At 62.2% G+C, this 54,922-nt stretch carries 58 protein-coding genes and 1 tRNA gene (2 of these 59 running past the window's edge); 39 read left to right on the top strand and 20 right to left on the bottom strand.

From position 1 onward, the window contains the following. Together KVO92_RS07215 and KVO92_RS07210 are read left to right on the top strand one after the other, a co-directional pair. Window positions 1-399, top strand: partial view of an OprO/OprP family phosphate-selective porin gene (locus tag KVO92_RS07215; protein ID WP_217474919.1) — the 3' end only. 900 nt of this gene lie to the left of the window's left edge; only the last 399 of its 1,299 coding nucleotides appear in the window; its start codon lies off the left edge, out of view; its stop codon occupies window positions 397-399. An 84-nt stretch (window positions 400-483) separates the two neighbouring features. Beyond that, window positions 484-1,611, top strand: coding sequence for a GNAT family N-acetyltransferase (locus KVO92_RS07210; RefSeq protein ID WP_217474918.1), 1,128 nt, complete (start codon window positions 484-486; stop codon window positions 1,609-1,611). A 7-nt stretch (window positions 1,612-1,618) separates the two neighbouring features. Here KVO92_RS07210 and metR read toward each other — a convergent pair whose 3' ends face one another. Together metR and KVO92_RS07200 are read right to left on the bottom strand one after the other, a co-directional pair. Further along, window positions 1,619-2,545 (bottom strand): transcriptional regulator MetR, encoded by a 927-nt coding sequence (gene metR / locus KVO92_RS07205; RefSeq protein WP_217474917.1) that lies wholly within the window; start codon window positions 2,543-2,545, stop codon window positions 1,619-1,621. Between the two features lie 202 nt (window positions 2,546-2,747). Next, window positions 2,748-3,338: an exopolysaccharide biosynthesis protein gene (locus tag KVO92_RS07200; protein WP_217474916.1), complete on the bottom strand. Its 591-nt coding sequence runs from the start codon at window positions 3,336-3,338 to the stop codon at window positions 2,748-2,750. Between the two features lie 155 nt (window positions 3,339-3,493). Between KVO92_RS07200 and metE the strand changes: the two genes are divergently transcribed. Together metE and ybaK are read left to right on the top strand one after the other, a co-directional pair. Beyond that, window positions 3,494-5,794 (top strand): 5-methyltetrahydropteroyltriglutamate--homocysteine S-methyltransferase, encoded by a 2,301-nt coding sequence (gene metE, locus KVO92_RS07195; RefSeq protein ID WP_217474915.1) that lies wholly within the window; start codon window positions 3,494-3,496, stop codon window positions 5,792-5,794. A gap of 121 nt (window positions 5,795-5,915) precedes the next feature. Beyond that, on the top strand, window positions 5,916-6,386 hold the full coding sequence (gene ybaK / locus KVO92_RS07190) for a Cys-tRNA(Pro) deacylase (protein WP_217474914.1): 471 nt from the start codon (window positions 5,916-5,918) through the stop codon (window positions 6,384-6,386). Window positions 6,387-6,404: 18 nt separating this feature from the next. Here the strand turns inward: ybaK and mltF are convergent, their stop codons facing one another. Continuing rightward, window positions 6,405-7,865 carry a membrane-bound lytic murein transglycosylase MltF gene (gene mltF, locus KVO92_RS07185; protein ID WP_217474913.1) on the bottom strand — a complete coding sequence of 487 codons (1,461 nt, stop codon included), beginning with the start codon at window positions 7,863-7,865 and terminating at the stop codon, window positions 6,405-6,407. A 269-nt stretch (window positions 7,866-8,134) separates the two neighbouring features. Between mltF and KVO92_RS07180 the strand changes: the two genes are divergently transcribed. Both KVO92_RS07180 and KVO92_RS07175 read left to right on the top strand, forming a co-directional pair. After that, complete coding sequence (locus KVO92_RS07180; protein WP_217474912.1) at window positions 8,135-8,431, top strand: GIY-YIG nuclease family protein; 297 nt, start codon at window positions 8,135-8,137, stop codon at window positions 8,429-8,431. A gap of 67 nt (window positions 8,432-8,498) precedes the next feature. Then, window positions 8,499-9,437, top strand: coding sequence for a glutathione S-transferase family protein (locus tag KVO92_RS07175; protein WP_217474911.1), 939 nt, complete (start codon window positions 8,499-8,501; stop codon window positions 9,435-9,437). Window positions 9,438-9,488: 51 nt separating this feature from the next. Here KVO92_RS07175 and KVO92_RS07170 read toward each other — a convergent pair whose 3' ends face one another. Beyond that, window positions 9,489-10,286 (bottom strand): undecaprenyl-diphosphate phosphatase, encoded by a 798-nt coding sequence (locus tag KVO92_RS07170; RefSeq protein ID WP_217474910.1) that lies wholly within the window; start codon window positions 10,284-10,286, stop codon window positions 9,489-9,491. Between the two features lie 232 nt (window positions 10,287-10,518). Further along, window positions 10,519-11,526, bottom strand: a complete 1,008-nt coding sequence (gene yejK, locus KVO92_RS07165; protein WP_217474909.1) for a nucleoid-associated protein YejK — start codon at window positions 11,524-11,526, stop codon at window positions 10,519-10,521. A gap of 142 nt (window positions 11,527-11,668) precedes the next feature. Here yejK and KVO92_RS07160 point away from each other — a divergent pair, with 142 nt between their 5' ends. The 4 genes from KVO92_RS07160 (at window position 11,669) to KVO92_RS07150 (ending at window position 13,774) form a co-directional block, all read left to right on the top strand. Continuing rightward, window positions 11,669-12,880: an MFS transporter gene (locus KVO92_RS07160; RefSeq protein ID WP_254621305.1), complete on the top strand. Its 1,212-nt coding sequence runs from the start codon at window positions 11,669-11,671 to the stop codon at window positions 12,878-12,880. Further along, complete coding sequence (locus tag KVO92_RS22765; protein ID WP_272876503.1) at window positions 12,877-13,002, top strand: hypothetical protein; 126 nt, start codon at window positions 12,877-12,879, stop codon at window positions 13,000-13,002. The genes KVO92_RS07160 and KVO92_RS22765 overlap by 4 nt, the downstream gene beginning before the upstream one ends. A 145-nt stretch (window positions 13,003-13,147) precedes the next feature. Further along, complete coding sequence (locus KVO92_RS07155) at window positions 13,148-13,339, top strand: hypothetical protein (RefSeq protein WP_021209515.1); 192 nt, start codon at window positions 13,148-13,150, stop codon at window positions 13,337-13,339. A gap of 3 nt (window positions 13,340-13,342) precedes the next feature. Next, window positions 13,343-13,774, top strand: a complete 432-nt coding sequence (locus KVO92_RS07150; RefSeq protein WP_217474908.1) for a GNAT family N-acetyltransferase — start codon at window positions 13,343-13,345, stop codon at window positions 13,772-13,774. A gap of 1 nt (window position 13,775) precedes the next feature. Here KVO92_RS07150 and rlmF read toward each other — a convergent pair whose 3' ends face one another. The 8 genes from rlmF to KVO92_RS07110 form a co-directional block, all read right to left on the bottom strand. After that, window positions 13,776-14,780, bottom strand: a complete 1,005-nt coding sequence (gene rlmF / locus KVO92_RS07145) for a 23S rRNA (adenine(1618)-N(6))-methyltransferase RlmF (protein ID WP_217474907.1) — start codon at window positions 14,778-14,780, stop codon at window positions 13,776-13,778. Between the two features lie 45 nt (window positions 14,781-14,825). Beyond that, window positions 14,826-15,995 (bottom strand): YbfB/YjiJ family MFS transporter, encoded by a 1,170-nt coding sequence (locus KVO92_RS07140; protein WP_217474906.1) that lies wholly within the window; start codon window positions 15,993-15,995, stop codon window positions 14,826-14,828. A 132-nt stretch (window positions 15,996-16,127) separates the two neighbouring features. After that, window positions 16,128-16,424 carry a winged helix-turn-helix domain-containing protein gene (locus tag KVO92_RS07135; RefSeq protein WP_217474905.1) on the bottom strand — a complete coding sequence of 99 codons (297 nt, stop codon included), beginning with the start codon at window positions 16,422-16,424 and terminating at the stop codon, window positions 16,128-16,130. 60 nt (window positions 16,425-16,484) lie between these two features. Continuing rightward, window positions 16,485-17,864, bottom strand: a complete 1,380-nt coding sequence (nhaD, locus tag KVO92_RS07130; protein ID WP_217474904.1) for a sodium:proton antiporter NhaD — start codon at window positions 17,862-17,864, stop codon at window positions 16,485-16,487. A 322-nt stretch (window positions 17,865-18,186) separates the two neighbouring features. Continuing rightward, window positions 18,187-21,021 carry a valine--tRNA ligase gene (locus KVO92_RS07125; protein WP_217474903.1) on the bottom strand — a complete coding sequence of 945 codons (2,835 nt, stop codon included), beginning with the start codon at window positions 21,019-21,021 and terminating at the stop codon, window positions 18,187-18,189. A 167-nt stretch (window positions 21,022-21,188) separates the two neighbouring features. Further along, complete coding sequence (locus KVO92_RS07120) at window positions 21,189-21,551, bottom strand: DNA polymerase III subunit chi (RefSeq protein ID WP_217474902.1); 363 nt, start codon at window positions 21,549-21,551, stop codon at window positions 21,189-21,191. Between the two features lie 113 nt (window positions 21,552-21,664). Next, a complete protein-coding gene (locus KVO92_RS07115) occupies window positions 21,665-22,084 on the bottom strand; it encodes a DNA polymerase III subunit chi (RefSeq protein WP_217474901.1) in 420 nt (139 codons plus the stop codon). A gap of 22 nt (window positions 22,085-22,106) precedes the next feature. Then, the gene (locus tag KVO92_RS07110; RefSeq protein WP_217474900.1) at window positions 22,107-23,600 is read right to left on the bottom strand and encodes a leucyl aminopeptidase; all 1,494 of its coding nucleotides are present in this window, start codon (window positions 23,598-23,600) and stop codon (window positions 22,107-22,109) included. Window positions 23,601-23,785: 185 nt separating this feature from the next. Here KVO92_RS07110 and lptF point away from each other — a divergent pair, with 185 nt between their 5' ends. Next, window positions 23,786-24,907, top strand: a complete 1,122-nt coding sequence (gene lptF, locus KVO92_RS07105) for an LPS export ABC transporter permease LptF (RefSeq protein ID WP_217474899.1) — start codon at window positions 23,786-23,788, stop codon at window positions 24,905-24,907. Continuing rightward, the gene (gene lptG / locus KVO92_RS07100; RefSeq protein ID WP_217474898.1) at window positions 24,900-25,961 is read left to right on the top strand and encodes an LPS export ABC transporter permease LptG; all 1,062 of its coding nucleotides are present in this window, start codon (window positions 24,900-24,902) and stop codon (window positions 25,959-25,961) included. Before lptF ends, lptG begins: the two co-directional genes overlap by 8 nt. 39 nt (window positions 25,962-26,000) lie before the next feature. Here the strand turns inward: lptG and KVO92_RS07095 are convergent, their stop codons facing one another. The 3 genes from KVO92_RS07095 to KVO92_RS07085 all read right to left on the bottom strand — a co-directional run bounded on the left by KVO92_RS07095 (window position 26,001) and on the right by KVO92_RS07085 (window position 27,332). After that, window positions 26,001-26,498, bottom strand: a complete 498-nt coding sequence (locus KVO92_RS07095) for an RDD family protein (protein WP_217474897.1) — start codon at window positions 26,496-26,498, stop codon at window positions 26,001-26,003. Window positions 26,499-26,594: 96 nt separating this feature from the next. Beyond that, window positions 26,595-26,807 (bottom strand): cold-shock protein, encoded by a 213-nt coding sequence (locus KVO92_RS07090; RefSeq protein ID WP_014853413.1) that lies wholly within the window; start codon window positions 26,805-26,807, stop codon window positions 26,595-26,597. 438 nt (window positions 26,808-27,245) lie between these two features. Beyond that, window positions 27,246-27,332 (bottom strand) — tRNA-Leu (locus KVO92_RS07085). Between the two features lie 115 nt (window positions 27,333-27,447). Between KVO92_RS07085 and queA the strand changes: the two genes are divergently transcribed. The 6 genes from queA (at window position 27,448) to KVO92_RS07055 (ending at window position 33,461) form a co-directional block, all read left to right on the top strand. After that, window positions 27,448-28,497, top strand: a complete 1,050-nt coding sequence (queA, locus tag KVO92_RS07080) for a tRNA preQ1(34) S-adenosylmethionine ribosyltransferase-isomerase QueA (protein WP_217474896.1) — start codon at window positions 27,448-27,450, stop codon at window positions 28,495-28,497. Between the two features lie 14 nt (window positions 28,498-28,511). Beyond that, complete coding sequence (gene tgt / locus KVO92_RS07075; protein WP_217475446.1) at window positions 28,512-29,627, top strand: tRNA guanosine(34) transglycosylase Tgt; 1,116 nt, start codon at window positions 28,512-28,514, stop codon at window positions 29,625-29,627. Window positions 29,628-29,667: 40 nt separating this feature from the next. Further along, window positions 29,668-29,997 (top strand): preprotein translocase subunit YajC, encoded by a 330-nt coding sequence (yajC, locus tag KVO92_RS07070; protein ID WP_021209500.1) that lies wholly within the window; start codon window positions 29,668-29,670, stop codon window positions 29,995-29,997. A 67-nt stretch (window positions 29,998-30,064) separates the two neighbouring features. Then, a complete protein-coding gene (secD, locus tag KVO92_RS07065) occupies window positions 30,065-31,933 on the top strand; it encodes a protein translocase subunit SecD (protein WP_217474895.1) in 1,869 nt (622 codons plus the stop codon). Window positions 31,934-31,945: 12 nt separating this feature from the next. Further along, window positions 31,946-32,854 carry a protein translocase subunit SecF gene (gene secF, locus KVO92_RS07060; protein ID WP_217474894.1) on the top strand — a complete coding sequence of 303 codons (909 nt, stop codon included), beginning with the start codon at window positions 31,946-31,948 and terminating at the stop codon, window positions 32,852-32,854. A 73-nt stretch (window positions 32,855-32,927) separates the two neighbouring features. Continuing rightward, on the top strand, window positions 32,928-33,461 hold the full coding sequence (locus tag KVO92_RS07055; protein ID WP_102847373.1) for a glycine zipper 2TM domain-containing protein: 534 nt from the start codon (window positions 32,928-32,930) through the stop codon (window positions 33,459-33,461). Window positions 33,462-33,517: 56 nt separating this feature from the next. Here the strand turns inward: KVO92_RS07055 and suhB are convergent, their stop codons facing one another. Next, a complete protein-coding gene (gene suhB / locus KVO92_RS07050) occupies window positions 33,518-34,333 on the bottom strand; it encodes an inositol-phosphate phosphatase (RefSeq protein WP_217474893.1) in 816 nt (271 codons plus the stop codon). Window positions 34,334-34,423: 90 nt separating this feature from the next. On the opposite strand from suhB, the gene trmJ reads away from it, so the two are divergent. From trmJ to der, 19 genes are all read left to right on the top strand, one after another. Then, window positions 34,424-35,260 carry a tRNA (cytosine(32)/uridine(32)-2'-O)-methyltransferase TrmJ gene (gene trmJ / locus KVO92_RS07045; RefSeq protein ID WP_254621304.1) on the top strand — a complete coding sequence of 279 codons (837 nt, stop codon included), beginning with the start codon at window positions 34,424-34,426 and terminating at the stop codon, window positions 35,258-35,260. Then, a complete protein-coding gene (gene cysE, locus KVO92_RS07040) occupies window positions 35,260-36,036 on the top strand; it encodes a serine O-acetyltransferase (RefSeq protein WP_217474891.1) in 777 nt (258 codons plus the stop codon). The genes trmJ and cysE (KVO92_RS07040) overlap by 1 nt, the downstream gene beginning before the upstream one ends. A 179-nt stretch (window positions 36,037-36,215) precedes the next feature. Beyond that, the gene (iscR, locus tag KVO92_RS07035; RefSeq protein ID WP_021209493.1) at window positions 36,216-36,707 is read left to right on the top strand and encodes a Fe-S cluster assembly transcriptional regulator IscR; all 492 of its coding nucleotides are present in this window, start codon (window positions 36,216-36,218) and stop codon (window positions 36,705-36,707) included. Window positions 36,708-36,737: 30 nt separating this feature from the next. Continuing rightward, window positions 36,738-37,952, top strand: a complete 1,215-nt coding sequence (locus KVO92_RS07030) for an IscS subfamily cysteine desulfurase (RefSeq protein ID WP_217474890.1) — start codon at window positions 36,738-36,740, stop codon at window positions 37,950-37,952. 42 nt (window positions 37,953-37,994) lie between these two features. Beyond that, entirely contained in the window at window positions 37,995-38,387 is a 393-nt protein-coding gene (gene iscU / locus KVO92_RS07025; RefSeq protein WP_021209491.1) for a Fe-S cluster assembly scaffold IscU, read from the top strand. A gap of 10 nt (window positions 38,388-38,397) precedes the next feature. Then, window positions 38,398-38,721: an iron-sulfur cluster assembly protein IscA gene (iscA, locus tag KVO92_RS07020; protein ID WP_217474889.1), complete on the top strand. Its 324-nt coding sequence runs from the start codon at window positions 38,398-38,400 to the stop codon at window positions 38,719-38,721. 7 nt (window positions 38,722-38,728) lie between these two features. Beyond that, complete coding sequence (hscB, locus tag KVO92_RS07015) at window positions 38,729-39,250, top strand: co-chaperone HscB (protein WP_217474888.1); 522 nt, start codon at window positions 38,729-38,731, stop codon at window positions 39,248-39,250. 42 nt (window positions 39,251-39,292) lie between these two features. Continuing rightward, window positions 39,293-41,155 carry a Fe-S protein assembly chaperone HscA gene (gene hscA, locus KVO92_RS07010; protein WP_217474887.1) on the top strand — a complete coding sequence of 621 codons (1,863 nt, stop codon included), beginning with the start codon at window positions 39,293-39,295 and terminating at the stop codon, window positions 41,153-41,155. Between the two features lie 6 nt (window positions 41,156-41,161). Next, window positions 41,162-41,500 carry an ISC system 2Fe-2S type ferredoxin gene (gene fdx / locus KVO92_RS07005; protein WP_217474886.1) on the top strand — a complete coding sequence of 113 codons (339 nt, stop codon included), beginning with the start codon at window positions 41,162-41,164 and terminating at the stop codon, window positions 41,498-41,500. A gap of 14 nt (window positions 41,501-41,514) precedes the next feature. Next, entirely contained in the window at window positions 41,515-41,712 is a 198-nt protein-coding gene (gene iscX, locus KVO92_RS07000; RefSeq protein WP_217474885.1) for a Fe-S cluster assembly protein IscX, read from the top strand. 158 nt (window positions 41,713-41,870) lie between these two features. Then, a complete protein-coding gene (gene ndk / locus KVO92_RS06995; protein WP_021209485.1) occupies window positions 41,871-42,302 on the top strand; it encodes a nucleoside-diphosphate kinase in 432 nt (143 codons plus the stop codon). Window positions 42,303-42,322: 20 nt separating this feature from the next. Then, window positions 42,323-43,471 carry a 23S rRNA (adenine(2503)-C(2))-methyltransferase RlmN gene (rlmN, locus tag KVO92_RS06990; protein WP_217474884.1) on the top strand — a complete coding sequence of 383 codons (1,149 nt, stop codon included), beginning with the start codon at window positions 42,323-42,325 and terminating at the stop codon, window positions 43,469-43,471. Window positions 43,472-43,485: 14 nt separating this feature from the next. Next, window positions 43,486-44,244, top strand: coding sequence for a type IV pilus biogenesis/stability protein PilW (gene pilW, locus KVO92_RS06985; protein WP_217474883.1), 759 nt, complete (start codon window positions 43,486-43,488; stop codon window positions 44,242-44,244). Continuing rightward, window positions 44,241-45,233: a RodZ domain-containing protein gene (locus KVO92_RS06980; RefSeq protein ID WP_217474882.1), complete on the top strand. Its 993-nt coding sequence runs from the start codon at window positions 44,241-44,243 to the stop codon at window positions 45,231-45,233. The genes pilW and KVO92_RS06980 overlap by 4 nt, the downstream gene beginning before the upstream one ends. Window positions 45,234-45,235: 2 nt before the next feature. Beyond that, a complete protein-coding gene (gene ispG, locus KVO92_RS06975; protein ID WP_217474881.1) occupies window positions 45,236-46,348 on the top strand; it encodes a flavodoxin-dependent (E)-4-hydroxy-3-methylbut-2-enyl-diphosphate synthase in 1,113 nt (370 codons plus the stop codon). Between the two features lie 14 nt (window positions 46,349-46,362). Continuing rightward, on the top strand, window positions 46,363-47,646 hold the full coding sequence (hisS, locus tag KVO92_RS06970) for a histidine--tRNA ligase (protein WP_217474880.1): 1,284 nt from the start codon (window positions 46,363-46,365) through the stop codon (window positions 47,644-47,646). 39 nt (window positions 47,647-47,685) lie between these two features. Further along, entirely contained in the window at window positions 47,686-48,327 is a 642-nt protein-coding gene (locus KVO92_RS06965) for a YfgM family protein (RefSeq protein WP_217474879.1), read from the top strand. Window positions 48,328-48,331: 4 nt separating this feature from the next. Then, entirely contained in the window at window positions 48,332-49,480 is a 1,149-nt protein-coding gene (bamB, locus tag KVO92_RS06960; RefSeq protein WP_217474878.1) for an outer membrane protein assembly factor BamB, read from the top strand. A gap of 104 nt (window positions 49,481-49,584) precedes the next feature. Continuing rightward, window positions 49,585-51,078, top strand: a complete 1,494-nt coding sequence (der, locus tag KVO92_RS06955; RefSeq protein WP_217474877.1) for a ribosome biogenesis GTPase Der — start codon at window positions 49,585-49,587, stop codon at window positions 51,076-51,078. A 4-nt stretch (window positions 51,079-51,082) separates the two neighbouring features. Here der and cysE (KVO92_RS06950) read toward each other — a convergent pair whose 3' ends face one another. Beyond that, window positions 51,083-51,874, bottom strand: a complete 792-nt coding sequence (gene cysE / locus KVO92_RS06950; protein ID WP_217474876.1) for a serine O-acetyltransferase — start codon at window positions 51,872-51,874, stop codon at window positions 51,083-51,085. A gap of 167 nt (window positions 51,875-52,041) precedes the next feature. On the opposite strand from cysE (KVO92_RS06950), the gene KVO92_RS06945 reads away from it, so the two are divergent. Next, a complete protein-coding gene (locus KVO92_RS06945) occupies window positions 52,042-53,190 on the top strand; it encodes a pyridoxal phosphate-dependent aminotransferase (RefSeq protein WP_217474875.1) in 1,149 nt (382 codons plus the stop codon). Then, window positions 53,178-53,972: an amidohydrolase gene (locus KVO92_RS06940; RefSeq protein WP_217474874.1), complete on the top strand. Its 795-nt coding sequence runs from the start codon at window positions 53,178-53,180 to the stop codon at window positions 53,970-53,972. Before KVO92_RS06945 ends, KVO92_RS06940 begins: the two co-directional genes overlap by 13 nt. 31 nt (window positions 53,973-54,003) lie before the next feature. Here the strand turns inward: KVO92_RS06940 and KVO92_RS06935 are convergent, their stop codons facing one another. Continuing rightward, on the bottom strand, window positions 54,004-54,630 hold the full coding sequence (locus KVO92_RS06935) for a DUF2238 domain-containing protein (RefSeq protein WP_217474873.1): 627 nt from the start codon (window positions 54,628-54,630) through the stop codon (window positions 54,004-54,006). A gap of 145 nt (window positions 54,631-54,775) precedes the next feature. Next, on the bottom strand, window positions 54,776-54,922 hold the 3' end of the coding sequence (locus KVO92_RS06930; protein ID WP_217474872.1) for an endonuclease. 585 nt of this gene lie beyond the right edge of the window; the window shows 147 of its 732 coding nt (coding positions 586-732); its start codon lies off the right edge, out of view; the stop codon is at window positions 54,776-54,778.

Here is a 54,922-nt window from a genome sequence, read left to right as displayed (position 1 = left end):
CAGGGTGAATACATCACCCGCGAGATGGATTCCGATTCCGCTGCCTACGAAGACGTCGAGGCCAAGGGTTACTACGCCCAGGTCGCCTACACTCTCACCGGCGAAGCACGTGGCTACAAGCTCGGCCGCTTCGACCAGCTCAAGCCGGAAAACAAGCAGATCGGTGCCTGGGAAGTCTTCTACCGCTACGACCATATCGAAGCTGAAGATGACTCGGTCGGCCTCGTTGCCACCAACGACGTTGAAGGCAAGGTGCACAACCTGGGTGTGAACTGGTACGCCAACGAGAACGTCAAGCTCAGCGGCTACTACGTCAAAGCCAAGGTCGACAACGCCGAGAACGCCAACGGCGACGACGACGGCGATGGCCTGGTGTTCCGCGCGCAGTACGTGTTCTAACGTTTCTTCTCCCTCGTGATGCTTTTTTGAGCCCCGCTTTGGCGGGGCTTTTTTTCGCCGGGGTTACAGTCCAGACTGGCGCCCATGCCTATTCAGACCCTCTTTCGCCTCGCTGAGATCGAGCCCGCCCGCTGGGACGCCTTGCTCGGCGATGATCCGCAGCCTTTCGTTCGACACGCCTTCCTGTCCGCTCTGGAAGACAGCGGCAGCGTCGGTGGTCGCACGGGCTGGCGTGCACAGCATCAGCTGCTGGAAAACGCAGCCGGCGAGGCCGTCGCCGCGTTGCCGCTGTACCGCAAGACCCACTCCAGCGGGGAATACGTGTTCGACTGGTCCTGGGCCGATGCCTGTCACCGCGCCGGCATCGAGTACTACCCCAAGCTGCTCTGCGCGGTGCCATTTTCGCCGGTGACCGGCGCGCGCCTGCTGGGAGACCGAGAGGCGGCGGGCCAGTTGCTCGATGCGCTTTGCGAAGGGCTGGCGGAGCAGGGGTATTCAGGGCTGCACGTCAATTTCACCCAAGCGGATGCCGATGCGGTGGTGCGCGGTCGCGAGGGGTGGCTGGAGCGCATCGGCTGCCAGTTTCACTGGCACAACCGCGGCTACCGCGATTTCCAGGATTTCCTCGACGGCCTGACCTCGCGCAAGCGCAAGCAACTGCGCAAGGAGCGCGAGCAGGTGCTGGGGCAGGGCATCACGTTTGACTGGCGCGAAGGCCATCAGCTCAGCGAAACGGAATGGGACTTCGTCTACGCCTGCTATGCCAACACCTACCATGTGCGCGGCCAGGCGCCCTACCTGACGCGCGAGTTCTTCAGCCTGCTGGCCGAGCGCATGCCAGGATCCATTCGCGTTGTGTTGGCCGAGCAGAACGGCCGTCTGGTGGCCATGGCATTCAGCCTGATCGGCGGAGACGGGCTCTACGGGCGCTATTGGGGCTGTCAGGATGCCTTCGACCGGTTGCATTTCGAAACCTGCTTCTACCAGGGTATCGAACAGGCCATTGCGGCGGGTCTGTCGCGTTTCGACGCCGGCGCGCAAGGCGAGCACAAGCTGATCCGCGGCTTCGAGCCGGTCATTACCCGCTCCTGGCATTACCTGGTTCACCCGGGGTTACGCGCGGCAGTGAGCGACTTTCTGACCCAGGAGCGCCTGGGCGTTCTGCGCTATGCCGAGGGCGCGCGTGAAGCGCTGCCCTATCGGCAAGGCTGAGCGGCGATCATTTGGTTTTCGGTGCCGCGCTGACCCCTTCCAGCGTGGAGAAGGACGTGTCTTTGGCGGTGAGCAGGAAATCGCGCATGAAGGGCGAGTCGAGCATGTCGGCGCGAATACCGGCATAGAGCGTGGCGAACAGGCCTTTCTCACCCAGGCGCTTGGCGGTGACGTAGCCGCGCGTGCTGTATTCGTGCAGCGCCCAGTTGGGCACGCTGCATACGCCGCGCCCTGAGGCCACCAGCTGCATCATCATCACGGTCAGTTCCGAGGTGCGAACCTGCGCCGGCTCGACGTCGGCCGGCTCGAGAAAACGCGTGAAAATATCCAGTCGATCACGCTCCACCGGATAGGTGATCAGGGTTTCGGTCGCCAGGTCTTCGGCGCGCACGTAGGGGCGGGTCGCCAGGGGATGTTGATTGGCAACGGCCAGCAAGGCTTCGTAGGTGAACAGTGGGACGTAGGTGATGCCCGGCAGGTCGATCGGGTCGGAGGTCACCACCAGATCGAGGTCGCCCCGTGCCAGCGCCGGCAGCGGCGCGAAGGAGAACCCCGAGGCCAGGTCGAGTTCGACTTCGGGCCAGGCGTCGCGAAACTGATCGATGGTCGGCATCAACCACTGGAAACAGCTGTGGCATTCGATGGCCATATGCAGCCGTCCGGCCGTGCCGCCGGCGAGCCTGGCCAGATCGCGCTCGGCACTTCGCAGCTGTGGCAGCAGGCTGTCGGCCAGTTGGAGCAGGCGCAAGCCGGCGCTGGTAAAGCGCACCGGACGCGTCTTGCGCACGAAGAGCTGGAGGCCCAGGCGTTCTTCCAGTTCCTTGAACTGGTGCGACAGGGCGGATTGGGTCAGATGCAGGCGTTCGGCGGCTTCGACGAGGCTGTCCGTTTCGCGCAATGCATGAAGCGTTTTCAGGTGACGGATTTCCAACATGCTACGGCTTCCTGCTGTTTTCGCGGTCGAGCCTCGTATCCGAACGGATGCGGCCCGGGGATGAGCCAGTGACTTGAACACCGTTCATCTGCCGCCAAGTGTGTTCCAGCGGAGGCGCGCTTGTCGAGCGAGCGGAGCACGGCTCGATGCGGCGGCAGGTCACCGTCCTACCCCGGCCCGTTCGCCTAGGGTGACGCGCCGCCTATAGCCAGAGACGGGCCACGAGGTAACCCAACGTGCCGATGAACAACAGTGCGACGATGATCAAGGCACCGTCGCGCGCCATCATGCCCAGGCCGACAAAGCTCAGGGCAGCGCCTGCGATGGAATTGCCGAAGGGAATCAGCTCCAGCGGCGGCATGCTGGCGGCGATCAGCAGGCAGAGCAGGGCGTTGACGTACACCGCCCACCCTTCGGTCAGCACGGTGAGCCGATGCCGTAGCAGTCGGTCGACGAATCGCGCCGGCCGCCGGAGAAAGGCGAGGGCGCGGTCGTACTTGTGACGGCTGGCGCAGCGCCGCAGCAGCCAACCGGGCAACCAGAAGTGCTTGCGTCCGAGCAGCAACTGCACGGCGATCAGGCCCACCATCAGCGCGAAAAAACTTGGCAAGCCAGGGATGCCGGACAGTGGCGAGAACACCAGCAGGCCCGGAACCAGCAACAACGCGCCGAAGCTGCGCTGCCCGGTTGCTTCAAGCATGTGCTCGATGGTGATGGGCGCTCCGGGCTGGCCGGCCTGCGCCAGGTGGTCCAGCAGCGTACGCAGATTCTGCGGTGGATCTTGGGTCGTCATGGGCTTTCTCCGGCGGTCTGCCTTTAGAAAACCGCCGGGGCAAAATATCCATCATGAAAATCTTTAATGCTTAAGACGAATCGAGTGAGTTTGTTTCACGATTGAGAGGCGCGGACAATCGCCCCATCGAAACGCGAAATGTATTGGAGATCATGATGGCTGTTGCTCATTCCCTGGGGTTCCCACGCATTGGTGCCGACCGCGAACTGAAGAAAGCGCTGGAGGCATTCTGGAAGGGCGATATGGGGGAAGACGAATTGCAGCGAGTCGGTCGCGAATTGCGCGCCGCCCATTGGCAGCTGCAAGCCGATGCCGGCATCGAGTTGCTGCCGGTTGGCGACTTTGCCTGGTACGACCAGGTGCTGACGCATTCGCTGATGTTCGGTGTGGTGCCCGAGCGGTTTCGTCCGGCCGATGGCGTGCCGACACTCGACACCTTGTTCGCCATGGCGCGCGGCGTCACTCAGCAGTGCTGCGGCGGTACGCAGGCGCAGGAAATGACCAAATGGTTCGATACCAACTACCACTACCTGGTGCCGGAATTCACCGCAGGCCAGCGGTTCAGCCTCTCCTGGACGCAGCTGTTCGATGAAGTCGAGGAAGCGAGGGCGCTGGGGCACGCGGTCAAGCCGGTGCTGATCGGACCGCTGACCTATCTCTGGCTGGGCAAGGCCAAGGGGGAGGCGTTCGACAAACTGGAGCTGCTCGACCAGTTGCTGCCCGTTTACGGCGAGCTCCTCGAGCGTCTTGCCACGCAGGGCGTGGAGTGGGTACAGATTGACGAGCCGATCCTGATCCTCGACCTGCCCCAGGACTGGAAAAATGCGTTCGAACGCGCCTATAACCTGTTGCAGCGCGCGCCGCTGAAAAAACTGGTCGCGACCTATTTCGGCGGCCTCGACGACAATCTCGGCCTGGCTGCCACGCTGCCGGTGGATGGTCTGCATATCGACCTGGTGCGAGCGCCGGAGCAATACCCGGTGATCCTCGATCGCTTGCCGGCCTATAAGGTCCTTTCGCTCGGGCTGGTCAACGGACGCAATGTGTGGCGCTGTGATCTGGACAAGGCGCTGGAGGTCCTGCGGCATGCTGACGAGCGGCTCGGCGAGCGCCTCTGGGTGGCACCGTCCTGTTCCTTGCTGCATACCCCGGTGGATCTCGCGCGCGAGGACCAACTGGACCCCGAGCTCGAGAGCTGGCTCGCTTTTGCCGTGCAGAAGTGCACCGAGGTTTCGACGCTGGCCCGAGCATTGGCCACGCCGGAGGACCCATACGTGCAGACGGCACTGCGGCGCAGTCGCGACGTACAGGCGAGTCGGCGTGCCTCGCCGCGTATCCACAAACCCGCGGTGCAGGCGCGTCTGGCGGCGATCGAGCCGTGCCATCTTCAGCGACTGTCGCCCTTTGCCGAGCGGATCGAGACGCAGCGTGCGCATCTGGCGTTGCCTGCCTTTCCGACGACGACCATCGGCTCGTTCCCCCAAACGGTGGCGATCCGTCTGGCCCGCCAGGCGTTCCGGCAGGGCAAGCTGGCCGCGTCCGATTACACCGAAGCCATGCAAGCCGAAATCCGCCATGCGATAGCGATACAGGAGCAACTGGGGCTGGATGTGTTGGTGCATGGCGAGGCCGAGCGCAACGACATGGTCGAGTACTTCGCCGAGCAGCTGGACGGCTACGCCTTCACCCGCTTTGGCTGGGTGCAGAGCTACGGCTCGCGTTGCGTCAAACCGGCGGTCATCTACGGCGATCTGAGCCGTCCGGCACCCATGACCGTGGAGTGGATCCGCTACGCTCAGCAGCAGACCCGCAAGATCATGAAAGGCATGCTGACCGGGCCGGTGACCATGCTGATGTGGTCCTTCCCGCGCGACGACATCAGCCGCGAGCAGCAGGCGCAGCAGCTGGCGCTGGCCATTCGCGACGAGGTCTGCGATCTCGAGGCGGCAGGCATCCGTATCATCCAGATCGACGAAGCGGCCTTCCGCGAAGGGCTGCCGTTGCGTCAATCACAGTGGCGCCAATACCTCGACTGGGCGGTCGCGGCGTTCCGCCTGTGCGCCAGTGGCGTGCGCGATGAAACGCAGATCCATACGCACATGTGCTACAGCGAGTTCAACGACGTGATCGAGTCGATCGCCGCGATGGATGCCGATGTCATCACCATCGAGACCTCTCGCTCGCAGATGGAGTTGCTGGAGGCGTTCCGCGCCTTCGACTATCCCAACGACATCGGTCCGGGGGTCTACGACATCCATTCGCCGCGGGTACCGGACACGAGCGAGATGGTCCGGCTGCTGGAGCAGGCCTGCAAACGCATCCCGGCAGAGCGGCTATGGGTCAATCCCGATTGTGGACTGAAAACCCGCAACTGGCCGGAAACCGAAGCGGCGCTGGTCAACATGGTGGCAGCCGCCCGCCAACTTCGCGGTGCCCAGCAAGAGCAGGTGGCCTGAGGCGAGCACCGAGGGCCTCGTACCGGCGGGGCGGTTTGGCCCGACAGGGGGCCCGCACCGGTGCGGGCCGCGTTGTTTTTGGCTAATGTAGCGGGCCTCATCCAGCGAACCCATGTGCGCCATGACACCTGCAATCGATCTGTTGAAGAAAGCCAAGTCCGAGTTCCGTATCCACAGCTATGAGCATGACCCGAAGTCCGCGTCGTACGGCCTCGAGGCCGCCGAGAAGCTCGGGCTCGAGCCGGCGCGCGTGTTCAAGACGCTGCTGGCCTGCAGCGAGAAGAACGAGTTGCTGGTCGCGGTGGTGCCGGTTACCGGCAGCCTCGATCTCAAGGCGCTCGCACACGCGGCGAAGGTGAAAAAGGCGGATATGGCAGATCCCGCCGCGGCGCAGCGGGCGACCGGTTACCTGGTCGGTGGGATCAGCCCGCTGGGGCAGAAGAAGCGGTTGCGCACCTTCATTGACGATTCGGCGCAGAGCTTGTCGAGCCTGTTCGTCAGTGCTGGGCGAAGGGGCCTGGAAGTCGAGCTGGCGCCTCAGGCGCTCGCCGAGCACACCGCTGGCAGCTTCGCGCCGATTGGCCGCGGCTGACTCGGACGCGCAGCGCCTTCAGAGCGGCGGCAGCATTTCGCCGAGATCGGTGGCGTTGATGCCCGGCGTGTGGAACTCGTTGTTCACCAACTGCTGGCCTTCCATCTGCGGCTGGGTTACCCAGGTCAGGATGTCGTAGTAACGGCGGATGTTCGCCACGAAATGTACCGGCTCGCCGCCACGGGCGTAGCCGTAGCGCGTCTGGGTGTACCACTGTTTTTGCGCCAGGCGTGGCAGCATCTGTTTGACGTCGAGCCACTTGTTCGGGTCGAGCCCTTCGCGCTCGGCCAGTTTGCGCGCGTCCTCCAGATGACCGCCACCGACGTTGTAGGCTGCCAGGGCGAACCAGGTGCGGTCAGGCTCCTGGATACTCTCGGGTAGGCTGTCGCGTATCTGGACGATGTATTTACCGCCGCCCTGGATGCTCTGAGCCGGATCGAGGCGATTGGATACGCCCATCGCCTTGGCGGTATTGAGCGTCAGCATCATCAGGCCGCGCACGCCGGTCTTCGAGGTGGCCTCGGGTTGCCAGTGTGATTCCTGGTAACCGATCGCGGCCAGCAACCGCCAGTCCACGCCGTGCGCCTTGGCTGTTTCACGGAAGATCTTTTCGTAACGCGGCAAGCGCTGTTGCAGGTGTTTGGCGAAGGCGTAGGCGCCGACGTAACCGAGCACATCGACATGTCCGTAATAACGTTCGCGCAGGCGCTGCAGGGTGCCGTTCTCACGAGCCAGGTCGAGGAACTGGTTGGCCGCCTCGATGACGCTGTCGTCCTCGCCTTTGCCGAATATCCACGCCAGGCTGTTCTGCCCGCCCAGGTCGAACGCCGCGCGGGCATTGGCAAAGTACACCTGGTTGAGCGCCAGCTCGTTGGACTCGACCAACGTCAGGTCGATCTGGCCTTCATCGACCATGCGCAGCAGGTCGACCACCTCGACCGCGTCGGATTCTTCGTAGCGCAACCCAGGCAACTCGGCCTGCAGCGCCTGGAGCTGTTCGGCCTGGCTGCTGCCCTTGAGCACCAGGATACGCTTGCCGACCAGGTCTTCGGGCTGGGTCGGCCGGCGTTGCCCGCTGCGGTAGACCACTTGGGTGGTGACATCCAGGTAGGGTTTGCTGAAACGTGCCACGTCCTTGCGACTATCGCTGGCGACCAGGCCGGCAGCCGCCAGGGTCGGGCCGCCCGGCCGATTGAGCCGGGCGAACAGGTCTTCGATGCTGTCTGCGGTTTCGATCTGCAGTTTGACGCCGAGGTGGCTGGCGAAGCGCTTGACCAGCTCGTATTCGAAACCGGCTTCGCCGTTGCGGTCCTGGAAATAGGTGGACGGACTGTTACGGGTGATCACGCGCAGGACGCCTTCCTCCTTGATACGCTCGAGCGCGCTGGGCGGTTCAGCGCAGCTGCTGAGCATCAGGAAGAGTCCGGTCGCCAGCAACCAGGCGGTGCAGCGCTTTCGGAACGCGGATTGGGCAAACATCGGCGCAGTATACGCAAAGGCGAACCGCCACCATATCTCGACAGGATCGACGGACTTTGCTAAGCGAAACGGCGCCGAGTGTTGCTCGTCGTAGCGGATCGCTTGGCCGCGGGCGCTTGCAGACCGCTCAAGCTGCCAGCGCCCGCAGGCCGGTCTGCTCCCGCATGGTGCCCGCAGGGCTTGCCGCGCATGACCCGTAGCGGGAAAATTCCGGCCCCGTTGCGGACCCGTGCCGTGTGGCCATTCACCCTATCGAAAGAGTCCGTTGCATGAGCGTCGTTTCCGTGAAGCCATGGTTCGTTTATCTGGTGCGCGCGGCCAACGGTGCCCTGTATTGCGGAATAAGCGACGATGCACAACGCCGCTTCGCGGCGCACCAGAGCGGGCGGGGCGCACGCTTCTTTCATTCAAGCCCGGCGGTCGCCCTGGTTTATGTCGAAACCTGCGGCAGCAAGGGCGATGCGCTGCGTCGCGAGCGCGCGATCAAGCAGATGAGCAAGGCCGCCAAGGAAGCCCTGGTCTCGGCTCAGCGCCTCGATTCGGTGAATGGTCAGGCAATCAGCTGAACGGGTAGGCCGCTTGGTGCGCCGCGAGTAAGCTTCCGATCTACCTTCAAGACCTATGGAGCCGGCTATGCACGAAATCATTCTGCACCACTATCCCACCTCGCCGTTCGCTGAAAAGGCGCGGCTGATGCTGGGCTTCAAGCAGCTGTCTTGGCGTTCGGTGGCCATCCCGCCGATCATGCCGAAACCGGATCTCACCGCGTTGACCGGCGGTTATCGGCGCACCCCGGTGTTGCAGATCGGTGCCGATGTGTATTGCGATACCGCGCTGATGGCCCGTCGTCTGGAGGCTGAGAAAAGCACGCCAGCGCTGTTCCCTGAAGGTCAGGAGTTCGTCGCCGCGACGCTGGCCCAATGGGCCGATTCGGTGCTGTTCCTGCATGCGGTCAGCTTGGTATTCCAACCCGAGTCCATGGCCCTGCGCTTCGCTCAGGTGCCCAAGGAGTTCGTCCAGGTCTTCAGCAAGGACCGCGCCGAACTGTTCAGCAATGGCTCGGTGTCGCGCATTCCGCTGGAACAGGCCAAGAATCACTGGCCGGTGCTGATGGCGCGTCTGCAGCAACAGCTGGCACGTGGCGAGGGCGAATTCCTGCTGGGCAGCGCACCGTGCGTCGCGGACTTCGCCGTGGCGCATTGCCTGTGGTTCCTCAAGGGCACGCCGGTCACCGCGCCATTGGTCGACGATTATCCGGAGGTGGCGGCATGGCTGGGCAAGGTGCTTGGTGTCGGGCATGGCTCGCACAGCGAACTGTCCGCCGAAGAAGCCTTGAAATGTTCCCGCGAGGCAACGCCGGCGCCGTTGCCAGATGAAGCCTTCTTCGAGCCCAGCGGTCTTCAGGCAGGCCAGTCGGTCACCATCAGCGCGGTGGATTACGGCACGGATCCGGTGGCTGGCGAGCTGGTGTTCGCCGGGGTCGAAGAGCTGATTCTGCGTCGTGAGGACGAGCGCGCCGGCGTGGTGCACGTACATTTCCCACGCATCGGCTATCGCATCGAGGCGAGCTGATGTCCGGATCCGCGGCGCGGGGACGCGCTGCGGATCCTGAAGGGCGTCCGTTTACAGCGCGATGAACAGCAGCGTCACGCCCAGCAGCAGTCGGTAGATCACGAACGGCAGCATGCCGAGCGCATCCAACGCCTTGAGGAACAGCTTGATGCAGAGGAAGGCGGCGACGAAGGACAGCGCCGCGCCGATGAAGATGTCGTTCCACTGAGCCGCTTCTCCCGATTGCACCAGCTCGACGGCCTTCAGCCCGCCCGCGGCGAGAATCAGCGGTATCGACAGTAGAAACGAGAAGCGTGCGGCAGTCTGTCGGGTGAAGCCCAGCAGCAGCGCGGCGGTCATGGTGATGCCCGAGCGTGATGTGCCGGGGATCAGCGCCAAGGCCTGGGCAAAACCGATGATCAGCGCGCTTTTCCAGGTCAGTTGTTCCATTTCGGCGACCCGCTGGCCCTTGACGTCCGCGTACCAGAGCAGCAAACCAAAGATGATGGTGGTGGCGGCGATGAACAGCATCGAGCGGGTGTACTGCTCGATGTAGTCCTCGAGCAGCAGCCCGATGATCGCTGCTGGCAGCGTACCGATGATGATCGCCCAGCCCAGCCGGCTTTCGGCGCTGGCCTGCCGGGTGAAGACGTGCGCCAGCCAGCCCCGAGCCGTGGCGATGACTTCATGACGGAAGCAGATCAGTACGGCCAGCAGTGTACCGACATGCACCGCAACGTCGAATGCCTGCCCCTGGTCCGGCCAACCCAGTACCTGGGAGGGCAGGATCAGATGAGCGGAGGAGGAAATCGGGAGAAATTCGGTGATGCCCTGAACCAGGGACAGAATAATCAGGTGCAGCCAATCCATTGTGAATCCTTAACCAGAACGGGTCTTGCGCAGGCGCGGCGGTAATCGAGCAGCCATGAGACTCGCCAACTTGCATTTCATTTCATCGGCGATGGGCAAATTTCGTTGCCTGGCAGCCTGACGCCGCCGATCCGCGCAGAGCGGGCAGGTGTCGCCTGGACGTGGCTGCTGTCTCGGCGACAACCCTGCGCCATGCGGCGCAAGGGGAGCGGGGTGGCGGGCTCGCCGCGGATCAGTCCTTGCGGCGTTTGAGCTGGTCGGTCAACTGGGTCGGCAGTTGGCGGATGATCAGCATGTTGCGGGCTTCGTCATACTCGATCTTCGAGCCCAGCAAATGGGATTCGAAGCTGATCGACAGGCCCTCGGCGCGTCCGGTGAAGCGCTGGAACTGGTTGAGGGTGCGCTTGTCGGCGGGTATCTCCGGCGAAAGGCCATAGTCCTTGTTGCGAATATGGTCGTAAAAGGCGCGCGGGTGTTCTTCATCGATCACCCCGGACAGCTCCTCCAGCGACATCGGCTCGCCGATCTTGGCCTGGCTGCTGGCGTAACCGACCAGGGCGCTGGTTTTCTCGCGTGCCTTCTCTTCGGGCAGGTCCTCGCTTTCAACGTAATCGCTGAAGGCCTTGAGCAGCGTGCGCGTCTCGCCGGGGCCGTCGACGCCTTCCTGGCAGCCGATGAAGTCACGGAAGTACTCCGAGACCTTCTTGCCGTTCTTGCCCTTGATGAAGGAGATGTACTGCTTGGATTGCTGGTTGTTCTTCCACTCGGACAGGTTGATCCGGGTGGCTAGGTGCAACTGCCCGAGGTCGAGGTGCTTGGCCTCTGCCACATCCAGCGCATCGGTCACCGTCACGCCGTTGCTGTGATGCAGCAAGGCGATGGCCAGATAATCGGTCATGCCCTGCTGGTAATGAGCGAACAGCACATGGCCGCCGGTGGAGAGGTTGGACTCTTCCATCAGTTTCTGCAGGTGCTCGACCGCCTGCCGGCTGAACGCCGTGAAATCCAGGCTGCTGTCCATGTACTGGCTCAACCAGCCACTGAACGGATAAGCCCCCGACTCTTCGTGAAAGTAGCCCCAGGCCTTGCCCTGCTTGGCGTTGTAGCTCTCGTTGAGATCGGCCAGCAGGTTCTCGATGGCCTGGGATTCGCCCAGCTCAGAATCGCGGGCGTGAAGCACGGCTGGCGTGCCGTCCGGCTTTTTTTCGATCAGGTGAACAATGCAGTGGCGGATGGGCATGGGGTTACTCGCGTCGGGTGAGGCAGACGGGCGGCAGTTTACCCGAGCCGTCCGCTCCATCGCAGAGCAAAAAGTGGATGCGGGAGGGCGGGCGGATGCGAGTAAGATGGATGCCCCCTCATTTTTGCTAAGTGTGTCGGCGATGAATGCGATATGGCGCAACAGTGTCTGGATCCTACTGGGTGGCTCGCTGATCCTGGCCGTTTCCCTGGGTACGCGGCACGGCTTCGGCCTGTTCCTGCCGCCAATGAGCGCGGAGTTCGGCTGGGGGCGCGAGGTGTTCGCCTTCGCCATCGCCCTGCAGAACCTCATCTGGGGGCTGGCGCAGCCCGTGACCGGTGCGCTGGCCGACCGCTTCGGTGTTGCCCGGACGGTCCTGATCGGCGGCGTTCTCTATGCCGTCGGGCTGTTGTTCATGGCCGGTGCGGATTCGCCGTTGTCGCTCTCGCTTAGCGCCGGTCTGCTGATCGGCTTGGGCCTGTCCGGCACTTCGTTCTCGGTAATTCTCGGTGCGGTCGGCCGTGCCGTACCGGCCGAAAATCGCAGCATGGCCATGGGCATCGCCAGCGCCGCAGGCTCGTTCGGACAGTTCGCCATGCTCCCCGGTACGCTCGGTCTGATCGGTTGGCTGGGTTGGTCTTCCGCCTTGCTGGCGCTGGGGCTTCTGGTGGCGCTGATCATGCCGCTGGCCCTGATGCTGCGCAGCGGGCCGCCAGCACCAACAACCGGACCGCAACAATCATTGGGCGAGGCGCTGCGTGAGGCGGCCGCTCATCCAGGTTTCCGTTTGCTGGCACTGGGCTTCTTCGTTTGCGGTTTTCAGGTGGTTTTCATCGGCGTCCACCTGCCGGCCTACCTGGTCGACCAGGGCTTGCCGGCCATGGCGGGCACCACGGTGCTGGCGCTGGTCGGGCTGTTCAATATCGTCGGCACCTATACCGCGGGCTGGTTGGGCGGCTGTTACTCGAAGCCCAAACTGCTGACGGCTCTGTATCTGCTGCGGGCGGTGGTCATCAGTGCGTTCTTCTTCGCGCCGCTGAGCCTCTGGACGGCTTACGCCTTCGGCATCGCCATGGGCCTGCTGTGGCTGTCGACGGTGCCGCTGACCAATGGCACGGTGGCGACGCTGTTCGGTGTGCGCAACCTGTCGATGCTCGGAGGCATCGTCTTCCTGTTCCATCAGATCGGCTCGTTCTTTGGCGGCTGGCTGGGTGGTTGGGTGTATGACCACACCGGTAGCTACGATCTGGTCTGGCAGATCTCCATCGCGCTCAGTCTGATGGCGGCGGCTTTGAACTGGCCGATTCGCGAGCTGCCGGTCGAGCGCGTACGCCTGGCGGCAGGCACGGCATGATGCACAACGGGTGGCGCTTCGCCGGCGCGGCGCTATTGCTCGCGCTGTTGCTGGCAGCCGCCTGGTGGGGATGGCAGCGGGGTGGGCTGGCCCTGCTGCAACTCGGCGTAGGGATGTGCTGAACGGCTGTTTCGCTGTTTTTCCCACCACCAGGGAATCAATTCGTCACCGATGGCTCCAACAAGCGAGACGCATGCGGTTTGTCGCAGAACCGTAACCAAAGCCCTGTAAAAAGCTGCGGCATGCAGTTATCTGGAGCCAACCAACATGTCCACTCTTACCGAACTAGCCCAACAGATCGCCCAGTTGTACCCCTTGCAGGACAAGCGTGTCGGCAAGCGCTACCGCGTCGTCGGTGAGCTGGCGGGGATGACCGAGTTGGAAGAGATCAACGGTGAGCCGCGCTACATCCAGACCATGGCGCTGAAGAACAAGCAGCTCTGGGATCTGGCGGTCTGAGCCATGCCCCGGGTGCGCGAGGCCTGCCCGGACGATGCGGTACCGATGGTGCGTCTGCTGGGTGAGCTTGGCTACCCGGGAAGTGAGGCCTTCATCGATCGCCGGCTACGCCAGCAGCTGGCTCACGATGATGCCTGCCTGCTGGTCGCCGAAGGAGATGACGGCCAGGTGCTCGGCTTCATCTCGCTGCATTTCGTCATCCAACTGGCCCTCGAGGGCGATTTCTGCCGAATAAGCTACCTCTGTGTCGACGCCACTGCGCGTGGCCAGGGGATTGGCGAGCGGCTGGTGCAGGCCGCCGAGCAGCTCGCTCGCGCGCGTGGTTGTGATCGTCTGGAGTTGCACTGCGATGAGCGTCGTACGGCGGCCCATCGCTTCTACACGCGGCTGGGCTACCAGGAAGCCCCCAAGTATTTTCGTCGCTCGCTGAAGTGAATCAGCCCGGTTGGGGCTTCCAGCGTGCGGCCCGCCATGCGCTGCGTCGATCGTCGGTCAGATAGGTCCAGGCGACGAAGCGGCTGCGTTTCTGCCCTTGCGACATGTCCGACACCTGTACGTGCTGAGCGCCGAGTTTTTTCAGGCGTGCCTGCAGCGGTTGGACATTGCCCGCCTTGGAGACCAGTGTGGTGAACCAGCAAACCTGTTGGGCCACTTCGCGGCTCTCAACGGCGAGGCGGGCGATGAAGGCCGCTTCACCGCCTTCACACCAGAGTTCCGCCGCTTGCCCGCCAAAATTCAGCGCCGGTAGCTTGCGTGTCGGATCGAGCTTGCCGAGATTGCGCCATTTGCGTTGGCTGCCGCTGCTGGCTTCGGCCTGGGAGGTATGGAAGGGCGGGTTGCATAGGGTCACGTCGAAACGCTCGTCTGGCTGTACCAGACCGACGAAGACATGCCGGGGATCGGGCTGCTGGCGCAAGCCGATGCTTTTGCCGAGGGCGTTGGCCTCGACGATGATGCGTGCCGAGGCCAGTGCGACCGCGTCGATGTCAGAGCCTGTGAAGCGCCAGCCATATTCGCGCTGGCCGATGAGGGGGTAGATGCAGTTCGCCCCGGTGCCGATGTCCAGCGCCCGGATCAGTCCGCCACGCGGGATTTCGCCTGCGTTATCGAGCGCCAGAAGATCGGCGAGACCGTGCACATAGTCCGCGCGGCCCGGAATCGGTGGGCACAGGTAGCCTGGCGGAATATCCCAATGGGCGATCCCGTAGAACTGCTTGAGCAGCGCCCGGTTGAACACTCGCACGGCGTCGGGATCGGCGAAATCGATGCTTTGCTTGCCGTAGGGGTTGAGGATGACGAAGGCCGCCAACTCGGGGCTGCCGGCGATGAGCGCCGGAAAGTCGTAACGCCCGGTGTGGCGATTACGCGGATGCAAGGTGGGCTTGCCGGCGTCTGGCTTACCGTTGCGCGGCGGCGTTTTGGGGCGTGATGGAGCGGGCATGTTCGGCTGCCGGTAGCGGTCAAGACCGGTATTGTCCCACAGCTTTCAGCGCGGGCGTGGCACCAGCAGCATCCATACCAGGCCCCATAGCAGCGCGCCAGCACCCAGCCAGAAGGCACTATGCAAGGTTCCGCCCATGTTCAGCCAGATGCCGGTCAGCCAAGGCCCTGCGAGTTGGGTCAGGCTGTAGAGGGCAATCAATGCGGCCGACAGGCGTGGCCCCTGATGGGGATGCAAGGTGCGAGCGAGTCGCTGGGTCAGCAGAACCGTGCCGAGAAAGGTGCCGCCCACCAGCACGGCGCATATCAGGATGCCGGGCGCGCCCGGTAGCAGTAGCGCCGCCAGCACGCCGATGAGCTGCGTGATGTAGCTGAACCGTAGCGCCAGGGTATCGCCAAGCAGGGCGCCGAGCCGATTCCACAACCACGGAGAGGGAAGGGTGGACAGCGCCACGACCAGCCAGCTGCTTTGAATCAGTGGACTGCCTGGCTCGACCTGCAGGCGCACCACCATCGGCAGAAAGGTCATGGGCAGGATGTAGCCCATACCCGCACCGGCATAGGAAAGAAACAGCGGCGTGCTGGCGCGGTCGAGCAACCGTCCGCTGTGGCGGGGCGTCTCGCCTGGGCTGGGCTGATCGTCTGGCAGATCCAGGCGCGACAGCTGCCGCCAGCCCCACCAGGCCAGCGGAATCGACAGCAAAGCGGCGGGCCACCAACGCTCGGCGCCCTGCAGGGAACCATTGCTCAGACTCGCCAGCAGGCTGGACAGGATCAACCCGACGCAGGCTCCGAGATACACCAACCCGCTGGACGACACCCGCCGATGGCGTGCGAGCCATTCGAGAATCAGCGAGGGCGCCTGGACGAACACCAGGCCATTGCTGACGCCATTGAGCAGGCGCAGCACGGCAAGCAGCTCGGCTGATTCTGCCTGGGTTTGCCCCAGCGTCGTCAGCACGTGCAGCACCAGCGCCCAGGGCAGGCTGTGGCGAATCTGTGCGACGCGATGCCAGCGCAACGCCAGCAGCGCGCCGATCAGATAGCCCAGGTAATTCCAGGTGGCGATGCTGGCGCCCTGCTGCACCGTGAGCACGCCATCCTCCACCAGCGATGGCAGCAAGGGTGTGTAGACGAAGCGACCGAGCCCGTGAACGACGAGCAACAGCGTGGCGCCGGCCAGCAGTACCGGGAACAGGGCGGGGCGTGGGGACATCGAAGGCGAACCATGCAGGCAAGGTGGCCTTACAGCTTAGCGGCCGGTGCGACAAAGGACCACGCGACTCATGGCTAGGCCCGATGGTCGAGGGAGTCGGACCGACGATGACCGGATCGAACCGGCGATGGCTCAGGGATAGGCCAGAACAGTCTTGATCTGCGCCAGGTTGCGCTCGATCCACTGCGGGTCGATCGCGCCCCAATCGTCAATGCGATAGCGCCCGTCGTTGTGCCGCTCACCGGCTTGCTGCACGAAACGGCAGCCGATATCCAAGTCTGCCAGCGCCGCCAGCGTATCTTGAGCGGTACGCCGCGGCATGCCGGTCGCCTCGACGAGGGCCGGGACGCTTGTGGCGGTGCCGCTATCGATCAGCCAGGCGACATAGAGCCGGCGGTAGAAGCTGGTTTTGGTCTTGCTGACAGTCATATCGATGCGTCCGATCGGAGCGCGCCAGCGGGTAGCCGGCGCGCGGGATGGCAAAGGGTGTCATTGCAGCGCCAGCATGCCCATATAAGCGACGGCACCAGCGGTATAGCCGAGAAATGCCAGCAGGCTGACCCGCTTGAGGTACCAGGTGAAACTGATCCGCTCCATGCCCATGGCGGCCACCCCTGCAGCCGAGCCGATGATCAGGGTGCTGCCGCCCGTACCCGCGCAGTAGGCGAGCATCTCCCAGAAGTGCCCGTCGACGACGAATTGCGACAGCCAGCTGGCTTCCTCCGGCGAAGCAGCGGCCAGCATGGCCGGATCGGCCAGCGGATACATCTTCATGGCACCGGCCACCAGCGGGACGTTGTCCACCACGGCCGACAGCAGACCAATGCTGTAGTTGATCGGGTAGATATGGCCGAGCGACTCGCGCAGCGCGACGGCAAGCTGCGTCAGATGACCCGCGGTGGCCAGTGCGGCCACGGCCAGCAGAATACCGAGGAAGAACAGCACGCTGGGTGTATCCACCTTGCGCAGCACGCCGACCACCGATAGCGGATGCTTGTGCTCGTCTTCCTTGTCGCGGTGGAGAAACTCGGTGGCGATCCAGAGCACGCCAAGGCCGAACAAGATGCCCATGTACGGCGGCAGGTGCGTGAGGGTCTTGAACACCGGGACGAATACCAGGGCACTCAGGCCCAACGCCAATACGGTGTTGCGCTCGAAGACGGTGGTTTCCGGCGGTTGGTGCTCGCCCAGGTGGGTCCGGGCGCGGGGGCGCGGCGCCTCGCCACGCAGGCGGAAGCTGAGCACCAGCAGGGGCACCAGCAGGCAGATCAGGCTTGGCAGAAACAACCCGAAGATCACGCCCGAGGCGGTGATCTGGTTGCCGATCCAGAGCATGGTGGTGGTGACGTCACCGATCGGCGACCAGGCGCCGCCGGCATTCGCCGCAATCACTACGACCCCGACGAACAGCCAGCGCTCGGGACGCCCGCGGATCAGCTTGCGCAGCAGCGAGACCATGACGATGGTGGTGGTCAGGTTGTCCAGTGCCGCGGAGAGAAAGAAGGTCAGCAGCCCGACGATCCACAGCAGGTGGACACGCCGACGTGTCTGGATGCGGTCGGTGATGACCTTGAAGCCTTCATGGGAGTCGATCAGTTCGACGATGGTCATGGCGCCGAGCAAGAAGAAGAGGATTTCCGATATTTCCCCCAGGTGGTGGCGCAGGGCTTCGATGACCAGCTCCGCTGGGCCGCCCGGCGCGTGTGCTGCCACTTGTGGCGAGATGATCGAATCCGCCCCAAGGACCAATATGGTCCAGCAGAACACGGCGGTGAGGATGGCCGCAGCGGCCTTGTCGATTTTCAGCGGATGTTCCAAGGCTATGCAGAGATAGCCAAGAACAAACACAACAGCCATGAATACGTACATCTACGAGGTCCCTTTTTATTTTTGATTACCGTACCGGCCATGCTCGGGGTGGCGAGCCGGTAGAAAACGGTGTCCGCATGCGTGCAATCGGCGAGCAGAGCGGTCTCCTGAGCTCAGAACGGCCGACGGCGGCACGCACTGGGCAAGCTGCTTTGGGCGCGGGTCAGGCGCAAAAGCGGCATGTGGACCGGCTCGCCGGCGTTAATTCCTCTGGGTGGATCCGGATAGTTGATCAGCCGGGCCGCTCGTGGCTTGTCATCGATCAAGCGGAAAAGGCCTGAAACAAAAAAGGCCAGCACGTTGAGTGCTGGCCTTTGGCTTGTTACAGGCTGGCGATGCGCTCGCGCTGCTCGAGCAGTCGCGCCTTGGCCTGTTCGGCCTCGGCCAGCTTGGCGCGTTCCTTTTCAATCACCTCGGCGGGCGCCTTGTCGACGAACCCAGCGTTGCCGAGCTTGCCGCCGACACGCTTGACCTCGCCATCGAAACGGGCGATCTCCTTGTCGAGGCGGGCCAGTTCCGCGTCCTTGTCGATCAGCCCGGCCATGGGCACCAGCACCTGCATGTCACCGACCAGTGCGGTCGCCGACAGCGGCGCTTCGTCGCCGGCGCCGAGGATGCGCACGCTTTCCAGCTTGGCCAGCTTCTTCAGCAGCGGCTCGTTGTCCGCCAGGCGACGACGGTCGGCTTCGCCGGCGTTGCCGAGCACCACGTCGATGCGCTTGGCCATGGAGATGTTCATCTCGCCGCGGATCTGGCGAATGCCAAGCATGAAGGCTTTGACCCACTCGATGTCGTTTTCGGCCGCTTCGTCGAGGCGCTCCGGATTGAATTCCGGCCAGGGCTGCAACATCAGCGTCGGGCCGGATTTACCGGCCAGCGGCGCGACGCGCTGCCAGATTTCCTCAGTGATGAAGGGCATGAACGGGTGCGCCAGGCGCAGGGCGGTTTCCAGCACACGGACCAGGGTGCGGCGCGTGCCGCGCTGGCGTTCGGCGCTTGCAGTCTCGTCCCAGAGCACAGGCTTGACCAGTTCGAGGTACCAAGCGCAGTACTCATCCCAGATGAACTCGTAGAGCGCCTGGGCGGCCAGGTCGAAGCGGAAGGCTTCCAATTGGCGATTCACTTCGCTTTCGGTGCGCTGCAGCGCCGAGATGATCCAGCGATCGACCGAGGACAGTTCGACGGGCTCGCCATTGACCCCGGTGTCTTTGCCCTCGGTATTCTCGAAAACGAAGTTGGCCGCGTTCCAGATCTTGTTGCAGAAGTTGCGATACCCCTCGACGCGCCCCATGTCGAACTTGATGTCGCGGCCGGTGGACGCCAGCGAGCAGAAGGTGAAGCGCAGGGCGTCGGTGCCGTAGCTGGCGATGCCTTCTGGGAACTCGTTGCGGGTCTGCTTGGCGATCTTCTCGGCGAGCTTGGGCTGCATCATGCCGCTGGTGCGCTTTTGCAGCAGTTCGTCCAGCGTAATGCCGTCGACGATGTCCAGCGGGTCGAGCACGTTGCCCTTGGACTTGGACATCTTCTGGCCCTGGCCATCGCGGACCAGACCATGCACGTAGACCGTCTTGAAGGGGATCTGCCCGGTCAGGTGGGTCGACAGCATGATCATCCGGGCAACCCAGAAGAAGATGATGTCGAAGCCGGTGACCAGCACGTCGGTGGGGTGGAAGGTCTTGAGGAAGTCAGTCTGTTCCGGCCAGCCAAGGGTGGAGAAGGTCCACAGGCCCGAGCTGAACCAGGTGTCCAGTACGTCATCGTCCTGGCGCAGCTCGACCTCGTTGCCGAGGTTGTAACGAGTGCGCGCTTCCATCTCGTCGCGGCCGACGTAGACATTGCCGGCCTCGTCATACCAGGCCGGAATGCGATGGCCCCACCACAGCTGGCGGCTGATGCACCAATCCTGGATGTCGCGCATCCAGCTGAAATACATGTTTTCGTACTGCTTGGGCACGAACTGGATATCGCCGTTCTCCACCGCCGCGATGGCCTTCTCGGCCAGTGGCTTGGTGGAGACGTACCACTGGTCGGTCAACCAGGGTTCGATGATGGTGCCCGAGCGATCGCCACGCGGTACCTTCAGCGCGTGGTCGTCGATTTTCTCCAGCAGGCCCATCGCCTCGAACTCGGCGACGATGGCCTTGCGTGCATCGAAGCGGTCCATGTGCGCGTAGCCGTCGGGCAGGCTCGCATCGACCTTGTCGTTCGGCGTGCCGTCGATGTTGAACACCTGTGCGCGGGTTAGTACGGCGGCGTTGCGATCGAAGATGTTGATCAGCGGCAGACGATGGCGCTTGCCGACTTCGTAGTCGTTGAAGTCATGTGCCGGGGTGATCTTCACGCAACCGGTGCCGAATTCAAGATCGACATAATCGTCGGCGATGATCGGGATCAGGCGGTTCACCAGCGGCAGCATGATGTGGCGGCCGATCAGGTTCTTGTAGCGCTCGTCCTCGGGATGCACGGCAACTGCGGCATCGCCGAGCATGGTTTCCGGGCGGGTGGTGGCAACGACCAGGTAGTTCTCGCCGTCGGCGGTCTTGCAACCGTCGGCCAGCGGGTAGCGCAGGTGCCACAAATGGCCTTTCTCGTCGTGGTTCTCCACCTCAAGGTCGGAAATCGCGGTGTGCAGCTTGGTGTCCCAGTTGACCAGGCGCTTGCCGCGGTAGATCAGACCGTCTTCGTGCAGCCTGACGAAGGCTTCCTTCACCGCATTGGACAAGCCGGCATCCATGGTGAAGCGTTCGCGCGACCAATCGACCGACGAGCCCAGGCGACGGATCTGGCGGGTAATGTTGCCGCCGGACTCCTCCTTCCACTCCCAGACCTTGTCGAGAAACTTGTCACGGCCCAGGTCATGACGGTTGATACCCTGCGCACCGAGCTGGCGCTCGACCACCATCTGCGTGGCGATGCCGGCATGATCGGTGCCGGGCTGCCAGAGGGTGTTGCGCCCCTGCATCCGGCGCCAGCGAATCAGCGCATCCATAATGGCGTTGTTGAAGCCATGACCCATGTGCAGGCTGCCGGTCACGTTCGGCGGCGGGATCATGATGGTATAGGGCTCGCCCGACCCCTGGGGTGCGAAATAGTTGTTCGATTCCCAGGTCTGGTACCAGGAGGTTTCGATGGCGTGCGGCTGATAGGTCTTGTCCATGCGGCGGGACCCTTAGAACGGCTGATCGGAAAAGCCGGCAAGTATAAAGGTAAAGTGCGCGAGGGGCCGAATCGCAATGCCGCTTTTATGCGACAGCTAGGCGAACGGCCGGTCTGTCTGCCCGCTGCGCCGGGCACGTCGGCGATGCCAGCTGCAGCGCGTCGTGTTCAGGGCCGGTGCGATTTGATCAGCTGCTGCGCGCGAGCCTCCAGCCGACTACGCAGCTCGGCTTCGATCTGCGGGACGAAATCATCGATCACATCCTGCAGGATCAGTTGCGCCGCGGTGCGCAATTCGTGATCCAGGTGGCGTTCGGCGAGGGTACGAAACGCAGTGCGTACGGCTGGTTCGCGTACATCGGCTTGCGTCGCTGCGTGTGGCGCGGGTTCGACCACTTCGGACAATAGGGGAATGCTGTCCGGATCGAGTTCTTCGCCCGGTACTGGCGGGTCCTGGTCGCCCAGCAGGGCGCGAATGGATTCCAGGTCATCGAGGAGGCGGGCGGCTTTACTGGGTGGTGTTTGCGTCATGTACGGTGCATTCCGGGGATTAAGCGTCCAGGCGGATAGTGGCTCCTGAAATCGGGCGTCCTCAGACGGCCGCTGTGGCAAGGCGCGGGAGCGTTCGCTGCTGGCCGAGCCCGCTACAATTCGACTCTCTTAGGATCATAGCCGCGCTGCCGGTAGAGGCGGAAATTGTCCCGGCAAACGGTCAACAGCTCAGGCTGCTGATTGACGATCTCGATCACTCGGCTGAACCGGTCGATATGCTCGGATATCGAGGGCCTCAGGTTGATCAGCAAGCCCTGCGCGGTAGCCGGCGGCTGCTCGATACCGATTACCACCGGTGCGTGGGGATCATCATCGTGAAGCTCGTGCGGAATGAAGCGCTCAGCACGAAAGCTCCACAGCAGCTCGTCCAGCTCCGTACATTGCTGCTCGTCCTGACAGCGGATGAATACCGACATGCCGTGCTGCCAGCCTTTGCTCGCCAGCTGGCAGGCCGCTCTGGCGCGGCCTGCCGGTTCGCTGTCAGGCAACACGTAAAACTCGATACGCGTCATGCCCGGATTCCGCTCGTCTGGCTCATGCCTGCTCGGCTCGGTCCAGCAAGTACTGAGTCAGCAGGGGAACGGGGCGGCCCGTTGCACCTTTCTCCTTGCCACCGCTGATCCAGGCGGTACCGGCTACGTCCAGGTGTGCCCAGGCGAAGTCCTTGGTGAACCGCGAGAGGAAGCAGGCTGCGGTAATGGTGCCGGCCTTGGGACCGCCGATGTTGGCGATATCGGCAAAGGGGCTGTCGAGCTGCTCCTGGTACTCGTCGAACAGCGGCAACTGCCAGGCGCGATCGTCGGCCTTCTGGCCGGCGCCCAATACTTGTTGCAGCAGTTCGTCGTTGTTGCCCAGCAGGCCCGAGGTCTGGCTGCCCAGCGCAACGATGCAGGCACCGGTCAGCGTGGCGACGTCGATCACGGCGCGTGGCTTGAAACGTTCGGCGTAGGTCAGCGTGTCGCACAGCACCAGACGCCCTTCGGCGTCGGTATTGAGAATCTCGACGGTCTGCCCGCTCATGGTGGTGACGATGTCGCCGGGGCGGGTGGCGTTGCCGCTGGGCATGTTCTCCGCGCAGGCGAGCAGGCCGACGAGGTTGATGGGCAACTGGAGCTCCAGCGCGGCACGGAAGGTACCAAGCACGCTGGCGGCGCCGCACATGTCGTATTTCATCTCGTCCATGCCCAGGCCGGGCTTGAGGCTGATCCCGCCAGTGTCGAAGGTAATGCCTTTGCCGACCAGGGCGTAGGGCTGCTCGCCTTTCTTGCCGCCGTTGTATTGCATGACGACGATGCAGCCGGGTTGGGCGCTGCCCTGAGAAACCGCGAGAAACGCACCAGCGCCGAGTTCGCGCAGCTTCTTCTCGTCGAGAACCTCGACCTTCAATCCTTTGAACGCCTTGCCCAGCTGCTTGGCCTGGTCCGCCATATAGCTCGGGTGGCAGACGTTCGGCGGCAGGTTGCCGAGGTCGCGCGCGAAGCTCATGCCGGCGGTGATTGCCGTGGCGTGGCGGGTCGCCTGTTCGGTCTGCGCCTGGTCGGCCTTGTCGCAGAGGAGGGTGATCTTGCCAAGCTTGGAGCTGTCGTTCTTTTTGCTCTTGAACTGCTCGAACAGGTACTGACCGTCGGCCAGTACTTCGACCAGCATGCGGGCGCGGGCATAGGTGTCACGGTCGTTGACCTGCACGTCCTGCACCGCGAAGGTGGCATCGCCGCCGCCCAGACCCTTGAGTACGCCTAGCGCGGCGCCCGCCGCCTTGCGCCATTGACGCGCATCGAGTTCGCCCGTCTTGCCTGTGCCGACGAGCAAAACGCGATCGGCCTTGAGGCCAGGCACGCTGTGCAGCAACAAGGTCTGGCCCGGCTTGCCGGACAGATCACCGCGCTTGAGTATGGTGCTGATAACACCGCCGCTGGCCTGGTCCACGCTTTGCGCAACGGGGCCCAGCTGTTGGTTTTCACTGACGGGCAAAACCAGCGTGGCCGTTTTCGCTGCGGCGGCTTTGGTGTTTTTTACAACAAATTCCATGGCGTCGAGTCCCCAAGACAAAGAGTCGGGTTTGCAGGATAATGCCGGGCTTGTTTTCCGGTGGTTCGACCACCGGGGCGTTGGGGAAGTGCTGTGACACCCCAGCGTCCTGTTGCGGGCGGACCGGCTATTGGCGGCTAGTTTGAGCGTAGCCGCCGGAGCCTGACAACCCTGGAGTGTCCGGTTTGATCGTCTTTCGTTATCTGTCCCGTGAGTTGCTGGTGACCTTGAGTGCGGTGAGTGCCGTCCTGCTTGTGATCATCATGAGTGGCCGTTTCATCAAATACCTGGCGCAGGCGGCGCAGGGGCTTCTCGATCCGGGTGTATTGCTGATGATCATGGGGTTCCGCTTGCCGGGCTTCCTTCAGTTGATTCTCCCGCTGGGGCTGTTTCTCGGCATTCTGCTGGCCTACGGACGACTCTATCTCGATAGCGAAATGACCGTTCTGTCCGCCACGGGCATGAGTCAGCGTCGACTACTCGCGTACAGCCTGGCACCGGCTGCGCTGGTTGCAGGCCTGGTTGGCTGGCTCAGCCTCGGACTGGCTCCACAGGGTGTGGCTGAAGTCGATCGCATCCTCAACGAGCAGGACTCGTTGACCGAGTTCGACACGCTGGTGCCTGGCCGTTTCCAGACGCTGCGTGACGGAACCCGCGTGACCTACACCCGCGAGCTGACCGCCGACCGCACCGAGCTTTCCGGTGTGTTCATTTCCGAAACCAATCTCTCCGGTGCCACCGGGGAAAAGCGCGGGCTCTCCGTGCTGGTTGCTGAAAGCGGGCGTCAGGAAATCCAGCCCGATGGCAGTCGCTATCTGATTCTGGAAAACGGTTATCGCTACGATGGTAATCCGGGCCAGGCCAACTACCGGGCAATCCAGTACGACACCTACGGGGTGTTGTTGCCCAAGCCTGAGGTCAGCGTCGAGCTGAGCGCGCGCGAGGCGATGCCGACCCGCGAGCTGTTCGGCAGCGATAACGTTCGCTTGCAGTCCGAGCTGCAGTGGCGGCTGTCGCTTCCGCTGCTGGTGTTCATCGTCACGCTATTGGCCGTGCCGCTGTCGAAGGTGAATCCTCGTCAGGGGCGCTTCCTCAAGTTGCTGCCTGCCATTCTGTTGTACATGGCTTACCTGACGCTGCTTATCGCGGCCCGCGGCTCGCTGGACAAGGGGCGAATTCCCCCGTCCCTGGGGCTGTGGTGGGTGCACGGAATCTTTTTTTCGATAGGAATGCTGATGCTGTACTGGGAACCGCTGAGGCTGGCTTTCGACAAGTACCGAGCCAGGTCGGGAGGTGCTCATGCGTAAGCTCGATCGTTATATAGGCAGCCATGTACTGCTGGCGATTCTCACCGTCCTGGGCGTTATCGTCGGCCTCGCACTGTTGTTCGCCTTCATCGACGAACTCGGTGACGTCAAAGGCAGCTACAGCACGCTGAATGCCGCGGTTTACGTGTTGCTGACGACGCCGGCGCGGATCTACGAGATGTTGCCGATGGCCGCGCTGATTGGTTGTCTGGTCGGTTTGGGCACCCTTGCCAGTAGCAGTGAGCTGACCATCATGCGCGCCGCGGGTGTCTCGCTCGGGCGAATCGTGCTGGCAGTAATGAAACCGATGCTGGCGCTGATGCTGGTCGGTGTGCTGATCGGCGAATACGTGGCGCCCTGGAGCGAAAACATCGCACAGGCCAACCGCTCCGCAGCCCAGGGCGCCGGTGAGGCGCAAAGCAGCAAGCGCGGTCTCTGGCACCGCCAGGGTGATGAGTTCGTTCATATCAATGCGGTACAGCCGAGCGGCGTACTGCTGGGCGTCACCCGGTATCGTTTCGATGAACAGCGTCAGCTGTTGTCGGCAAGCTTTGCCCGTCGCGGTCGTTACGAAGGAGACCAGTGGCTGCTCAGCGATGTCTCCACGACCCTGTTCAAAGGTGATCACACCGAGGTGACGAAGGCGGCCGAAGAGCATTGGGACGTGCAGCTGACGCCTCAGCTGGTGGGTACGGTGGTGATGGAGCCGGATGCCCTGTCCGTCACGGGGCTATGGCGTTATATCCATTACCTTGGCGAGCAGGGTTTGAATAATGGTCGCTACTGGCTGGCGTTCTGGACCAAGGTGCTGCAGCCAGTCGTAACGGTCGCGCTGGTTCTGTTGGCCATCTCGTTCATTTTCGGGCCGCTGCGCTCGGTCACGCTTGGGCAGCGGATCTTCACTGGCGTCATCGTCGGCTTCGTATTCCGCATCCTGCAGGACTTGCTGGGTCCGGCCAGTCAGGTCTTCGGCTTTTCTCCGTTGCTGGCCGTGGCGGTGCCGGCGGCCATCTGTGCACTGGCCGGCATCTTGCTGTTACGGCGGGCCGGCTGACCGGGTGCCTGGCAGAGGGGCGGCGATCCGCCCCTTGCGTCATTTCTTGTGGATGTTTTTCGGCAGCTGAACGACCTGGCTTTCTGAATAGATGTCGTGCCAGGTGCGATGCTGCTTGTCCCAGAGCATCCACCAGTAGCCCAGGCCCAGGGCGAGCCACGACACGATCGCGAGCAGGAAGCGCAGCAGAGCCTGCCAGAGGTCGATGGCCGTCCCGTCGGCATTCTGTATCCGTACGCCCCAGACCTGCATGCCAAGCGTCTGGCCATTATGCGTCCAGAACTTGGCAAAGAAGGCGAAGACGGTAAATAGCAGAAGCGTCGAAAGAATCGGGTCTATATCCAGGCCGCCAGACTCAGCCAGGCGCTTGAGCGCCTCGCCGCCGTACAGGGCGCGCAGAATGACCTGTTGGTAGAACAGCGTAACGACCATCATCAGGGCGATCGACAGAAGCGAGTCGTAGAACAGGGCGGCGAGCCGGCGGAGCAGGCCGGCGGCGGGGAACTGGCCCTGAGGGGTTAGCTGATGGTTGCTCATGCGTGGAGTCTCGTTGGAATGCAGCCGCGCATTCTACGGAATCGCGCGCATAAAAAAGCCCCTGATGATGGCATCAGGGGCTTTTCGGAACAGGGCTTATTCCTGGATTTGAACCTGGTCAGCCTGCATGCCTTTTTGCCCTTGCACAGCGATGAAGCTGACCTTCTGGCCTTCTTTCAGGCTCTTGAAGCCGTTGCCTTCGATCGCGCGAAAGTGCACGAACAGATCCGGACCGCTTTCAGGAGTGATGAAACCAAAACCTTTCTCGTCGTTAAACCACTTGACGGTACCGTTCTGACGATTCGACATAGCGTTGTATCCTTGAAACTCAATAGTGGAAACGCCGCTGCATAGCACAGCAGGCGGAAACTGGTTGCAAGGAGTAAAGAGTCGAACGGGATGTAGCGGATCTGAAGATCTACTGCATCAGGTCACGATTCAACGGCGACCCATGCAAACACAGTGGGCACACTCTACGATAACTCGTCGGCCGATGCCAAGCCCTCGGAGTCATGGAGTTGTCCACTATGTGTGGCGCCTGTTTGGCGTCTTCGGTGCTGCTGATTCGCTTGTTTACCGCTAGCGCCAGAGGCGGGCGGAGGAAGCCACCGGGGTTCTGGCACGCGACTCGCTGGAGTCTTGGGTCTATCCGATGCCTGGAGGCATCTGTCGCTATGGGGTGATGCCGCTACTGCTGTGCGGTTCCCCTGTCCCAGAGACTCTCGACTGTCTATGGGTACTGATTCATGGTGCCTCGAGAGAGACTCGAACTCTCACGTTGTTACCAACGGCGGATTTTGAATCCGCTGCGTCTACCGATTCCGCCATCGAGGCACAGTGGGCGCGCAGTATAGGGATGCGATGCTGGGCGGTCAATCACCTGGCGTGGTCAGAATGAGGTGTTTCCGCTAAGCTTTGCGCCCCCGAAGCCCCGCGCTGATCTTTTTCGATGCAAGTCTCCGATTTTTCCTTTGAGCTACCCGATTCGTTGATCGCTCGTCATCCGCTGCCCGAGCGCCGCGCCAGCCGTCTGCTGGTGCTCGATGGTCCTAGCGGTCGGTTGGAGCATCACCGTTTCGCCGAGCTGCTCGACTACCTGCGCCCCGGCGATCTCATGGTGTTCAACGATACCCGCGTCATTCCGGCGCGCTTGTTCGGCCAGAAGGATACCGGTGGCAAACTCGAAGTGCTGGTAGAGCGCGTGCTCGATGGGCGCCGAGTGTTGGCACATGTCCGTTCGAGCAAGTCGCCGAAGCCGGGCACGAGGATACACATCGACGGTGGCGGCCAAGCGTTGATGCTGGCGCGCCATGAGGCGCTGTTCGAGCTGGAATTCGATGAAGATGTGCTGCCGTTGCTTGACCGCGTCGGGCACATGCCTTTGCCTCCTTATATCGATCGTCCGGACGAAAGTGCAGACCGGGAGCGCTACCAGACCGTTTATGCACAGCGTGCCGGTGCGGTGGCTGCGCCGACCGCGGGATTGCATTTCGACGAACCGCTATTGGCGGCGCTGCAGGAAAAGGGTGTCGAGCGAGCGTTCGTGACGCTGCATGTGGGCGCGGGCACGTTCCAGCCGGTGCGCGTCGAGCGCATCGAAGAGCATCATATGCACCGAGAGTGGCTTGAGGTCGGGCAAGGTGTTGTCGATGCCGTGGCAGCCTGTCGCGCACGTGGCGGTCGGGTGGTGGCGGTCGGCACCACCAGCGTGCGCTCGCTGGAAAGTGCGGCGCGCGACGGCGTGCTCAAAGCCTTCAGCGGCGAGACCGACATCTTTCTTTACCCAGGCAAGCCCTTCCATGTGGTCGATGCTCTGGTCACCAATTTCCATTTGCCCGAATCCACTCTGTTGATGCTCGTTTCCGCATTTGCCGGCTACCCGGAAACCATGGCCGCTTACGCCGAGGCCATCGCCGAGGGTTATCGCTTCTTCAGCTACGGTGATGCCATGTTCATCACACGCAATCCGGCCCCGCGTGGCCCCGAGGATTCCCAATGAGTCGTACCTGCCATATGTCCTTCGAGCTGCTTGCAACCGAGGGGCGAGCGCGTCGTGGGCGCTTGACCTTTCCGCGCGGTACGGTGGAAACACCGGCGTTCATGCCGGTAGGCACCTACGGTACGGTGAAAGGTATGCTGCCGCGCGACGTCGAGGGGATCGGAGCGCAGATCATTCTGGGCAATACCTTTCATCTCTGGTTGCGGCCCGGCACCGAGGTAATCAAGGCACACGGTGACCTGCATGATTTCATGCAATGGCAAGGGCCGATCCTCACCGACTCCGGTGGCTTTCAGGTGTTCAGCCTCGGTGCGATGCGCAAGATCAAGGAGGAGGGGGTCTATTTCTCCTCTCCGGTCGATGGCGCCAAGGTGTTCATGGGCCCCGAAGAGTCGATGCAGGTGCAGCGCGATCTGGGCTCTGACATTGTCATGATCTTCGATGAGTGCACCCCTTACCCGGCGGAAGAAGACGTCGCGCGGCGCTCGATGGAATTGTCCTTGCGCTGGGCCAAGCGCTCCAAGGCCGCGCACGGTGATAGTCCGGCGGCGCTGTTCGGCATCGTTCAGGGCGGCATGCACGAGTCGCTACGGATGCGCTCGCTGGAAGGGCTCTGCGAGATCGGTTTCGACGGTCTGGCCATTGGCGGGCTCTCGGTCGGTGAGCCCAAGGAAGAGATGATTCGCGTGCTCGATTTCCTCCCGCCACAGATGCCGGCCGACAAGCCGCGCTACCTGATGGGGGTGGGCAAGCCGGAAGACCTGGTCGAGGGCGTGCGCCGCGGCGTGGACATGTTCGATTGCGTGATGCCGACCCGCAACGCACGCAATGGTCATTTGTTTACCGATAGCGGGGTGGTCAAGATCCGCAATGCCGTGCACCGCTTCGACGAGGCTCCGCTGGAAGTCGGATGCGACTGCTATACCTGTCGGCACTTCTCGCGCGCCTATCTGCACCACCTGGACAAATGCGGTGAAATGCTCGGCAGCATGCTGAATACGATCCACAATTTGCGACATTATCAGCGGCTCATGGCTGGTTTACGCGATGCTATCCAACAGGGTACATTGGCAGCCTTTGTCGACGCCTTCTATGCCAAGCGCGGCCTGCCAACCCCGCCGCTTGCGTGACGAATCCATAACTAACTGATCCCTGCAACAGGAGTGCTACATGAGCTTTCTGATTCCCGCCGCCTACGCCCAAGAGGCTGCCGCCGGTCCCGCTGGTAGCGGTTTCGAGTGGCTGTTTCTGGTCGGCTTCCTGGTCATCTTCTATCTGATGATCTGGCGTCCGCAGGCCAAGCGTGCCAAGGAGCACAAGAATCTGATCGGCGGCCTGCAGAAGGGTGACGAAGTGGTCACCTCCGGCGGTATCGCCGGCAAGGTCACCAAGGTTTCGGATGACTTCGTCGTGATCGAGGTTTCCGATTCGGTGGAGCTGAAGTTCCAGAAAGTGGCGATCGCCGCAACGCTGCCTAAGGGCACGTTGAAAGCCATCTGAGCTGACTAACACTCAACACCAACGACGGGGCGCGCAAGGCGCCCCGCGTCATTACACGGGCTGCGTCATGCTCAATAGATTCCCCCTCTGGAAATACCTGCTGATAGTGGTGGTGCTTGGCATTGCCTGCATTTATTCGGCGCCCAATCTTTATCCCGATGACCCAGCGGTGCAGATCACCGGGGCGACGACGTCGCTCAACGTCACCGAGGCCGACCTTGATCGTGCCAGCAAGGCGCTTGCCGATGCGGGTATCGAAGTCAAGGCGACGAGCCTGGACGAGCAAGGTCGGGGTGGGCTCTTGCGCCTGGTCGATCAGGATGATCAGCTGCCGGCAAAGGACGTGGTGCGTCGGGCTTTGGGTGACGCCTACGTGGTTGCGCTCAATCTGGCCCCGACCACGCCGGAATGGCTGCGTAGCCTGGCGGCAAGCCCGATGAAGCTTGGTCTGGACTTGTCGGGCGGTGTGCACTTCCTGCTGGAAGTCGACATGGACAAGGCCGTCGAGACCCGCCTCAATGTATACGAGGGTGAGGTGAAATCGCTGCTGCGCAAAGAGCGCGTCCGTTATCGCAGCTTGCCCCAGGCCGACAGCGCCATTCAGCTCGGTTTCGCTGACGAGGCGACCTTGTCGGCGGCTCAGGCGCTGATTCGCAAGAACTTCAATGACTTCGATCTGACGACCAGCGAGCGCAATGGCCAGCAGGTTCTGCGTCTGGCGATCACCGAAGCGAAGCTTGCCGAAATTCGCGAATACTCGATCAAGCAGAACCTGACCACCGTGCGCAACCGTGTCAATGAACTCGGGGTTTCCGAGCCGCTGGTTCAGCGTCAGGGCGCCAACCGTATCGTCGTCGAACTCCCGGGTGTGCAGGACACGGCCGAGGCGAAGCGTATCCTCGGCAAGACGGCCAACCTCGAGTTTCGCCTGGCTGCCGAGGCGGATGCGCCGCGCGCGACCACCGAGACCTTCGAGTTTCGCGAGCAGGGGCGTCCGCCCGTGCAGCTGGAGCGTAACCTGATCATCACCGGTGACCAGGTGACCGATGCGCAGGCCAGCTTCGATGAAAATGGCCGCCCGCAGGTCAACATTCGTCTCGATGGTCACGGCGGCGACCTGATGAACCGAGCGACGCGCAGCAACGTTGGTCGCAGCATGGCAGTGATCTTCATCGAGCAACGCCCGACCACCCGCTACGTGAAGCAGATGGTGGATGGCGTCGAGCAGGAGGTTCGCGTCGAGACGTTCCAGGAAGAGAAGAAGATCATCAGCCTGGCGACCATCCAGTCCGCGCTGGGTAGCCAATTCCGCATCACCGGTCTCGATGGGCAGGGCGAGTCGTCCGAGCTGGCGCTACTGCTGCGCGCCGGTGGCCTGGCGGCGCCAATGTACTTTGCGGAGGAGCGCACCATCGGTCCGAGCCTGGGCGCCGAGAACATCGACCTGGGCATCAACGCTGCGTTGTGGGGCTTCCTCTTCGTGGCGGTGTTCATGGTGCTGATCTACAAATTTTTCGGCCTTCTGGCCACGATTGCGTTGCTGTTCAACATGGTGGTGTTGACCGCGCTGATGTCGATGCTGGGTGCAACGCTGACCTTGCCGGGTATCGCCGGGATCGTGCTGACCATGGGTATGGCGGTCGACGCCAACGTGCTGATCTTTTCGCGCATTCGTGAAGAGATCGCCAACGGCATGGCCATTCAGCGGGCAATACATGAAGGCTTCGATCGGGCGTTCTCGGCGATCGTCGACGGCAACCTGACCACGCTGCTGGTAGGGGGCATCCTTTTCGCCATGGGGACAGGGCCGATCAAGGGCTTCGCCGTAACGCTCTCGCTCGGCATCATCACCTCCATGTTCACTGCCATCATCGTGACTCGCGCCATGGTCAACCTGATCTACGGTGGCCGCGATCTCAAGAAATTGTGGATTTAAGGGGCTAGCTCGATGAAACGCGTAATTAACTTCATGGGCGTGCGTCATCTGGCGTTTGCCATGACCGTCGTGTTGACGCTTGCCTCGCTCGCCAGCCTGGCGGTCAAGGGGCTCAACTTTGGTCTGGATTTCACCGGAGGGACGCTGATCGAGCTGTCCTATGAGAAGCCGGTGGCGTTGGATCAGGTTCGCGCTCAGCTGTCCAATGCCGACTTCGGGGCTGCGGTTGTACAAAGTTTCGGCGCTACGACCGACGTACTGGTGCGAATGCCTGGCGACGACCCCATGCTCGGTGAGCGCATCGCCGAGGCGTTGCGCAGTGGCGACGATGCTGCGGCTGTCACCGTCAAGCGCGTCGAGTTCGTCGGACCTGCCGTGGGCGAGGAGCTGCGTGATCAAGGTGGGTTGGGCATGCTGCTCGCGCTGGGCGGCATCCTCGTCTATGTCGCCTTCCGCTTTCAGTGGAAGTTCGGCTTGGGCGCGGTGCTCTCGCTGTTCCATGACGTGATCCTGGTGTTGGGCGTCTTCTCGCTGTTCCAGATCTCCTTCGACCTCACAGTGCTGGCGGCCGTGCTAGCGGTCATCGGTTACTCGCTCAACGACACCATCGTGATCTTCGACCGGATTCGTGAAAACTTCCGAGTCCTGCGCAAGGCCGAGCTGTTGGAAAACATCAACATTTCCACCACGCAAACCTTGCTGCGTACCCTGGCGACCTCGGTATCCACTCTGCTGGCGGTCGGCGCGCTGATGGTCTTCGGTGGTGAGAACCTGTGGGGCTTCTCGCTGGCGCTGTTGATAGGCGTGGGCGCGGGCACCTACTCGTCGGTGTATGTGGCCGGAATGCTGCTGGTCTGGTTGAGGCTCACGCGCGACGACTTGATCCCGCCTGTTGTCGAGGAAGTCGACGAGCTTCCCTGAGCGTCTGAACTTCTGGCGGCTCGCGATGCCTAACGGGCGCCGCGAGCCTGGCTCGTCAGAAGAGGGAAAAGGCATGAACAAGTCGATGCTGGTTGGTAGTGTCCTGGGGGCTGTGGTTGTCACGGCTGGTGGAGCGTTCGCCACCTATACCCTGGTCGATCGGGGACCGAAGTTCGCTGAAGTATTGGCGGTGGAGCCGGTCAAGGAAACCATCAAGACGCCGCGCGAGGTCTGTCGCGAGGTAACCGTGACACGGCAGAAGCCCGTGCAGGATTCCAATCGCATTGCCGGTACCGCCGTGGGCGCGGTAGTCGGCGGTTTGTTAGGGAATCAGGTCGGTGGCGGCAATGGCAAGAAGATCGCCACGGTGGTCGGCGCGGTCGGGGGTGGCTACGCTGGCAATCAGGTGCAAGGCCGTATGCAGGCCAATGACACCTACACCACGACCGAAACCCGCTGCAACACGGTCACCGACAGCCACGACAAAGTGGTTGGCTATGACGTCAAATACCAACTGAATGGTGCCGTCAGTACGGTCCGTATGGATCGGGATCCGGGTAGCCAGATTCCACTTCGCGATGGCCAGCTGGTGCTGACTCAGCAGTAAGTTGGTTGGCTAAAAAAACGCCCTTTCGGGCGTTTTTTTTCGTCTGATCTGTTGCCTCAGCGCTTCATCGAAGGCGTCAGGTGCGGCTGGATGGCAGTCAGCACCGCCTTGAAGCACTTGGTGTTGCCCGCCACGATCTGACCCTTCTCGAGGAATTCGTGGCTGCCGCTGAAGTCGCTGACCAATCCGCCGGCTTCCTGGATCAGCAGGGCGCCTGCAGCCATGTCCCATTCGGACAGGCCGAACTCCCAGAATGCATCGTAACGACCGGCTGCCACGTAGGCGAGATCCAGGCTGGCGGCGCCGGCGCGACGCAATCCCGCCGTTTGCCCGACCAGGCTGCGGAACATGTTCAGGTAGCTGTCGAGGTTGTCCATCTGGCCATCGCGGAATGGGAACCCAGTACCCAGCAGCGCGCCTTCCAGGCTCTTGCGGGTACTGACGCGCAGGCGGCGTCCATTAAGCGCGGCGCCGCGGCCACGGCTTGCGGTGAATTCTTCCTGGCGCACCGGGTCGAGGACCACCGCGTGCTCGAGTCGGCCTCGGTATTTGCAGGCGATGCTGACCGCGTAATGCGGGACGCCGCGGAGGAAATTGGTCGTGCCGTCCAGCGGGTCGATCACCCACAGGTAATCCTTGCCGTCGCCGCTGCCTTCCAGTAACCCGCCTTCCTCGCCGAGGATGCCGTGGTTCGGGTAGGCCTTGCGCAATGCGGCAACGATGAGCTGTTCTGCGCTGCGGTCGATCTCCGAGACGTAATCGCGCGCGTCCTTTTCGCTAACCGAGATCACGTCCAGGCGCTCGGTGGAACGAACAATCATTTCGCCAGCGCTACGGGCGGCGCGCAGCGCGATATTCAGCATGGGCTGCATCGATCAAATACCTGGTCGTTTAAAGAAAGCCGGCAATTCTATCAGAAAGCTCGTCCGGGTGTTATGGGCTTGAAGGTCGCCGGGGTGGCAATGGCGAAGGCGCAAGGCCTTCCTGTAAGCTTTCGTTTTGCTTTTTGGTCGAGAACAACAGTGTCGCTTCAGAACATTCGCGTGGTGCTGGTCAATACCAGCCATGCCGGTAACATCGGTGGCGCGGCCAGGGCCATGAAAAATATGGGTCTGTCCCGTCTGGTCCTGGTCGACCCAGAAGATTTCCCGAGTCCTGATGCCGTTGCCCGCGCCTCGGGTGCGACGGATATTCTCGATTCCGCGCAAGTCGTTGCGACGCTGGAGGAGGCGTTGGTGGGGTGCAGCCTCGTATTGGGAACCAGTGCGCGCGATCGGCGTATTCCCTGGCCGCTGCTCGATCCTCGCGAAACCGGTTCGGTCTGCCTGGAGCAGGTCGAGCGTGGAGGGGAGGTCGCGCTGGTGTTCGGCCGCGAATACGCAGGGCTGACCAACGAGGAGCTGCAACGCTGCCAGTACCATGTGCACATACCCTCGGATCCGCAGTTCAGCTCGTTGAATCTCGCGGCCGCGGTACAGGTGCTTGCGTACGAGGTGCGCATGGCCTGGCTTGCGGCAAACGATCAGCCCAGCAAGCAGGAGAAGCTCGAAACCACCTCGATGCTCAATGCGCAGCCGGTGACGGCCGACGAGCTGGAGCATTACTACGGGCATCTCGAACAAACCCTGATCGAGATCGGTTTTCTCGATCCGGCAAAGCCGCGGCACCTTATGCCTCGCTTGCGCAGGCTTTACGGTCGCAGCGGTATCAGCAAGCTGGAAATGAATATCCTGCGTGGCATTCTCACCGAAACCCAGAAAGCCGTCCGCGGCGAACCCCACAAGCGGAGATCTGATTGATGTTCGAACGCATGCGCGAAGATATTCAGAGCGTATTTCATCGCGATCCGGCGGCGCGTAACGCGTTCGAGATTGTTACCTGCTATCCGGGATTGCATGCGGTCTGGTTTCATCGGGTGTCGCACTGGCTGTGGCGGAACGACTGCAAGTGGCTCGCGCGAATGAATTCGAACCTGGCGCGCTGGCTGACCGGAATCGAGATCCATCCGGGGGCGCAGATCGGTCGTCGCTTCTTCATCGATCACGGGATGGGAATCGTGATTGGCGAGACGGCGCAGATCGGCGATGACGTGACGCTCTATCATGGCGTCACGCTCGGTGGCACCAGCTGGAACAAGGGCAAGCGCCATCCAACCCTCGAAGATGGGGTGATCGTCGGTGCCGGGGCGAAGATTCTCGGGCCATTTACCGTGGGCGCGGGTGCCAAGGTCGGCTCCAATGCCGTGGTAACGCGTGCGGTCCCGGCTGGCGCTACTGCGGTCGGGATTCCGGGTCGGGTGATCGTCAAGGCGGACGACGAGCAGGAGGCCAAGCGCAAGGCGATTGCTGAGAAGATCGGCTTCGACGCCTATGGCGTGACCGAAGACATGCCTGACCCGGTGGCGCGGGCGATCGGTCAGCTACTCGATCACGTCCAGGCAGTCGAAGAGCGTATGGAGGGCATGTGCCAGGCGTTGACTGCACTGGGCAGCGATTACTGTGCCAAGCGTATGCCCGAATTGCGCGAGGAAGATTTCGCCGAGGTCAAGAGCGTGGGCGATGAGCCGCGCGCCTGAAGTGCGGCAAGCGGAGCGTGCTGCTATCATGCGTGACCTCCAACTGGCGCGGTGGCGTTTGGTCCTGCGTTCTCCTATCGCCTACGGCGAAAGTCCGAGTAATTCGATAGGTCTTATAGTTGATGTAAATAGTCGGGTATTGCATACTTGCCTCAAACCATGATGCTTGGTGCGAACCGATGCGACTGACTACCAAAGGCCGTTACGCCGTTACTGCGATGCTCGACCTTGCGCTGCATGCGCAGCACGGGCCGGTGTCCCTTGCGGATATTTCCGAGCGGCAAGGCATCTCCCTTTCTTACCTTGAACAACTGTTCGCCAAGCTGCGCCGTGGCAGCCTGGTAACCAGCGTCCGAGGCCCGGGTGGCGGTTATCAGTTGTCCCGCGAGATGGCGGGCATTCAGGTGGCGCAAGTAATCGATGCGGTCAACGAGTCGGTCGATGCCACTCGTTGCCAAGGGCTGGGCGATTGCCATTCGGGCGATACCTGCCTGACCCATCACCTGTGGTGCGATTTGAGCCAGCAGATCCATGAGTTTCTCAGCGGTATCAGTCTGGCGGATCTGGTGATGCGTCGCGAGGTTCAGGAAGTGGCTCTGCGCCAGGACATGCGTCGCGCCAATGGTCAGACCTCGCAACTGGATAAGATTGAAGCGTCCGCCGTCGAGTGAGCAGGACGACAGCCTGATAGGAGATACCTGATGAAGTTGCCGATATACCTGGATTATTCAGCTACCACGCCGGTCGATCCTCGCGTTGCCGAGAAAATGATCGAGTGCCTCACCGCCGAAGGTAACTTCGGTAATCCGGCATCGCGGTCCCATGCCTTTGGTTGGCGCGCCGAGGAGGCGGTTGAGAATGCTCGCCGCCAGGTGGCTGAACTGGTCAACGCCGATCCCCGTGAAATCGTTTGGACCTCGGGGGCGACCGAGTCGGACAATCTCGCAATCAAGGGTGCTGCCCACTTTTACGCGTCCAAAGGTAAGCACATCGTTACCAGCAAGATCGAGCACAAGGCGGTTCTGGATACGGCTCGCCAGCTGGAGCGTGAAGGTTTTGAAGTGACCTATATCGAGCCGGGCGAAGACGGCTTGATCACCCCGGCGATGGTCGAGGCTGCGCTGCGTGACGACACAGTGCTGGTGTCCATCATGCATGTGAACAACGAGATCGGCACGATCAACGACATCGCGGCCATCGGCGAACTGACCCGTGCGCGTGGTGTGCTGTTCCATGTCGATGCCGCTCAATCAACCGGCAAGGTCGAAATCGATCTGGAAAAGATGAAGGTCGATTTGATGTCATTCTCGGCGCACAAGACATATGGCCCCAAAGGTGTCGGAGCGTTGTATGTGCGTCGCAAGCCGCGTGTGCGCCTCGAAGCCCAGATGCATGGTGGCGGCCATGAGCGCGGTATGCGTTCGGGTACGCTTGCACCGCACCAGTCGGTGGGCATGGGCGAGGCTTTCCGCATTGCCAAGGAAGAAATGGCAGCGGAGAGCGAGCGCATCGCCAAGCTGCGTGACCGTTTCTTCAAGCAGGTCGAGCATCTGGAAGAACTGTACGTGAACGGCAGCATGACCTCCCGGGTGCCGCACAACCTGAACCTGAGCTTCAACTACGTCGAGGGCGAGTCGCTGATCATGGCGCTCAAGGACCTGGCGGTTTCCTCTGGTTCAGCGTGCACGTCCGCTTCGCTGGAGCCGTCCTACGTATTGCGTGCACTCGGTCGAAACGATGAGCTGGCGCACAGCTCGATCCGTTTCAATTTCGGCCGCTTCACCACCGAAGAAGAAGTTGATTACGCCGCGCAGAAGGTCAGCGAGGCGGTTACCAAATTGCGTGAGCTTTCACCCTTGTGGGACATGTTCAAGGATGGCGTCGACATCTCCAAGGTCGAGTGGGCTGCCCACTGATCCGTCGAGTTCCACATAGCCTGATTCAATGAGGATTGCACCATGGCATACAGTGACAAGGTCATTGACCATTACGAAAATCCCCGCAACGTCGGCAAGTTCGACGCTGAGGATCCTTCCATCGGTACCGGTATGGTCGGCGCGCCTGCGTGCGGCGACGTGATGCGCTTGCAGATCAAGGTCAACGAGCAGGGCATCATCGAAGATGCCAAGTTCAAGACCTATGGCTGCGGCTCGGCCATTGCCTCGAGCTCCCTCGCCACTGAGTGGATGAAGGGCAAGACGCTGGAGGAGGCGGAAACCATCAAGAACACCCAGCTGGCTGAAGAGCTGGCGTTGCCGCCGGTGAAAATTCACTGTTCGGTGTTGGCGGAGGACGCAATCAAGGCGGCCGTTCGCGACTACCGTGAGAAGAAAGGGTTGCCTCAGGCCTAAGGGGGTATCGATGGCTATCAGCATGACGACTGCCGCAGCCAATCACGTACGCCGTTCGTTGGAAGGGCGCGGCAAGGGCCTTGGCGTTCGGTTGGGGGTGCGCACCACCGGGTGTTCCGGCCTGGCGTATGTCCTGGAATTCGTCGATGAGGCGGCTGCGGAAGATTCGATCTTCGACAGCCACGGCGTGAAAGTCATCATCGATCCGAAAAGCCTGGTGTACCTCGATGGGACGGAGCTCGACTTCGTCCGCGAGGGGTTGAACGAAGGCTTCAAGTTCAACAATCCCAACGTCCGTGGCGAATGTGGCTGCGGCGAGAGCTTCAATATCTGAGGACGCTGTGGGAACTCTTTGTCACTTTGCGCTGTTCGAATTGCAGCCCGCGTTCGATCTCGATCTGGACATGCTTTCGTCTCGTTATCGCGAGCTCGCCCGCAAGGTTCACCCTGATCGGTTCGCCGATGCGGGTGAGACGGAGCAGCGGTACGCCATTGAGCGCTCGGCGAATCTGAACGAGGCCTATCAGACGCTGAAAACCCCTTCGCGCCGGGCTCGCTATCTGCTTACGCTGCAGGGGCGAGAGATGCCGCTGGAGGCAACGGTTCAGGACCCAGCGTTCCTGATGCAGCAGATGCAATGGCGGGAGGAGCTCGAAGAGCTGCAAGACGATGCGGATTTCGCCGGCATCGCTTCCTTCAAGGCGCGCCTCAAGTCGGCTCAGCATGCGTTGAACGAATCGTTCGCGCCTATCTGGCAGGACGACTCGCAGCGCGAAGAGGCGGAGCGGCTGGTGCGCCGTATGCAATTCCTCGACAAATTGTCACAGGAAGTGCGCCAGCTGGAAGAGCGCCTCGACGATTAACCCTGCGCAGCGCAGAAGCGTTGCGCCCGATATCAGACAGACATGGCCTTACTTCAGATAGCTGAACCCGGACAAAGCCCGCAACCCCACCAGCGTCGTTTGGCAGTTGGCATCGATCTGGGCACCACCAATTCGCTTGTGGCTGCCCTGCGTAGCGGTGTCACGGCGCCACTGGCCGATGCCGACGGCGAGGTGATACTGCCCTCTGCAGTGCGTTATCACCCCGATCACGTCGAAGTGGGGCATAGCGCCAAGCAAGCCGCGGCCAGCGATCCATTGAACACCATCCTGTCGGTAAAGCGCCTGATGGGGCGTGGTGTCGGTGACGTGAAGCAGCTCGGTGGACAATTGCCTTATCGCTTCAGCGAAGGGCAGTCGCAGATGCCGTTCATCGAGACGGTCCAGGGCGCCAAGAGCCCAGTGGAAGTCTCGGCCGAGATATTGCGCACGCTGCGCGAACGGGCCGAAGCCGTGCTGGGTGGAGAGCTGGTCGGGGCTGTGATCACAGTGCCGGCGTATTTCGATGAGGCGCAGCGGCAGGCCACCAAGGATGCTGCCCGGCTGGCCAACCTGAATGTGCTGCGCCTGCTCAACGAGCCTACCGCCGCGGCTGTCGCCTATGGTCTGGACCGCGCGGCGGAAGGCGTCGTGGCGATCTATGACCTGGGCGGTGGCACGTTCGATATCTCGATCTTGCGTCTGACTCAGGGCGTGTTCGAGGTACTGGCGACCGGCGGAGACACGGCGCTGGGCGGCGATGATTTCGACCATGCCGTTGCCGGCTGGATACTGGCGCAGGCTGATGCCTCGCAGGATCTCGATCCTGGCGCGCAGCGCGAAGTGCTGAAGATCGCATGCGATGCAAAGGAAAAGCTCAGCAATGCGGACTCCGTCGAGGTGCGTTATGGCGATTGGCATGGCGCGCTGACCCGAGAAATATTCAATGAGCTGATTGATCCGCTGATCGCGCTGAGCCTCAAGTCCTGTCGGCGCGCGCTGCGCGATTCGTTCGTCGAGCTGGACGAGGTGCATGCGGTCGTCATGGTGGGTGGCTCCACGCGGGTGCCTCGCGTGCGCGAGCGGGTCGGCGAAATGTTCGGTCGCGATCCGCTGACCGATATCGATCCCGATCAAGTCGTCGCCATCGGTGCGGCGATTCAGGCCGAGACGCTGGCTGGCAACAACCGGGATGGCGAGGAGCTTTTGCTGCTCGATGTGATTCCGCTGTCGCTGGGACTGGAAACCATGGGCGGGCTGATGGAGAAGATCATCCCCCGTAACACCACGATCCCCGTTGCCCGAGCGCAGGATTTCACCACGTACAAAGATGGCCAGTCGGCCATGATGATTCACGTCCTGCAGGGCGAGCGCGAACTTATCGCCGACTGCCGCTCGTTGGCGCGCTTCGAGCTGCGCGGTATCCCGCCGATGGTGGCCGGCGCCGCGAAGATTCGTGTGACCTTCCAGGTCGATGCCGATGGCTTGCTCAGCGTGTCGGCGCGCGAGTTGGCCTCTGGCGTCGAGTCGAGCATCCAGGTGAAACCTTCCTACGGTCTGACCGATGGAGAAATCGCGCGGATGTTGGAAGACTCCTTTCACAAGGCCGGCGAAGACAAGGCGGCGCGTGCCCTGCGCGAGCAACTGGTGGATGCGCAGCGGTTGCTCGAAGCGGTCGAAGGCGCTCTGGCAGCCGACGGCGATCGCCTGCTCAGTGGCGAGGAGCGCGAAGCCATCGAGTCGCAAATGCAGCGTTTGCAAGCGCTGCTCGAAAGCGATGATGGCGTTGCCATCGAGCGGCAAGTCAAGCGCTTGAGCCAGATCACCGATGCCTTCGCCGCGCGCAGGCTCGACTCCACCGTCAAGGCTGCACTGGCCGGACGGCGGCTTAACGACATCGAGGAATGACCTAGAATGCCGCAGATTGTTTTTCTACCAAACGCTGATCATTGTCCCGAGGGGGCGGTGGTGGAAGCGCAGCCCGGTGAGACGGTGCTCGATGCTGCATTGCGGAACGGCATCGATATCGAGCATGCCTGTGAAAAGTCCTGTGCATGTACGACCTGTCACGTCGTGATTCGTGAGGGTTTCGCGTCGCTGGAGGCTTCGGACGAGCTGGAAGATGACATGCTGGACAAGGCGTGGGGGCTCGAGCCCACTTCTCGGCTGTCCTGTCAGGCCGCTGTCGCGGATGTCGATCTGGTGGTCGAAATTCCGAAGTACACGATCAACCAAGTCTCCGAAGGCCATTGAGGGCGAGGTGAAACATGGCGCTGAAATGGACTGATGTGCTGGATATCGCGATTGAACTGGCTGAGCGCAAGCCGGACGTGGATCCGCGTTATGTGAATTTTGTCGAGCTGCACCGCTGGGTGGTCGAATTGCCGGATTTCGAGGACGACCCGCAACGTGGTGGTGAGAAGGTGCTGGAAGCTATCCAGGCGGCCTGGATAGAGGAGCAATAGAAGCTCGATTTCGACGCCGCAACATGGGGCTGTGTCGGCCCTGCCCTGGGGATGCTGCGCCAAGCGGCATTCACCCACTCTTATAATTTCAATCCGGACCCGCGTATAATTCGCGGGTTTACTCGTTTGCTTTAACCCCATCCTGTCTGGAGTTTTAAATGGCCCTGCAACGCACTTTCTCCATCATCAAGCCTGACGCTGTCGCCAAGAACGTTATCGGCGAAATCACTTCCCGGTTCGAAAAGGCCGGCCTGCGCGTCGTCGCTTCCAAGATGGTCCAGCTGTCCGAGCGTGAAGCCGGTGGTTTCTATGCTGAGCACAGCGAGCGCGGCTTCTTCAAGGATCTGGTTGCCTTCATGGTCTCCGGCCCGGTCATCGTCCAGGTACTCGAGGGTGAAGACGCTATCGCCAAGAACCGCGAGCTGATGGGCGCGACCAATCCTAAAGAAGCGGCTCCGGGCACCATTCGCGCCGATTTCGCCGTATCGATCGATGAGAACGCGGTTCACGGTTCCGACTCCGAAGCCTCCGCTGCTCGCGAAATCGCCTATTTCTTCTCCGCCACCGAAGTGTGTGCCCGCATTCGCTAATCAGGCGAAGGTGAATCCAGATGACCGTTATGACCGGTAAAGTAAATTTGCTGGGGCTGACTCAGCCTCAGTTGGAAAGCTTCTTCGATTCGATCGGGGAGAAGCGTTTTCGCGCCGGGCAGGTGATGAAATGGATTCACCATTTTGGCGTCGATGACTTCGACGCCATGAGCAACATCGGCAAGGCTTTGCGCGAGAAGCTCAAGGCCTGCGCCGAGATTCGCGGCCCCGAGATCGTCAGCGAGGACATCTCCACCGACGGCACCCGTAAATGGGTCGTGCGTGTGGCTTCGGGTAGCTGTGTGGAAACCGTCTACATTCCGCAAGGTGGGCGTGGGACGCTCTGCGTTTCGTCCCAGGCTGGCTGTGCGCTGGATTGCAGCTTTTGCTCGACGGGCAAGCAAGGCTTCAACAGCAACCTCACCGCCGCTGAAGTCATCGGCCAGGTATGGATCGCCAACAAGTCCTTCGGCACCATTCCGGCCAAAATCGATCGCGCCATCACCAACGTCGTCATGATGGGGATGGGCGAGCCCTTGCTGAACTTCGACAACGTCGTCGCCGCCATGCAGATCATGATGGACGATCTCGGTTACGGTATTTCCAAGCGCAAAGTGACGCTGTCGACATCCGGCGTGGTGCCGATGATCGATGAGTTGTCCAAGGTGATCGATGTCTCTCTGGCGCTGTCGCTGCATGCACCGAACGATGCGCTGCGTGACCAGTTGGTACCGATCAACAAGAAATATCCGTTGGATATGCTGCTTGCGGCTTGCCAGCGCTACATTTCCAACCTGGGCGAGAAGCGAGTTCTCACCATCGAATACACGCTCTTGCAGGGCGTCAACGACCAGCCCGAGCATGCCGAAGAGATGGTCACGTTGCTGGCCAAAATTCCCTGCAAGATCAATCTGATTCCGTTCAACCCCTTCCCGCATTCCGGATATGAGCGGCCGAGCAACAATGCGATCCGTCGTTTTCAGGACATCCTGCATAAAGCCGGGCACAATGTGACGGTTCGGACGACACGGGGCGAAGACATCGACGCTGCGTGTGGCCAACTGGTTGGGCAGGTGCTGGATCGAACACGCCGAAGCGAGCGCTACATCGCGGTGCGACAGCTGCAATCAGAGCCCGTGCCGGCACCCGCTGCTACGAATCGTTCCTGAGGGGGAAGTTGTCGATGATCCTGCGCGTTGCGCTGCTGTTCTTGCTCGTTGGCCTCATGGCTGGCTGCGTATCTTCCGGGTCGGGCAATCCGATGCGTACTTCGGAAGGCCGCGACGAGGCGCGAGATGCCTACATCCAGCTGGGTATCGGCTACTTGCAGGAAGGCGAGTCCTCGCGAGCGAAAACACCGCTGCGCAAGGCTTTGGAGATCGACCCCAACAGCGCGGATGCGCATGCAGCGCTGGCCCTGGTATTCCAGAACGAAATGGAAAACCAGCTGGCCGATGAGCATTATCGCAAGGCTTTGTCGAGCCGCAACGACGCTCGTATCCTCAACAACTACGGCAGCTTTCTGTTCGAGCAGCAGCGCTACGAAGAAGCCATGGAGCGCTTCTCCAAAGCTGCCGAAGACAACCTGTACCCTGGTCGTTCACGTGTCTTCCAGAACATGGGCATGACCGCGTTGAAGCTTGGCCAGCGTTCACAGGCCGAAACCTATTTCACGCGCGCCTTGCGTCTCGATAGCCGGCAGCCAGGCGCGCTTCTCGAACTGGCGATCATGGCCTACGAGGACAAGCAATACGTTCCGGCGAAGCGCTATTACGATGGGTTCAGCAGCCTTTCCGAGCAGACGGCGCGCAGTCTGCTGTTAGGCATTCGTCTGGCGAAAATCCATCAGGACCGGGACCAGGCGGCGAGCCTGGCGTTGCAGCTCAAGCGCCTCTACCCGGGCACGCCTGAATATCAACAGTTTCTTTCGGAGCAACGATGATAGCGCCCCATTCCGAGACCGCTGCCCCGACGGCCCTGGGCAATCCAGGTGAGACCCTTCGTGCTGCCCGCGAGAGCAAGAACTGGTCGCTTGCGTCGGTCGCCAAGCAGCTCAACCTGTCGGAACGCTCGCTCAGTCAGATCGAGGCCGGCGATTTCAGTCAGATGCCCGGGCATACCTTTGCCCGTGGCTATGTTCGTGCTTACGCCAAACTGCTGGGATTGGACCAGAATCGGCTGGTGCAGCAGTTCGATCAACATACCGGTACCGATGCCACGGGCAGTAGCGTCAATAGCCTCGGGCACATCGACGAACCCGTGCGTCTTTCGCGTAGCATGGTGCGTTTTTTCACATTGCTGCTGACGCTGGTAATCGCGGTCGGTGCCTATCTCTGGTGGCAGGATCGTACTGCCCGTAACGCCGCCGGACCTTCGGTTACGGCTCTCGAGCGAATCGAGGTGGAGGCGGCAGACGGCACGACCGAAATTCATCTGCTGGATCGCGCTGACGAGCCGGAGGAGCCTGCCGCCAGCGAACCCGCAGCAAGCGAGCCGTCCGCAACGGAAGCTGAGCCGGTAGATCAGGCCCCGCCGACCGCCGAGGGCGCGGAATCGCCAGTGGCGGAGTCGCCGGCAGCCGACGCATCTGCACAGGCGGCCGAAACAGCACCTACCGGCGAGACCGAGGCCGCGCCTGCCGTGACGGAAACCCCGACAGTCGCCGCCGAGCCAACGCCCGTCGCTCCGGGGGAGGGCCGGCTCACCCTGGACTACAGCGCAGACTGCTGGACACGAATCACCGACGCGGACGGCAAGGTGCTTTACAGCGGCCTGGCCAAGGGGGGTAGCAGCCGCACACTGGTTGGCAAAACCCCTCTGGACGTGCACCTGGGCTTTGCATCCGGTGTGCAGGTCAGCTTCAACGGCGAACCCGTCAGTCTTTCTGGCAAAACGCGTGGCGAAACCGCGCGTCTCAAGCTCGGACAGTAATCATGCATAGCGAGTCCCCTATCAAGCGCCGGCCTACTCGAAAGATCTGGGTCGGCAATGTACCGGTCGGTGGCGATGCGCCTATCGCCGTGCAGAGCATGACCAATACCGAAACCTGTGATGTCGAGGCGACCGTCGCCCAGATCGAGCGCCTGCAGAATGCCGGTGCCGACATCGTGCGGGTCTCGGTGCCTTCCATGGAGGCTGCCGAAGCCTTCGGCAAGATCAAGCAACGGGTCAGCCTGCCGTTGGTGGCCGATATCCACTTCGATTACCAGATTGCGCTGCGGGTCGCTGAGCTCGGTGTCGATTGCCTGCGTATCAATCCCGGTAACATCGGCCGCGAAGACCGTGTGCGCGCCGTCGTCGAAGCGGCGCGCGATCGGGGCATACCGATCCGCATCGGCGTTAATGCCGGCTCTCTGGAAAAGGACCTGCAGAAGAAATATGGCGAACCCACGCCCGAAGCGCTGGTGGAGTCGGCCCTGCGTCATGTCGAGCACCTCGACCGGCTGAACTTCCCCGACTTCAAGGTCAGCGTGAAAGCCTCCGACGTGTTCATGGCTGTTGCGGCGTATCGCTTGCTGGCGGACAAGATCGAGCAACCGCTGCACCTGGGCATCACCGAGGCGGGTGGCCTGCGGTCCGGAACCGTGAAGTCGGCGGTCGGCCTGGGCATGCTGCTAGCCGAAGGCATCGGCGACACCATTCGGATTTCGCTGGCAGCCGATCCGGTCGAGGAGATCAAGGTCGGTTTCGACATTCTCAAATCGTTGCGTCTGCGCTCGCGCGGCATCAACTTCATTGCCTGTCCCAGCTGCTCGCGGCAGAACTTCGACGTGGTCAAGACCATGAACGAACTGGAAGGGCGGCTCGACGACCTGTTGGTTCCGATGGACGTCGCCGTGATCGGTTGCGTGGTCAATGGTCCGGGGGAGGCCAAGGAGGCGCATATCGGGCTGACCGGCGGTACCCCTAACAACCTCATTTATATCGACGGCAAACCCGCGCAGAAGCTGAACAACGAAAACCTGGTCGACGAGCTGGAGCAGCTGATCCGCCGCAAGGCCAGCGAAAAGGCTGAGTCCGATGCCGCGCTGATCCTGCGTAGCTGATTTAAGGAACCGATTTGAGCAAGTCCCTGCAAGCCATCCGTGGCATGAACGACATCCTGCCGGCCCAGACGCCGGTCTGGCGCTACCTTGAGACGACGTTCGCCCAACTGCTCGACAGCTATGGGTACAGCGAAATCCGCCTGCCCATCCTCGAGTTCACCGACCTGTTCGCACGGGGCATCGGCGAGGGCACCGATGTGGTCGACAAGGAGATGTATACCTTTCTCGACCGCAACGAAGAGTCGCTGACGCTACGCCCTGAAGGCACGGCCGGCTGCGTGCGTGCCGTGCTCGAACATGGCATGACCGGTGGCGGTCAGGTGCAGAAGCTCTGGTATGCCGGCCCGATGTTTCGCTACGAAAAACCGCAGAAGGGGCGGTACCGTCAGTTCCATCAGATTGGGGTAGAGGTTTTCAATCAGCCTGGCCCGGATATCGATGCCGAGCTCATCGTCTTGACCGCCCGGCTCTGGAAGCGCCTCGGAATGTCCGATGCGGTCACGCTGCAGCTCAACAGCCTGGGGTCCAGCGAAGCTCGCGCGACCTACCGAGACGCGCTGGTCGCATATCTGCAACAGCATTACGAGCAGCTCGACGAAGACAGCCAGCGCCGGCTGACCAGCAACCCGCTGCGCATTCTGGACAGCAAGAACGCCCAGACCCAGGCGTTGCTGGTCGATGCGCCAACGCTGCATGACTACCTCGACGACGAGTCGCGAGCTCACTTCGAAGGCCTCAAGGCGCGTCTCGAGGCGGCCGGGATCAGCTATCAGATCAACCCTAAGCTGGTGCGCGGTCTGGACTATTACGGTCGCACCGTCTTCGAATGGGTCACTGACAAGTTGGGCGCGCAGGGCACCGTCTGTGCCGGTGGCCGCTATGACGGACTGGTCAGCCAGTTCGGCGGCAAGCCTACGCCGGGTGTGGGGTTCGCCATGGGCATCGAGCGCCTGGTGCTGCTGCTGGAAACCCTGGAGCTGGTTCCGGAGGAACTGAATCAGCCCGCGCATGCCTTCATTTGCGCCTTCGGCGAAGCCGCCGAATTGGCGGCGCTCGGCTTGGCCGAGCGGCTGCGTGATGCCTTGCCGGGCCTTCGCCTGCTGGTCAATGCCGGTGGCGGTAGCTTCAAGAGCCAGTTCAAGAAAGCCGACAAGAGCGGTGCGCGCTATGCGCTGATTCTGGGTGACGACGAACTGGCAGGGCGCGTGGTAGGTTGCAAGCCGCTGCGTGACGACAGCGAACAACAAAGCATTGCCTGGGATGCTCTACCCGAGCGTCTGGCTGCCTGTCTGGCTTGAGCGGACGGGCCTGAATTTAGCGATTGAAGGAGTGACAGTGTGACCTCGGGTACCGAAGAAGAACAGCTGGCGCAGATCAAGGAGTGGTGGCAGCGCAACGGTAAGCCGTTGCTGCTGGGAGGCGCACTCGCGCTGGTGGTGGTGTTTGGCTGGCAGTTCTGGCAGAAGCATCAGCTCAACCAGGCGCAGAGCGCCTCCGCCCTGTATCAGCAGTTGCTGAACGTTGCGCTGGCCGAGGGCGGAGCCGATACGGCCGAGGTCTCACGACTGGGCAATCTGCTGAAGAAGGAATTTTCCGGTTCGCACTACGCCCAGTACGGCAGCCTCTTCCTGGCCAAGGTGGCGGTGGAGACGGGACGTCTCGATGAGGCGGCGGCGGACCTGCGCAGCGTGCTGGATAAGCCTGCCGACCAAACCCTCGAAGAGCTCGCTCGTCAGCGACTGGCGCGTGTGCTGTCGGCGCAGGACAAAGCCGAGGAAGCGCTGGCGTTGCTGAAAGGCGAGGCCGTGAAGGCCTTTGCTGCCAGTCGCGAAGAGCTCAAAGGCGACCTGCTCGTCCAGCTGAAGCGTCCGGATGAAGCGCAAGCGGCCTATTCCAAGGCGAAAGATTTGCTCTCGCAGGATGCCGCAATCGGTGGCCTGCAGTTGAAACTGGACGACCTGGCTCGTGGAGAGGCGTGAACTGATGCGTTGGAAAACTGCAGCACTGCTGAGCCTGGCCTTCCTGGCTGCTGGTTGTAGCAGCAATAGCACGAAAGAACCTGAGCCAGCCGAGCTGGTCAAGTTCGACGCCGAGATTCAACTCAAGGAAGAGTGGAGTCGTTCGATCGGTGACGGACAAGGCGAAACCTACAACCTGCTGACCCCTGTCGTGTATGGCAATGAAATATTCGCCGCCGACGTCAACGGGCTGGTGGTGGCCATGGATCGCACCACCGGCAAGGTCAACTGGAAACAGGATCTGGAGGTGCCGATCTCGGGCGCGGTGGGCGCCGGCTACGGCCTGGTCCTGGTTGGCACGCTACGCGGCGAAGTACTCGCGCTGGACGTCTCGACCGGTGAAGAGCGCTGGCGCAGCCAGGTCAGCAGCGAGGTACTCGCCGCGCCTGCCGTCAATGGCGATGTGGTGGTGGTTCAGACCCAGGACGATCGCGTCATCGCGCTCGAAATCGACACCGGTGCGCAGCGCTGGAGCTATGAAAGCTCGCCTGCGGTGCTGACCTTGCGTGGAACCGGTGCACCGCTATTGACCAATCAGCTGGCGGTAGCCGGGCTGTCCAGCGGCAAGGTGGTGGCGCTCGACACCCGCCGTGGCTTGCCAGTCTGGGAGCAGCGCGTCGCCATTCCCCAAGGCCGTTCGGAGCTTGAGCGTGTCGTCGATATCGACGGTGGCTTGCTCCTTTCCGGTGGCACGCTGTACGTCGCGTCCTTTCAGGGCCGCGCTGCCGCGCTGGATCTGGAAAGCGGGCGGATTCTCTGGCAACGAGATGCCTCCACCGCGACCGGTGTCGCGCTGGGCTATGGCAGCGTGTACGTAAGCCAGGCTGATGGAGCCGTGCTGGGCATCGACGAGCGCTCGACTACCGTTCTCTGGAGCAACGATTCGCTGTTGCGCCGTCAGCTGTCTGCTCCGGCGGTGTTCTCCAGCTATGTGGCGGTAGGCGACAAGGAAGGCTATCTGCATTTCCTGAGTCAGGTCGACGGGCGCTTCGTCGCCCGGACCCGGATCGACAGCGCTGGCGTTCGCGCCCGTCCGGTGGTGGAGGGCGACTGGCTGTATGCCTATGGCAATGATGGCAAGCTGGTTGCCTTGACCATTCGCCAGGCGGACTGACAGCGCCATCGACGCTTGCTCCGTCGCGGCGGAGCGCTTGTTATATACGGCCGCTGCCTTGCAGCGGCCTTCGTGTTTTCTGAAATATCGCAGTGGAGAGCCGTATGGTTCCCGTAATCGCCCTGGTGGGTCGCCCTAACGTCGGCAAATCCACCCTGTTCAACCGTCTGACCAAGAGCCGTGACGCCATTGTCGCGGAATACGCCGGTCTGACCCGTGATCGCCAGTACGGCGAGGCCAAATGGCAGGGTCGCACCTACATTGTCATCGATACCGGCGGTCTCACCGGGGACGAAGAGGGCATCGACGCCAAGATGGCTGAGCAGTCGCTACAGGCGATGCAGGAAGCCGATGCGGTGATGTTCATGGTCGATGCCCGTGCCGGCATGACACCGGGTGATCAGATGATCGCCGAGCATCTGCGCAAGCTGAACAAGCGCCATTTTCTGGTGGCGAACAAGGTCGACAGCATCGATCCGGATATTGCGCGAGCCGAGTTCGCCCCGCTGGGGTTGGGTGACGCCTTGCCGATCGCCGCCGCCCATGGCCGTGGCATTAGCCATATGCTGGAGCAGGCGCTGGGCGCCTTTCCCAAGGACAATGCCGAGGCAACCGAAGCCGAAGGCGAAGACGCGGCCGAAGAGGGCGAGGCGGTCGCCGAGGGGCAGGAACTCAAACGCATTCCTGGGCCGAGTGAAAAGGATGGCATCAAGATCGCCATCATCGGCCGTCCTAACGTCGGCAAATCAACGCTGGTCAACCGCATGCTCGGGGAAGAGCGGGTCATCGTCTACGATCAGGCCGGCACCACGCGCGACAGCATTTATATCCCGTTCGAACGCGGCGATGAGAAGTACACCCTGATCGATACCGCCGGTGTGCGTCGCCGCGGCAAGATCTTCGAGGCGGTGGAAAAGTTTTCCGTGGTCAAGACGCTACAGGCGATCCAGGACGCCAACGTGGTGATCTTCGTCATGGACGCGCGCGAAGGCGTGGTCGAGCACGACCTCAACCTGCTCGGCTTCGTCCTCGACAGTGGTCGGGCGCTGGTCATCGCCCTGAACAAGTGGGACGGCATGGAGCCGAGCGAGCGTGACTACGTCAAGACCGAGCTCGAGCGCCGGCTGTTCTTCGTCGAGTTCGCCGACATCCATTTCATTTCCGCCAAACATGGCACCGGCGTGGGCAATCTGTACAAGTCAGTGCAGGCCTCGTTCACCTCGGCCGTCACCCGCTGGCCCACCAGCCGCCTGACGCAGATCCTGGAAGACGCGGTCCGCGAGCATGCGCCGCCGATGGTCGCCAGTCGCCGGATTAAGCTGCGTTATGCGCACCTGGGCGGCGCCAACCCGCCGCTTATCGTCATACATGGCAACCAGGTCGACGCGATCCCCAAGTCCTACACGCGCTATCTGGAGAATACCTACCGGCGTGTGCTGAAGCTGGTCGGCACGCCGATTCGGATCGAGTACAAGGGCAGTGAGAACCCCTTCGAAGGCAAGAAGAACACCCTCACTGACCGCCAGGTAAACAAGAAGCGCAGGCTCATGTCGCACCACAAGAAGGCTGAGAAGAAGCGTCGCGACAAGAAGCGCTGATGAGTCAGCCTTCGTCGAGCGTCTGATCCATATCCAGCGCCGGTCGCGCATGCTTCGGCGTGCCGGCCTGGCGGGCCGGATTTCCCACCACCGTGGTATGGGGTGGCACAGGGTGCAGCACCACGCTGCCAGCCCCGACCTTGGCGCCTTCGCCGATTTCGATATTGCCGAGTATCTTCGCGCCGGCGCCTATCATCACCCCGCTGCGTACCTTTGGATGACGGTCGCCGCTTTCCTTGCCGGTACCGCCCAGGGTCACCCCCTGGAGGATCGAGACATCGTCGCCGACCTCAGCGGTTTCACCGATGACGATCCCGGTCCCGTGATCGAGCATGATGCCCCTGCCTATCCGGCTGGCCGGGTTGATGTCGATCGCCAGCCGCTCGTTGCAGCGCGCCTGGATGAACAGCGCCAGCAACCGCTCGCCGTGCAGCTGCAGCTGATGGCCGATCCGGTAGGCCTGTAGCGCGAGGAAGCCCTTCGAGAACAGGAACACCTCCAAGGCCGTGTCGAATGCCGGGTCTCGGCTGACGATGGCATGCAGGTCGTCCCACGCCTGTTCGGCCAGCGCAGGGGCCTGACGATGGACGTTGGCAAACCGCTCGAACAGCATCTCTGGCCGCTCCGAGGCGCCGACCAGCGCCTTGCTGATCCGCTGGGCCAGGGCACAGCCGAAGCCGGGCTGGTCGACGATGGCCTGTCGAAACAGCTCGGCCAGCGTCGGTTCCGTCAGCGCGGCCCGGTCGGCCAGGTTACGTAGTTCGTCCCAACGGGCGTCGGTGGCTTGGGTCGGCATAGGAGCTCCTTCGAGGCGTTGAATCGCGAGACCTGAAAGGCCTCGTTGCGGCGTCACTGTAGCAGGCCGCTACCGGGGTTCGGACCGGCTCGTATTGAGCCGTTGTGATCGGCTATCCTGTTTTGCCCTGCCGCAGCCCCTTACGGCAGGCCTGTTGGAAGGCGGCCATGCTCATCAGTAAATTGCCCAATGTCGGCACCACCATTTTCACCACCATGTCGCAGCTGGCCACTCAGACCGGCGCGCTGAATCTATCCCAGGGTTTTCCTGATTTCGACGGGCCCGACGCACTGCGTGAAGCGGTCGCCCAGCATGTCATGGCAGGCCACAACCAGTACGCACCGATGACCGGGTTACCGGCGCTGCGCGAGCAGGTCGCCGTCAAGGTGGCATCGCTCTATGGTCGCCAGGTCGACGCCGATGCGGAGGTCACCATCACCCCAGGCGCGACTCAGGCGATCTTCTGCGCGATCCATGCGGTGGTTCGCCCGGGCGACGAGGTGATCGTGTTCGATCCCTGCTACGACAGTTACGAGCCGGCGGTGGAGCTGGCCGGCGGGACTTGTATCCACCAGGCGCTGAGCCTGCCGGATTTCGCCATCGACTGGCAGCGGCTGGCCGATGCGATTACGCCGCGCACGCGGATGATCGTCTTGAACACCCCGCACAATCCGAGCGGCGCGTTGATCGACCGCACGGACCTGGACCGGCTGGCCGAGCTGATCCGCGATCGGGACATCTATCTGGTCAGCGACGAGGTCTACGAGCATCTGGTCTTCGACGGGCGCGAGCATGCCAGCGTGTTGCGTCACGAGGAGCTCTATCAGCGCGCCTTCGTCGTCAGCTCGTTCGGCAAGACCTATCACGTCACCGGCTGGAAGACCGGCTATGTGGTCGCGCCTGCGGCGTTGAGCAGCGAACTGCGCAAGGTGCATCAGTACGTCAGCTTCACCGGTGTGACCCCGTTGCAATGGGCGCTGGCCGACTTCATGGCCGCGCACCCGGAGCACCTCAGTGAGCTACCTGGGTTCTATCAGGCCAAGCGGGACCTGTTCTGCGACCTGCTGGCCGGCTCGCGTTTCAGCTTCACCCGGGCGGCGGGCACCTACTTCCAGCTGGCCGATTACTCGGCGATTCGCCCCGATCTCGACGATGTGGCCATGGCCGAGTGGCTGACTCGCGAGCACGGCGTGGCGAGCATCCCGATCTCGGTGTTCTATCAGACGCCGCCCAGCGAGTCGCGGCTGATCCGCTTCTGCTTCGCCAAACGAGAGGAGACGCTGCGCCAGGCAGCGGAGCGACTATGCGCGATCTGAACAACCTTCCCGACCTTGAGCTGGCGCTGATTCAGACCTCACTCGTCTGGCAAGACGCCGCGGCCAATCGCGAGCGTTTCGTCGAGCTGCTCGAGCGCGCACGCGGCGCTGATCTCATCGTTCTTCCGGAAATGTTCACCACCGCATTCTCCATGAACTCCGCTGAGCTGGCCGAGCCCGAAGAGGGGCCGACCTATGCCTGGATGCGCGAGCAGGCCGCGCGTCTGGAGGCGGTGGTGACCGGCAGCGTGATCATCGAGGCGGCGGACGGCAGTCACCGCAACCGGCTGCTCTGGGTCCGGCCGAACGGCGACGTTTCCCACTACGACAAACGCCATCTGTTTCGCATGGCCGGCGAACACAAGCATTACACCGCCGGAGAGCAGCAAGCGCTGTTCGAACTCAACGGCTGGCACGTGCGGCCCTTGATCTGCTACGACCTGCGCTTCCCGGTCTGGAGCCGTGACCCGCACGACACGGACCTGCTGCTCTACACCGCCAACTGGCCCGCCGCTCGCCGTAACGCCTGGAACCGCCTGCTTCCCGCGCGTGCGATCGAGAACCTGTGCTATGTGGCGGCGGTGAATCGAATCGGTGAGGACGGCAAGGGTTATCCCTACAGCGGCGACAGCCAGGTGCTCGACTACCTCGGTGACCCGCTGCTGGAAGCAGGCGATGGCGACGGCGTCTTTCGCGCGACGCTGCGTGCCCGGGACCTGGCCGCGTATCGCAGCAAGTTCCCCGCCTATCATGACGGTGATGCCTTCGAGCTCAGCCTCTAGCCGCGCTCGATTGCGCTACGGCACGCAACGGCTAGGGTGCCGGGTCAGGCTTCGTCTGGTTGGCGATCTGCCGGTCTTGCAGGCCTGCCAGTGTGATGACGGAGAGCAACGCGCCGAGCAATGCCATCAGCATGTCCGACTGGGTGTCCCAGGGGTCGCCCTGGGTGCCCAGAAAATCGTCCGCGCCCTGGCCGGCCAACAGCGCCACCCACCATTCGATCAGCTCATAGAACGCGCTGAACGCCAGCGCGACGCAGACCGCGAGAAAACCGAGCATCTTTCCTGGCACGACGAAACGGCGGCGCAGCAGTATTTCCCGAGCCAGCAAGGCTGGCGTCACGCCCTGGATGAAGTGACCAAGCTTGTCATAAGGGTTGCGGCTGAGTTCGAGCCAGTCCTGCACCCAAAACCCCGGCGGCACCCGGGCATAGGTATAAGCGCCGCCCAGAATCAGCACCAATGCATGCAGCGCAATGATCACGTACAGCAGGCGGGTCAAGGCAAAGCGCTGGTAGGTGCAAAGCAAAAGCGGCAAGGCGATCAGCACCGGTGCGACTTCCAGCAGCCAGGTTGCCCGATCGTACGGCGCGATTCCGGAGACGACGAGCGCCAGTAGAACGGTCAGCGCCAACGCGGAGAGGAGGGGCTTGTCTTGCATGGTAAAAGGCCATCGCATTGAGATAAGCCAGCATGCAGCGTTCGGCCGTCGACGTGCAATCGCGGCAAGCGCATGATCTTCGATCGCGACGCAGCGGTGGTGCGGTCAGACAGGCGTGCCGGGACGGCCAAACGGGCATCAGCGTTCAGCTCCTGCCAGCACCTTTGCCGGTCGCGCGGGCCACTGAACGGCTGCAGCGACGTAGATCCACCGCGCCGACGAAGGTATTGGCATTGCCCTGCACGCAGGCCACGCTGCGATTGCGCCAACGCTCCCATTCGCTGACCGGATA

The sequence above is a fragment of the Stutzerimonas stutzeri genome, assembly GCF_019090095.1.
Classification (GTDB): domain Bacteria; phylum Pseudomonadota; class Gammaproteobacteria; order Pseudomonadales; family Pseudomonadaceae; genus Stutzerimonas; species Stutzerimonas stutzeri_AN.
Note: the sequence above shows the minus strand (reverse complement) of the source record. Positions and strands in the feature narration are given on the sequence as shown.

Excerpts from the sequence above, each read along its gene's own strand:
- KVO92_RS07210 (WP_217474918.1), top strand. The coding sequence starts at position 484 with ATGCCTATTCAGACCCTCTTTCGCCTCGCTGAGATCGAGCCCGCCCGC.
- metR (WP_217474917.1), bottom strand. The coding sequence starts at position 2,545 with ATGTTGGAAATCCGTCACCTGAAAACGCTTCATGCATTGCGCGAAACG.
- KVO92_RS07200 (WP_217474916.1), bottom strand. The coding sequence starts at position 3,338 with ATGACGACCCAAGATCCACCGCAGAATCTGCGTACGCTGCTGGACCAC.
- metE (WP_217474915.1), top strand. The coding sequence starts at position 3,494 with ATGGCTGTTGCTCATTCCCTGGGGTTCCCACGCATTGGTGCCGACCGC.
- ybaK (WP_217474914.1), top strand. The coding sequence starts at position 5,916 with ATGACACCTGCAATCGATCTGTTGAAGAAAGCCAAGTCCGAGTTCCGT.
- mltF (WP_217474913.1), bottom strand. The coding sequence starts at position 7,865 with ATGTTTGCCCAATCCGCGTTCCGAAAGCGCTGCACCGCCTGGTTGCTG.
- KVO92_RS07180 (WP_217474912.1), top strand. The coding sequence starts at position 8,135 with ATGAGCGTCGTTTCCGTGAAGCCATGGTTCGTTTATCTGGTGCGCGCG.
- KVO92_RS07175 (WP_217474911.1), top strand. The coding sequence starts at position 8,499 with ATGCACGAAATCATTCTGCACCACTATCCCACCTCGCCGTTCGCTGAA.
- KVO92_RS07170 (WP_217474910.1), bottom strand. The coding sequence starts at position 10,286 with ATGGATTGGCTGCACCTGATTATTCTGTCCCTGGTTCAGGGCATCACC.
- yejK (WP_217474909.1), bottom strand. The coding sequence starts at position 11,526 with ATGCCCATCCGCCACTGCATTGTTCACCTGATCGAAAAAAAGCCGGAC.
- KVO92_RS07160 (WP_254621305.1), top strand. The coding sequence starts at position 11,669 with ATGAATGCGATATGGCGCAACAGTGTCTGGATCCTACTGGGTGGCTCG.
- KVO92_RS22765 (WP_272876503.1), top strand. The coding sequence starts at position 12,877 with ATGATGCACAACGGGTGGCGCTTCGCCGGCGCGGCGCTATTGCTCGCG.
- KVO92_RS07155 (WP_021209515.1), top strand. The coding sequence starts at position 13,148 with ATGTCCACTCTTACCGAACTAGCCCAACAGATCGCCCAGTTGTACCCC.
- KVO92_RS07150 (WP_217474908.1), top strand. The coding sequence starts at position 13,343 with ATGCCCCGGGTGCGCGAGGCCTGCCCGGACGATGCGGTACCGATGGTG.
- rlmF (WP_217474907.1), bottom strand. The coding sequence starts at position 14,780 with ATGCCCGCTCCATCACGCCCCAAAACGCCGCCGCGCAACGGTAAGCCA.
- KVO92_RS07140 (WP_217474906.1), bottom strand. The coding sequence starts at position 15,995 with ATGTCCCCACGCCCCGCCCTGTTCCCGGTACTGCTGGCCGGCGCCACG.
- KVO92_RS07135 (WP_217474905.1), bottom strand. The coding sequence starts at position 16,424 with ATGACTGTCAGCAAGACCAAAACCAGCTTCTACCGCCGGCTCTATGTC.
- nhaD (WP_217474904.1), bottom strand. The coding sequence starts at position 17,864 with ATGTACGTATTCATGGCTGTTGTGTTTGTTCTTGGCTATCTCTGCATA.
- KVO92_RS07125 (WP_217474903.1), bottom strand. The coding sequence starts at position 21,021 with ATGGACAAGACCTATCAGCCGCACGCCATCGAAACCTCCTGGTACCAG.
- KVO92_RS07120 (WP_217474902.1), bottom strand. The coding sequence starts at position 21,551 with ATGACGCAAACACCACCCAGTAAAGCCGCCCGCCTCCTCGATGACCTG.
- KVO92_RS07115 (WP_217474901.1), bottom strand. The coding sequence starts at position 22,084 with ATGACGCGTATCGAGTTTTACGTGTTGCCTGACAGCGAACCGGCAGGC.
- KVO92_RS07110 (WP_217474900.1), bottom strand. The coding sequence starts at position 23,600 with ATGGAATTTGTTGTAAAAAACACCAAAGCCGCCGCAGCGAAAACGGCC.
- lptG (WP_217474898.1), top strand. The coding sequence starts at position 24,900 with ATGCGTAAGCTCGATCGTTATATAGGCAGCCATGTACTGCTGGCGATT.
- KVO92_RS07095 (WP_217474897.1), bottom strand. The coding sequence starts at position 26,498 with ATGAGCAACCATCAGCTAACCCCTCAGGGCCAGTTCCCCGCCGCCGGC.
- KVO92_RS07090 (WP_014853413.1), bottom strand. The coding sequence starts at position 26,807 with ATGTCGAATCGTCAGAACGGTACCGTCAAGTGGTTTAACGACGAGAAA.
- queA (WP_217474896.1), top strand. The coding sequence starts at position 27,448 with ATGCAAGTCTCCGATTTTTCCTTTGAGCTACCCGATTCGTTGATCGCT.
- tgt (WP_217475446.1), top strand. The coding sequence starts at position 28,512 with ATGTCCTTCGAGCTGCTTGCAACCGAGGGGCGAGCGCGTCGTGGGCGC.
- yajC (WP_021209500.1), top strand. The coding sequence starts at position 29,668 with ATGAGCTTTCTGATTCCCGCCGCCTACGCCCAAGAGGCTGCCGCCGGT.
- secD (WP_217474895.1), top strand. The coding sequence starts at position 30,065 with ATGCTCAATAGATTCCCCCTCTGGAAATACCTGCTGATAGTGGTGGTG.
- secF (WP_217474894.1), top strand. The coding sequence starts at position 31,946 with ATGAAACGCGTAATTAACTTCATGGGCGTGCGTCATCTGGCGTTTGCC.
- KVO92_RS07055 (WP_102847373.1), top strand. The coding sequence starts at position 32,928 with ATGAACAAGTCGATGCTGGTTGGTAGTGTCCTGGGGGCTGTGGTTGTC.
- suhB (WP_217474893.1), bottom strand. The coding sequence starts at position 34,333 with ATGCAGCCCATGCTGAATATCGCGCTGCGCGCCGCCCGTAGCGCTGGC.
- trmJ (WP_254621304.1), top strand. The coding sequence starts at position 34,424 with ATGGCGAAGGCGCAAGGCCTTCCTGTAAGCTTTCGTTTTGCTTTTTGG.
- cysE (WP_217474891.1), top strand. The coding sequence starts at position 35,260 with ATGTTCGAACGCATGCGCGAAGATATTCAGAGCGTATTTCATCGCGAT.
- iscR (WP_021209493.1), top strand. The coding sequence starts at position 36,216 with ATGCGACTGACTACCAAAGGCCGTTACGCCGTTACTGCGATGCTCGAC.
- KVO92_RS07030 (WP_217474890.1), top strand. The coding sequence starts at position 36,738 with ATGAAGTTGCCGATATACCTGGATTATTCAGCTACCACGCCGGTCGAT.
- iscU (WP_021209491.1), top strand. The coding sequence starts at position 37,995 with ATGGCATACAGTGACAAGGTCATTGACCATTACGAAAATCCCCGCAAC.
- iscA (WP_217474889.1), top strand. The coding sequence starts at position 38,398 with ATGGCTATCAGCATGACGACTGCCGCAGCCAATCACGTACGCCGTTCG.
- hscA (WP_217474887.1), top strand. The coding sequence starts at position 39,293 with ATGGCCTTACTTCAGATAGCTGAACCCGGACAAAGCCCGCAACCCCAC.
- fdx (WP_217474886.1), top strand. The coding sequence starts at position 41,162 with ATGCCGCAGATTGTTTTTCTACCAAACGCTGATCATTGTCCCGAGGGG.
- iscX (WP_217474885.1), top strand. The coding sequence starts at position 41,515 with ATGGCGCTGAAATGGACTGATGTGCTGGATATCGCGATTGAACTGGCT.
- ndk (WP_021209485.1), top strand. The coding sequence starts at position 41,871 with ATGGCCCTGCAACGCACTTTCTCCATCATCAAGCCTGACGCTGTCGCC.
- rlmN (WP_217474884.1), top strand. The coding sequence starts at position 42,323 with ATGACCGTTATGACCGGTAAAGTAAATTTGCTGGGGCTGACTCAGCCT.
- pilW (WP_217474883.1), top strand. The coding sequence starts at position 43,486 with ATGATCCTGCGCGTTGCGCTGCTGTTCTTGCTCGTTGGCCTCATGGCT.
- KVO92_RS06980 (WP_217474882.1), top strand. The coding sequence starts at position 44,241 with ATGATAGCGCCCCATTCCGAGACCGCTGCCCCGACGGCCCTGGGCAAT.
- ispG (WP_217474881.1), top strand. The coding sequence starts at position 45,236 with ATGCATAGCGAGTCCCCTATCAAGCGCCGGCCTACTCGAAAGATCTGG.
- bamB (WP_217474878.1), top strand. The coding sequence starts at position 48,332 with ATGCGTTGGAAAACTGCAGCACTGCTGAGCCTGGCCTTCCTGGCTGCT.
- der (WP_217474877.1), top strand. The coding sequence starts at position 49,585 with ATGGTTCCCGTAATCGCCCTGGTGGGTCGCCCTAACGTCGGCAAATCC.
- cysE (WP_217474876.1), bottom strand. The coding sequence starts at position 51,874 with ATGCCGACCCAAGCCACCGACGCCCGTTGGGACGAACTACGTAACCTG.
- KVO92_RS06945 (WP_217474875.1), top strand. The coding sequence starts at position 52,042 with ATGCTCATCAGTAAATTGCCCAATGTCGGCACCACCATTTTCACCACC.
- KVO92_RS06940 (WP_217474874.1), top strand. The coding sequence starts at position 53,178 with ATGCGCGATCTGAACAACCTTCCCGACCTTGAGCTGGCGCTGATTCAG.
- KVO92_RS06935 (WP_217474873.1), bottom strand. The coding sequence starts at position 54,630 with ATGCAAGACAAGCCCCTCCTCTCCGCGTTGGCGCTGACCGTTCTACTG.